Origin of the sequence: Faecalibacterium sp. BIOML-A4, assembly GCF_009679665.1 — a bacterium.
In the GTDB taxonomy this organism is placed as follows: domain Bacteria; phylum Bacillota; class Clostridia; order Oscillospirales; family Ruminococcaceae; genus Faecalibacterium; species Faecalibacterium taiwanense.
In genome coordinates, this window is record NZ_WKZG01000025.1 from 1 (window position 1) to 56,509 (window position 56,509).

Sequence of the window (56,509 nt, forward strand, 5' to 3'; positions counted from 1 at the left end):
TCGGCGAACTTTGGTGCCATGAACGGCTCGATATCTTTGGGTCCGCCCCACCGGGCAGAGCCGTACTCCATGCCGTGACGGTACTTCTTGGCGTTTTTGCCTTTCAGGTACACCGCCAGCCGCATTCCAGCGCCGCAGCACAGACCAATGAACAAGTCAAATGGGTGCAGGCTGGGCAGCGGATTGGCAAACGCTGCCGGGATAGTTCCCATCAGCGATACGATTTTATCGCCCAGTTCCTTGCCCACGGCCAGCCGCCACGCCTCGCCCAGATTGGTTGCCAGCAAGCCGATCACCACATAGGGCAGATAGAGCGCCAGCAGCTTAGAAAGCTTCTTTTTGCTCATAGGCTGCGCTCCTCCTGCTTGTGCCGCACTTTGTCCGGCAGGTTTGCAACGGACTGCGCCAGATCGTGCAGCTTTGCCAGCACGGAAGGACGCTTGGTTTTATCCAGCACCGATGCCGAATATTCCTTGAACGCTGCGCTCAAGGCGTCTGTGTCCTGTGCCTTGAAGTAGATCAGATACCGGGGCGGCGTGCAGGACAGGTCTTTCTGGATGGCGTAGTCGATGTGATACCGCTTAGCATAGCGGTCAAAATCCCTGATGCCGGTTTTCTGGATCTCCACATTGGTCACGCCACGGTTCTGTCGCACTAGCCGCTTCATGGACTGCTTGCCCTGCGAAGCGTGCTTGTCGTACTGCCGCAGCAGAAACTGCATCCCACGCAGCAGGGTGCGGGCAGACAGTTTTGTGGTCGAGATGGCAAGGTTGACCGTCTTATGCTCGATTTCTTCCTGCATCGTTACCACCTCCTGTGCAGAAAATCGCCTTAACGGTCATGTTCCACCGGGGGCTTACTCACAGCCTTTTCTGCATCACTCTGAACTGATTCATCCGAAACCGGAATGACCATCAGGCGACGCCCCAGAGGGAGAAAGGCTTCGGGTTGATGGAATTCTTCTTCATACTTCTGCGCCAGCTCCGGGGAGAGCGATACAAAATCTTCCTCGCCCAGACCTACCACCAGAAAGGTTCCGGCAATAACATCGTACATCAGCCCGTCCTCGTCCCATAAAGCCCGGTTCAGCGGCAGACCCATAAGCTTGCCGTCATCGTTATAAACGATGGCAACCGGATCTTCAAAAGGGTAGCTTGCGCCGATGGAGCCGCCGACAGCCTGCTGTAATGCTTTCAGGTCGTTATCGATCTCGACCTGCTGCGGATACTGCCCCGGCGCAATTTTCAGCACCGACAAGGTGTTCTCGGTCTGTTCCATTATCTTCCTCCTCGAATTTGATAGTGATTTCCTGCCCAGCACGCGCGGCGTTCAACAGAGCTGCCACAAAGAAGCCGAAAAAGGCACCAGCTTCAAAAATGATAAACGAATAAATAAAATTCATAGCAAACCTCCTACATTGACTGAACTGTGAGAAGAATCCTCTCAGGGAGGACGAGGAGTGCTAGACGCGGTGACGGTATGCTTAGTGGAAACATTGGCATGAGTATGCGGTGCGGCATCGGTAGAAAAATAGTCGTACAGAGCATCCCGCAGAGAATGGAAGCAACGAGCATGGTAGTCGTGCAGACGGAGAACCAGAATCTTCAAAACATCAACGGCGGAACAGTAAAAGTCCTCCGTGACTTCTGCGAAACTCTCATAGCGGGTCATTTCGGTATCCATGCTGCACCTCTCAGTCAATGCAGATGCAGACCATCTTCTCGCGGCCAGCCATCAGAGGGACGCTGTTCTCGCCCAGATAGCACTGGATCAGATACAGATTACTGGTGGTAAGGGCAACAAAGCTGCCATTGGTGTCGTAGCGGACAAAGACAACGGCACCGGACAGATACCGCTTGCCAGCCAGTGTGATGACCTGACGAGGGTCGTAACAGAGAGCCAGCGGCACATCGTCGCTGATGCTGTAGCAGGAATCTGCTTCATCGAAGCAAGGCAGGTAACTGCGAACGTTCGCCAGCGGAGTGATAGTCAGTTCAATCTCCGGGGCAATCACAGCGGCGTAAACTTCATCATCGCCGAGCTGCCGCTCCAACACATCGCTCATCTTGTTAAAGAAGTCGGTCACGGCAGTGTCCATGTGGTTGATTTTCTGATTCATGGCTTCGATGGTCTTTGCGGTCTTGAGATCAATGGTAGTGTTCATAGTGTTTTTCTCCTAATTTTTGCAAAAAAGAAAGACCCGGTCGGGTCTTACGTTCAAAAGGTGTATCAGCGTTCATTCTGCCGCTGCTGTTTACGCTGCCACTGATCCAGCAGCTTGATGATGGTGTCCTCCATCTGTTTCGGGGTGAAGCTGCGCGGGAAATACTTCCGCAGGGTGTCGTTTTTGATGACCACTTTGTCCAGTTCGTTCTTTTTTTCTTCTCCCATGACAGCAAAGGCAACATCATACGAGAAGTGCCCTTCCTGTGCCAGCTTTTTGAGCCGTTGCGCTTGGGAAAGGGATGGAGCATTCTGGGTGTCTTGCATCGCTTCTAAAAAATCCCGCTGTTGGCTTTCGTCCAGATAGGACAACTCCACAGCGGGATTAAAAGCAATTTTCTTTTCGTCTACCATATCCAGCAGTTCCGGGATGAGGTTGGTCAGGCGGATAAAACGCTGGACTTGCTTATAACTTTCGCCTGTTCCTTCAGCAACAATCTCTGTACTGCGTTTCCCGAAATAATCTGGGACAACTTGTCCCACATTTTTGGGTCGTCCAACAGTTCGCTCGATTGCTTCCAGCTTCATCTTGTAAGCGAAAGCCCGTTCGCTGGGCAAGATGTTCTCACGTTGGAGATTGCTGTCCACCATGAGCAAAACAGCGGCGTCATCATCCATTTGACGGACAATAACCGGCAGGGTGTCCAGCCCGGCAAGCTGTGCAGCGTGCTGACGGCGGTGCCCGGAGATGATCTCGTAGCCACCTTCCGGGCGTGGGCGTGCAATCAGCGGAGAAAGCACACCGTACTGCTCCACGCTTTCCACCGTGCGCTGCATGGATTCATCGTCCAAGACCTTAAAGGGGTGGTTTTTGAAAGGGAACAGCTCTCCGATGGGAATCTGCTGCACCTGCTCCCGCTGCTGTTCCTGCCGGGATTCCTCGGTGGAGAAAATGTCATCTGCCCCTTTCAGCGACACGTTTAAGCTGTTTTTCGGCATTCGCCATCACCTCCTTTGTCAGAGAGCGGTAGGCTTCTGCCACCTTGCCTTTGGGGTCGTGCTGGAAAATGCTCTTGCCTACGGCGCTGATCTCCGCAGCACGGACAGACCGGGGAATGGTCTGGTCAAACACCTTGATCTTGCTGCCGTAAGCACCCCGAATCAGATTGTCGATCTGCTGCCCGTAGTTGGTGCGGCTGTCGGTCATGGTGAGCAGGATGCCCTCGATTTTCAGCTTCGGGTTGATCTGCCGCCGGACTTTCTGCACCGTCTGCAAAAGCTGTTCCAAGCCTTTTGCAGACAGATACTGCGCCTGCACAGGAATCAGGGTGGTGTCTGCTGCTGCCAGTGCGTTCACGGTCAGCATCCCAAGGGAAGGAGTGCAGTCCAGCAGAATGAAATCGTATTCATGCTTTGCACCTTCCAACACCTGTTTCAGCATCTTTTCCCGGTTCATGCAGTTAACGAGAGACACTTCCATCCCTGCCAGTTCGATGTTGGCTGGAATCAGGTCAACGCCCTCCGCATGGTGCAGGATACCTTCGCCGGGCGGAATACTTTGGTCGTTCATGGCTTTCTGCATCAGGGTGGAAAGGGTTGTGGGCAATTCATCGGGCTGCTGCCAGCCCATGCTGATGGTCAAGCTGCCCTGCGGGTCAGCGTCCACCAACAGGACCTTCTTGCCCTCCATCGCCAGACCGATGCCCAGATTTTCACAGGTCGTGGTCTTGCCGGTGCCGCCTTTCTGGTTGACGATGGCTATTGTGGTTGCTTTCTTTGAAATTTTCATCACCTCCGCATCGCTAAGTCATGGTTGGTTTGGTTCTGATAGAAAAGCTGCATCGTGGTGGGTGCGTTATACAGAGAAGCGAGCAGATATTGTTTCATGTTTCGGATTGGGCTGCTGTTCTCTGCAAGGCACTTCAGCACAAAACGGATGTGGTCGGCGTTCAGCTTCATAAAGCGGCTGCGTACCACCTCAGCGGGTTTATCGTCCCCGGCAATGCGCAGCGTCTTGCGCTTGGTGGCACAGGTGTCCACCAGCAAATCCATGATCTGATAGATGGTATCCTCATCGTCCGGGCAAAGCCGGAGCAGAAGGTCTACCTCCAAAGATTGAGAAAAATATTCCTCCAGTTGTTCACGTTCGCTCATCCAGTCGTTTTCATCGGAAGAGATAGGATCAGTATCGCTTATCTCTGTATTATTTCTCTCAGTCTTATTACATCGTAGTTTGGCCGGGTCTTGAAGCGTATTCTGGACGACTCCAGAATCGTCATTATCACGATTCAGAAAGCGTAGTTTTGACGATTCTGACGAAAAATTCTTCACATAGATGAGATCGGGCTTGCCCAGCCCCCTCCGTTTGCGTTCAATCAGGCCGTACTCTTCCAGTTCTCGCAGCAGCTTGGTAGCCTTTTTATCGGCACAGCCCAGTGAATCCTGCACCTCCTGCACAGTATAGATGATGAACACCCGCCCAGCTTTGTCCAACCAACCATTCCGGGCTGAAAGGCTCATGCGGTCCAGCAGGATACCGTACAGGGTTTTGGCATCTGTGGAAAGCGGTTGGAAGCGGCTATCCTGAAACAACAGCTTGGGAATCCGGTAGAAGGAGAACAGCTCGCTGGACTGCCCATAGAAGTAATCAAGGTCTGTGGTTCTTGTCGGCTTTTTTTCGGGCATAGAGAATATCCCATTTTTCAGGTGTGGAACGGAATACATTGACCTGCTTCTTATAAGGGCAGTGGGCATACAGGCAGGTGCGGAACTTGAAATCGGGTCGATAGTACGGGCACAGCTTGCAGCTGTCCGGGGCACGGTCGGAACCTTCGCCAGCGGCGATCACATGGTGCATGGAGTGCTGAACATGGCGCAGAGCTTCGTTTCGCTTGTGGCTCACTTGGCATCACCTCGTTTCTCCAGCGGTGCCATCAGGTCTTTGTAGCAGGGAACCAACACACAGGGCTTTGCCCGCTTGTAGGGGCACCCTTCGCACTTGCTGGGGCCTTTGGGCGGCTCGATCAGATAGTAGCAGTTCTCTTTGCCGAGAACGCAGCCCTTCTTTCGATTCTTCCAGAAGAAGCAGTGCCGGCAATCTGCCGGGCGGGAAGCATGGTAGCGGATACCGTCGATCGTGACGGTCAGAACTTTTTTCATCGGTAAACCCTCCTTTGGTGGATTCGGGAAGTTCGGCCCGAAAACAAAAAAGCGCGTTCCTCTTTCTGTTCCGAGAGAACAGCGAGTGAACGCGCTATGTATGGAGAAAAGTGTTTTGCACGGCTTCCAGCAGAAAGGTGGAAAATAGATTCACACAGATTATCTTGTATTTACATGGATTTACAGGAAAGCGGCTACCAATTTTAGCAGAGAGCCGGAAAACAGAGTTCAAAAGGTGCTTTATGGGGCTTCATTAGCTGGAAACCTGATTTTATTAGCTGGAACTGAAAATTCTGCTAATGGCATTAGCTGGCTAATTTTGGTGATAGGTTCAAAATGAAAAATGCGAAGATCGTCTTTCACATGGAAAAATGACCTTCGCATTTCTTAAAAGAATGTCCCTACCCGGGTTCGAACCGGGGGCGTTTCGCTTAGGAGGCGAACCCTCTATCCAGCTGAGGTATAGAGACATATATGTATTATCGTTGATTTTTGACTTTTCTGCACTTTGTATGGAATGCTTTTCACAACGAAGTAACCGACTGCATTGCAACCGGAACGGTGTTAAACTTGTTGCATCAAAATTTGTTGGGAAAATCTCGATCCCCGGTCTTGCTTTTGATTAGAGCAATCACTTCTGCCCCCAAGGTATCAGGTTGACCGAATTCTTAGGAGGCTTGCGCTCTATCCATCTGAGCTACGGAGACGGATGCCCTATTATAATACAGCATTTTGCGGATAAAATCAAGTTGAACCGGAGGGCAAAATGGTGTATGCTATAGAGGAAATGAAAATAGCCGCGGCAGGCTTTGCCGCGTGCGGAGGAACTTATGGAAAAGGCAAAAGGGAAAAAGCTGTTTTACCGCCCGGCGGGCAAGCGCAAGGGGATGTATACGCCTACGCAGATCATCTGTGTGAGCTTTGTCATCGTGATCGCGCTGGGCACCTTTCTGCTCAGCCTGCCTGTTGCCAGCAAGCATGGGCGGCTGGATGTACTGGATGCCATGTTCACCGCCACAAGCGCTACCTGCGTTACTGGTCTGATCGTGCGGGATACCTGGACCCAGTTCACCTACTTTGGGCAGGCGGTGATCCTGCTGCTCATTCAGGTGGGTGGTCTGGGGTTGGTCACCCTCACCAGCTTCTTCGCGCTGGCTATGCGGCGGCGCATGGGCTTCCGCGATCTGCGGCTGCTGGGAGAAAGCGTCTCAGCGGACGGATATGCGCAGGCCAAGGACGTGCTGAAGATCGTGGTGGGACTGGCTGGCCTGTTTGAAGGCATTGGCATTGTGCTGCTGCTGTTCGCCTTTGTGCCGCAGTTCGGGCTGGAAGGCATCTGGGTGAGCGTGTTCACGGCCATCTCGGCTTTCTGTAACGCGGGCTTTGATCTGTTTGGCCGGTTCGGCCAGTATTCCTCACTGGCACCCTATGTGAACAATTACTATGTTCAGGCCGTTGTGATGTTCATGATCATCTCCGGCGGTCTGGGTTTCATGGTATGGGTGGAGATCGGTCAATACCGCAAAAAGCACCGGCTTTCCCTGCAGGCCAAGGTGGTGCTGAGCTTCTCGGTGATCCTGTGGCTCGGCGGCGCGGCGCTCATCGCGCTGATGGAGTGGAACAATCCTGCCAGCATGGGCGGGCTCTCTGTGCCCGGCAAGCTGATGGCGGCACTGTTCCAGTCGGTGTCCACTCGTACTGCGGGCATGAATACCATCGACCTTGCGGCCTGCGGCCCCATCACCAAACTGCTGATGAGCGCGCTGCAGTTCATTGGTGCGGCACCCGGTTCCACCGGCGGCGGCGTGAAGGTGACTACGTTCGCCGTCATCATCCTGACGATCCGCAGTGTGGCTCAGGGCCGCGACGACTGTGTGATCGCAGAGCACCACATCGAGTCCAAGACGGTTTATCGTGCTTTGACCATTATCGTGCTCGGCGGGCTGGCGGCGGTTGGCTCGGCTGTGGTGGTGTTCTATAACACCTCGGACGCTGTGTCGGTCATTGACGCTATTTTCGAGTCCTGCTCTGCCTTTGGCACAGTTGGCCTTTCGGTGGGCGTTACCGCTCAGCTGAACCGGGGCGCAAAAATCCTGTATATGCTGGTCATGTTCATGGGCCGTGTCGGCCCGGTGTCGCTGGCCATGAGCCTGACGGCAAAGCCGGACGATAACAAACGGAAGATCATGCCGGTGGGGCATATCAACGTTGGTTAAACGATTTTGAATGCCCTCCTAGAGTTGCGGCTCCCAGCATCCACTTCATGCCTTGAGCGGCATTCGTGTCTTGCTGGCCGCGGCCCCAACAACTCCTCCCTGCTTCTGCCGCAGGCAGCGGTCGTCGTCGTTGTACTCTGGGCATGTTCAGTGGAATTTGATTTTTATTTTTCGCATTTGTCGCAGCCCCGACGCTTGTCAGGGCGAATCCCTTCCATCTGCTAACGCAGATCGCTCGCCTGCTTGAAAGCCCCACTGGGGCTTTCATTGCTACGCAACTGCAGGGCTGCTCCAAATGCATTTTCACGAGTGGAGTCGTAGAGATAAGCGTCAGAGTATAACAAAAGTGGGTGCTATCCGAAAATAGCACCCACTTTTTGGTATATTGAAAAATAAAATTTACTCTGCGTACAGCTTGATGATGTTCAGCAGGATCTCGGTGCAGCGGTCCATGCGCTCAGCGGTGATGCACTCGCATACGCCGTGGAAATTGAAGCCGCCGGTGCCCAGATTGGGGCAGGGCAGGCCTTTCCAGCTCAGCATAGCACCGTCGGTGCCGCCGCGCACCGGAATTTCTTCCGGTTCCAGCCCGGCCATGCGGGTGGCCTTGCGGGCGGTCTCTACTAAGTGGAAATGCGGCTTGATTTTTTCCAGCATGTTGCGGTAGCTGTCCTTGATCTCCACGGTCACAGTGCCTTCGCCGTACTTTCCGTTCAAAAATTCGGCAATATCCAGCATGTTGTCCTTCTTGAACTGTAGCTTTGCGGCATCGTGGTCGCGCAGGATGTAGCCCAGCTTTGCGGTGGTCACATCGCCGTACATCTGGCACAGGTGGTAGAAGCCCTGCCGGCCCTCGGTCGTTTCGGGGCGGGCGGTGATGGGCAGCGCCTGATGAAACTCCATGGCCACATTGGAAGCGTTGATCATGGTGTCCTTGGCGGTGCCCGGGTGCACCGAGAAGCCGCGGATGGTCACGGTGGCGGAAGCGGCGTTGAAGTTCTCGTACTCAATGGAGCCGGCATCGCCGCCGTCCACCGTATAGGCAAAGTCGGCACCGAAGCCCGGAATATCGAACAGCTCTGCACCCTCGCCGATCTCTTCATCCGGAGTAAAGGCGATACACAGCTTGCCGTGGGGCAGGCCTTTTTCCTGAATGGTCTCAACAGCGGTCAAAATTTCGGCAATACCGGCCTTATCGTCGGCACCCAGCAGGGTGGTACCGTCTGAGGTGATGAGGGTCTCGCCCTTCATGGAAGTAAGGAAGGGGAACACAGAGGGCTTCATCACCATGCCGGTGGCGGGCAGAGTTACGTCGCCGCCGTTGTAGTTTTCCCACACAACGGGCTGCACATTCTCACCGCTGGCATCGTCGGCAGTGTCCATGTGGGCAATCAGGCCCAGAGCGTGTTGATCCTCACAGCCGGGCGTGGCAGGCAGGGTGCCATAGACGTAGCAGTGCTCGTCCACATGGGCATCCTCCATGCCAAGGGCCTTCATCTCATCCACCAGCTGGCGGGCAAGGTCAAACTCCCGTTCAGCGGAAGGGTGCGTACCGGAGTTTTCGTCCGAGGTGGTATGCACCCGGACATAATTCAAAAGCCGTTCATAAGCGCGCATAAGGCACACTCCTTTTATATTTCAGTGATGTATACTTCTCAGTTCCTTTATCATACCCTCTTTTCCGACAATTTACAACTGTTTTGCGCGCATTCATATGGAAAGATGAATCCTCATTTTTAAGGTGAACAAAATTCACGCAGTAAAATGCATCCATCTGTGCAGAACGTGCTACAATAGGTACAAAATAAGCTGGGAGGGAAGTTTTATGGCAACAAAAGTCTTTTTTTACACCCTGCGCCCCTACGATGAGCTGGGCATCGCGCAGCGGCTGGCACCGCAGCTGGACGTTGAGTTTGGCTCTACGCAGGAGTATCCAACGCTGGAAAACGCTGAACTGGCAAAGGGCTATGATGCCGTGTCGGTAACGCCTTGTGATATGAGCGCGCCCATGGTCAAGCGGTTTCACGAGCTGGGCGTAAAGTCCATCTGCTGCCGTTCCATCGGCTATGACCACGTAGACCGCGAGACGGCCCGGGAACTGGGCATGAAGGTGGCCAATGTGGACTACCCGCCAAACGGCGTTGCAAACTTTGCCATTATGCTCATGCTGATGAGCCTGCGCAAGGCAGGGCACATCCTCAAGCGCGGCGAAGCGCAGGACTACTCCCTGCAGGGAAAAATCGGCCGCGATATTTCCACCTGCACTGTGGGTGTGATCGGTACAGGCCGCATTGGCCGCACGGTGCTGCAGCATCTGTCCGGCTTTGGCTGCCGCCTGCTGGCCTACGACCTGTACCCCAACGACGAGGTAAAGAAGATCGCCGAGTATGTGCCGCTGGAGACCCTGCTGGCGGAAAGCGATGTCATCACTCTGCACACCAACGCTACGGAGGAGAATCACCATCTCATCGACACCAAAGCAATTGAGAGCATGAAGCCGGGCGTGACCATCATCAACACCGCCCGCGGCAAGCTGATCGACAGCGATGCACTGATCGCCGGGCTGGAAAGCGGCAAGATTGGCGCGGCGGGCCTGGACGTGCTGGAAAATGAGAACGGCCTGTACTATTATAATCGCATGGGCGATGTGATCCCGAACCCGGAGCTGGCGGCTCTGCGCAGCATGCCCAATGTGATCCTGACCGACCACACGGCTTTCTACACCCACGAGGATGTGGAGAGCATGGTGCGCGGTGTGCTGGAAAGCGCAGTTGCCTTTGAAAAAGGCCAGCCCACCCGGCATGATGTGACGGACCTTTGATTTGTCCGGCAGACGATTTTGAATGGCCACCGTTGCACTCTGGCCATCTTCAGCGGAAACAGTATTTCTGAATAGAGCAGATCCCGGCAGACTGCGGTCTGCCGGGATCTGCATTTTCACGGGAGGGGGTGCAGCGGAAAACGGCATTCCGTTTGTTTGAAGCATCTGCCGGTTGGGACCCTTCCGGTGAAAAAGGGATTCCTGAAAATCCGCAGATTTTCAGGAATCCCCAATAAAAAATAATTATTCCGCTAAAAATGCTCAGAGCAAAGCGGAGAGCATTCAAATGGTAATCAACCCAGACTGATGCCCATGCGGCGGGCGACGGTGAGCAGGTCGCAGTTCTCCGGCACGTTGCGGGTCTTGCCTGCAATGTCGGCCAGACGGTTCTCGGTGACATGGCGGTTCACCATGGCAACGGTCACGCCGTAGCGCTCGATCTCCACCAGCTTTGCCGCATAGCTGCCGAACTGGGTGGCCAGCACACGGTCGTAGGCGCTGGGGCTGCCGCCGCGCTGCATGTGGCCCGGGATGCACACACGGGTCTCCATGCCGGTTTTTTTCTGCACGGCCTGTGCAATGCGGTTGGTGGCGGTGGTGCCAAAGCCTGCCTCGGCGCGCTTTGCCATCCATTCTTTGCGTTTCATGCCGGCTTCCTCGCAGTTGATGGCACCCTCGGCCACAGCGATGATGGAGAAGTTGGAACCCTTCTTTGCGCGGCGTTCCACGGCAGAACACACACGGTCGATATCATAGGGCTGTTCCGGCAGCAGAATAATATCTGCACCACCTGCAATGCCGGAGTACAGCGTCAGCCAGCCTGCCTTGTTGCCCATGATCTCAATGCACATCACGCGGCTGTGGCTGCCTGCGGTGGTGTGGATGCGGTCGATCACATCGGTGGCAATGTCCACGGCGGTGTGGAAGCCGAAGGTTACGTCGGTACCATAGATATCGTTATCAATGGTCTTGGGCAGGCCGATGATGTTCAGACCCTCCTGCGAGAGCAGGTTTGCGGTTTTGTGGGTGCCATTGCCGCCCAAGCACAGCAGGCAGTCCAGCTTGGCTTCCTTGTAGGTCTTTTTCATGGCGGCAACTTTATCAATGTTGTCGTCCTCCACCACACGCATCATCTTAAAAGGTGTGCGCTTGGTGCCCAGAATGGTGCCGCCCAGCGTCAGGATGCCGCGGAAATCGTCCTCGCACATCTCCTTGTAGTCGCCGTTGATCAGGCCGCTGTATCCGTTCAGGATGCCAACGATCTCCACGTTATCGCCCATGCGGGCATACAGTGCTTTTGCTACGCCGCGGATGGTGGCGTTCAGACCCGGACAGTCGCCGCCGGAAGTCAGGATTCCAACACGTTTTTTCATTCAAAAGCCCTCTTTCATTTGGTATTCAGCGCCGCGCGTTCTGCCTTTCAAAGTCAGTCTGCCCGGAGACCTACCTGTTTATAGTATAAGATTATTCCGGATGGGGGCCGCTGTCAAGAGAAGCGCAGAAAATTTACACGCTTCCACGGTGCATTTCTGCGGGCAGGAGAACAGCGGGAAAACTTTTGCAGAAAAAATAAAAAAATGGTTGACAAGCGCGGGCCTTTTGAGTATAATATCCCTTGTCAGCAGCGCACGGCGCGGCAGACGAACTGAATAATGGGGATTTGCATAGTGGTAGTGCGGTAGACTCTGACTCTACTTGTGGGAGTTCGATTCTCTCATCCCCAACCAAGAAAACCGCAGTCTCAACTGGCTGCGGTATTTTCGGGGCATAGCGCAGTTGGTAGCGCGCCTCGTTCGGGACGAGGAGGCCGTGGGTTCAAATCCCGCTGCTCCGACCAAAAAGAACCAGTACACATTCGTGTACTGGTTCTTTTTTGTCTCCGCGCGGGATTTGAACAGGGCGGCGGTGCGAAGCACCGCAAACAAAGCCATAGTATGGCTTTGTTTAGTGCGAGGGTCCCAACCCGTAGGAATGTCTAACAAGATGCATGCTGCTAACACATTCGTGTACTGGTTCTTTTTTGTCTCCGCGCGGGATTTGAACAGGGCGGCGGTGCGAAGCACCGCAAACAAAGCCATAGGATGGCTTTGTTTAGCCCGCGGGTCCCACCGGCTAGGAATGTCTAACAGGGTGCATGCTGCTAACACATTCGTGTACTGGTTCTTTTTTGTCTCCGCGCGGGATTTGAACAGGGCGGCGGTGCGAAGCACCGCAAACAAAGCCATAGGATGGCTTTGTTTAGCCCGCGGGTCCCAACCGGTAGGAATGTCTAACAGGGTGCATGCTGCTAGGAGCAGCGGGATCTGCAACCCGAAAAGTTTTGACTTGTGTTCTAAATATGATATACTGGAAAAGCAAAGCCATATTTGGCTGCAGAACGGACAAAAAAAGCGAGGAAAAACAGAAACTATGCAGGAAATAAAAAAGAAAAAACGGGCGGTCGCGCTTTTTGTGATCGTTCTGATCTGCCTTTGCGGCTGGTGGGCTGTGCGGAAAGAGGGTTTCTTTCTGGATGAGATCTACTCCTACGGCCTTGCAAACAGCAGTTATGTTCCGTTTTTAAGCTGGCTCCATGGTGGAGAACAGGTGGCAAACGGCAAGCTGCCGGAGGCAGTGTTCACGCAGAGCGAGTTTCTGAATTATGTTGCCCCGCAGGGAAGCACACGGTTCGACTATGCGTCGGTCTACTATAACCAGACGCAGGACGTTCATCCGCCGCTGTTCTACTTTTTGCTGCACACGGTGTGCTCATTATTTCCGGGCAGCTTTACAAAATGGACGGGTCTGGGGATGAATTTTGTGCTGCTGGGCGGCACGCTGGCAGCGCTGTATGCGCTGGGCATGGAGCTGTTTGCAGACTGGAAAAAAGCATTGTTCGTCTGTGCATTGTATGCGTTCAACCGTGAAATGATCTCGAATGTGACGATGGTGCGCATGTATATGCTCATGACCTTGCTGACGATCCTGCTTGCGCTGCTGGTGGCAAAGTCTCTTCGCAGGCCGTCTGTGCCCAAATATCTTCTGATCGGTGTAACCATCTATCTTGGCATGATGACCCAGTATTTCTTTGTGGTCTATGCCTTCCTGCTGTGCGCAGCATATGACCTTTACCTGATGTTCCGGCGCGAATGGAAAAATGCTGCTGCATTTTCGCTTCCGGCACTTGCGGGCGTTGGCGGAATGCTGCTCACCTTTCCGTGCTGGTATGCACAGCTGCACTCGCAGGATACGGTTTCGCTGGAGTCAACAGCAAACAATCTGCTGGATCTGGCGCAGTACCCCAAAGGCCCGCTGGAGCTGATCGGCTGGAGCATCGTCGGCTTTGCTGTAGGCGCAGGCATTATGGCCGTGCTGATCCTGACGAAGCTGGGGCAGCGCTGGCTGCCGGGTAAGTTGCGCGGCACTACGCTGATCCCCGGGGATGTCAAGCTGATCACGGTCCCGGCGCTTGCTGCATTTCTGGTTATCGCGGTGATCTCGCCGTATAAGTCGCTGCGGTATGTGTACCATCTGCAGCCGCTGGAAGCGCTGTTTTGTGGCTGCGGCCTTTTCTCCATTCTGGATACGCTGCGTGCAGGCACCAGAAAGCGCATTCTGCAGATCGTGTGCCTTGCAATGGTCGTGCTTGCATTTGTGATCGAGCCGGAGCGCATGTACAGCGGTACTTATAAGATAGACAAAGAACTGGAACAATACAGTCAGGCCGCCTGCGTGGATATTACCGGGGACCTTGGCAGTTTCACTTCCGGCGTGCAGGAGCTTCTCAAATTTCAGGAGGTCTGTGTGGTGCCGGACGATTCCAGTGAGCTGCTGGTGCAGTATAACACCGGCGAAAATGATACGCTGGTGCTGTTCATTGGCGGCCGGGGGCTGTGGCAGTTCGTGACGGCAGAACAGGTGGAGCAGATTACGGCCCAGAACATGGAAACTGCGTGGAACGTTGCCCGACAGGGCGGCTATGAGGATGTTTCGCTGCTGGCAACGCAGGAGTTTGAACAGATCTTTGTTTTGAAAAAGTGAACGCTTTGCGGCACAGCAGAAGGGAAAACTGCCTTTTTTTGCGCGTGCTATATCGTTTTAAGGTAAAGTGTGCTAGAATAGTACCATCAATGATTCAGGAGGGTATCCCATGCTCAAACGACTGCGCAAAGCGCACCCGATCTTATTCTGCGTTCTGGCAGAAGTGGTCTTTCTGGCAAGCCTGTTCGTAACAGATCTTGTCTTTACCATTGCATTGGTTCTTTTTCGGGCGGATTTTGCGTCCATTGATACATACCTCTACAGCACTCTGCAGGAGCTGGTGGGGGCCATGGTGGCAGTGCTGTTTCTGGTACGGACAGACCGTGCTGGGCTGCTGCGCCGCCGCGGCAGCGGCTTTTTCAATGGCCTACTGGTGGGCATGTACCCGCTGGTGTTCATTGGCTACAATGCCTTTGGGTCGCTGGTGCTGGGCCGGCCGGAGAACGGCGTGCTGCAGCCTGCGGCACGCATCTGCACCTTCCTTGTCAGCATGGCCATGGTGGGTGTGGCCGAGGAATTCATCTTCCGCGGTGTCATTGCCCAGACCCTGCTGGAGCACTTTGGCACCAGCCGCGCCGGTGTGTGGAAGGCCTGCCTTTTGTCCGGTGTGCTGTTTGGTGCGGCGCACCTGACCAATATCCTCAGTTCGGCACCCTTCGGTGTGCTGATGCAGTGCGTGTTTGCAGCATCGCTGGGCACTCTTTTTGCGGCGATCTACTTCCGCACTGGCAATTTGTGGGTGACGGTATTCCTGCATGGTGCCATGGATATTTCGTCCATGCTCATCGGTGGGCTGTACGGCACCACTACCGTGGCCGATGCGGTGAGCGGCTACGATGCATCCATGCTGCTTTCGGTGCTGCTGTATCTGATCCCCACCGCAGTTCTGCTGCGCAAAAAGAAGCTGCCGGAGGTACAGCTGTACTGGCACCAGTACGTAAAAAAATAAAGGCAGGATGCAAAAAATATCCTTGCATTTTGCACAGGGTTCTGGTATACTGTATCTGTTACCGTGGTACGGGGTTGGGAGTATGCCCGCTTTTTGGGAATGCCGTTTCCCGCCGCTGTTCCATTGGCACATAAAATTTTATAAAGAGGTATGTAACTATGAACAAGCAGGAAGTTATGGCCAAAGTCGCTCTGACCGAGAAGGACACTGGCTCTCCCGAAGTGCAGGTCGCTCTGCTGACCGCTCACATCAACGAGCTGAACGAGCACCTGAAGAAGAACCCGAACGATCACCACAGCCGCCGCGGCCTGATGAAGATGGTTGGCCGCCGCCGCAATCTGCTGGCTTATCTCCAGAAGAAGGACATCGAGCGTTACCGTGCTCTGATCGCAACTCTGGGTCTGCGTAAGTAATTTAAACAGAGGGCAGGTACCGCAAAGGTGCCTGCCTTTTGCTTTTGTATACAAATGGCAGCGGCTGCGTATTGCAGCAGTAAATCGAACGCCTGTGCCCCGAATGCTTTTTCATGGCGCGGACGGCTCACATCAACGGCAGAGACATTCCCCCGGTGGGGGAAATATCTCAAACAAAACCGGATGTGAACGGCATGGACGCTGGATTTATTGCTATGATGCGCGTGCCACCGCCTTTTGGATAGAAAAAATCCGAAAAAACAAGGAGGCAAAAACAATGGCAATTGAATTTGGTTCCCGCAGAGAGACCTTTGAGAACTACAAGGTCTACGAGACCATGCTGGCAGGCCGCCCGTTCAAGGTAGAAATGGGCAAAATGTGCGGTCTGTCCAACGCCAGTGCGCTGATCCGCTACGGCGAGACCTGCGTTCTGTGCAATGTGGTCATGAGCCCCAAGCCCCGCGAAGGCGTGGATTTCTTCCCGCTGAACGTCGAGTATGAGGAAAAGCTCTACGCCGCAGGCCGCATCCCCGGCAGCTTTATGCGCCGTGAGGGCCGCCCCGGTGAGCGCGCCATCCTGACCAGCCGCGTGGTGGACCGCCCCATGCGCCCGCTGTTCCCCAAGGAAATGCGCAACGACGTGTGCATCACCATGACCGTCATGAGTCTGGACCCCGACTGCAGCCCCGAGATCGCCGGTATGATCGGTGCTTCTCTGGTCACTGCCGTGTCCGACATCCCGTGGAACGGCCCCATCGGCGGCGTGCAGGTGGGTCTGGTGGACGGCGAGATCGTGCTGAACCCCACGCAGGAACAGCGCAAGGTGAGCGACCTTGCCCTGACCGTTGCCGCCACCATGGATAAGATCGTCATGATCGAGGCCGGTGCCAACGAGGTGGACGAGGACACCATGCTGAACGCTATCAAGGCCGCTCACGTGGAGATCAAAAAGACCATTGAGTTCATCAACCGCATCGTGGCCGAGCGCGGTAAGCCGAAGATCGATTTTCAGGTGGTGGGTCTGGATATGGACGTGTTCCACGCCATCCAGAACAAGTATCTGGACGACTTCAAGGCCGCTATGGACACCGACGACAAGAATGTGCGCGATGCCGCTCTGCTGCCCATCATGGACAAGATCGCCGAGGAGTACCCCGACCTGACCGCTGCAGACCTTGATCTGGTCAGCTACAAGATGCAGAAGTTCGTGGTGCGCCGCTGGCTGCTGGATGAGGGCAAGCGCGTGGATGGCCGCGGCATCAACGAGATCCGCCCGCTGGCTGCCGAGGTGGGCATCCTGCCCCGCGTGCACGGCTCCGGTATGTTCACCCGCGGCCAGACGCAGGTGCTCACCACCTGCACTCTGGGCGGCACCAAGGACAACCAGCTCATGGACGACCTGACCGATGAGCAGACCAAGCGCTATATCCATCACTACAACTTCCCGCCGTACTCTGTGGGCGAGGCCCGCGCACCGCGCAGCCCTGGCCGCCGCGAGATCGGCCATGGCGCACTGGCAGAGCGTGCTCTGGTGCCCGTGCTGCCCTCTCTGGAAGAGTTCCCCTACACCATCCGCTGCGTGTCTGAGGTGCTCTCCTCCAACGGTTCCACCTCTCAGGCATCCATCTGCGGCTCTACGCTGGCCCTGATGGACGCAGGCGTGCCCATCAAGGCACCCGTTGCCGGCATTTCCTGCGGCCTGATCACCGAGGGCGACCGCTGGATGACCATGCTGGACATTCAGGGCGTGGAGGACTTCCACGGCGATATGGACTTCAAGGTGGGCGGCACCCGCAAGGGCATCACTGCCATCCAGATGGACATCAAGATCGATGGCCTGACCTACGACATCATTGCCGAGGCTTTCGAGAAGTGCCGCAAGGGCCGCCTGTATATTCTGGACGAGATCATCAAGCCGGTGATCGCAGAGCCCCGCCACGAGCTGAGCCGCTACGCACCCAAGATGTTCAGCATGATGATCCCCACCGATAAGATCAAGGACGTGATCGGTAAGGGCGGCAAGGTCATTCAGGACATCTGCGCTACCTGCAACTGCAAGATCGACGTGCAGGAGGACGGCCATGTGTTTGTCTCTGCTGTGGATCAGGAGGACGCAAAGCGCGCCATCTTTACCATCAAGACCATTGTGGAGGACCCCGAGATCGGTGCCATCTACAAGGGCAAAGTGACCCGCCTGATGAACTTTGGTGCCTTCGTTGAGATCGCACCGGGCAAGGAAGGTCTGGTGCACATCTCCAAGCTGGACACCAAGCGTGTGGAGCGCGTGGAGGATGTGGTAGCCGTGGGCGATGCCATCGTGGTCAAGGTGACCGACATCGACCAGCAGGGCCGTATCAACCTGAGCCGCCGCGATGCCATTCTGGCGCTGGAAGCCAAGCGCGCCGAGCAGCAGGCACAGCAGCAGTAAACCCTGACTGCATAAAAGAAACCGAAAAAGAGGACCCGATGCATCTGCGTCGGGTCCTCTTTGTTGTATCAGAATAAAATTATACTGTGCGGTACTTGCGATCCAGCGCCCAGCCGAATGCAAACAGCACCACACCGCTGACAGCCAGCACCGGCACGGGCCAGTTCAGCTGACCGGTCTGCGGCAGACCGCTCATTACCGGGTTATCCGGGTGGCCCGGCAGAACGGGGCTGTCTGGATTACCGGGTGCTGCCGGATGATCCGGATGGCCCGGAGCCACGGGATTGTCCGGATTACCGGGAGAGACCGGGTTATCCGGGTTGTCCGGCGGGGTAGGCGTATCAGGATAATCGGGCGTAGGCGGGGTAGGGGGCGTAGGCGGCGTGTCCGGCTTGGTGGGGGTGTAAGCACCCACCTTGGGGCTGGCATCCACCGCATAATTCCACTTGCCATCCTCCGCCATGGGCAGAGAGACAAGGAACGGATTGATCGGCTCATAGCCCTTGGAAGCCTCGGTCTGCACGATCAGATACAGGCCCAGCTCCAGACCACGGAAGGTCACGTTGCCGTCCGCATCAATGGTCTTTGTGGTGCCCTCGGCGCTTTGGGGCAGATACTCCTGCAGCTGGGCCGCAAGGGTGCTGTCGGTCAAATCACCCAGCGCAATGCCGCAGCCGTAGAAATCGCCGCAGTATTCGTAGCTCAGGTTGCCGTTTTGGCGCTTTACCTCGGCCACACGGTACAAAGTGAGCTTGCCGCCGCTCAGCGCCTTATCGTTGGCGCTGTCGTACAGCGTAACGCAGATGGTGCCGGTAGTGGGATTGCCGCTGCTGTCCACCAGCTTGATGTTTGCGCTGGTGGCAAGGGCAGGCAGCGCACTTGTTACCAGAAGGCACAGCACCAAAAGCAGGGCCGCAGCGTGCTTTTTGAGATCAGTGCGTTTCATGTTTTTCACCTCTTGTAGATTTGCGTTTGCGGTTGGAGAACAGCAGCCAGAGCAGCAGCACCAGCAGCAGGGGCAGTGCCATGATGGGAGCTGTGATGATCGGTTCGATCTTGATGGCATCGGCTGTTACACGGATGTGCTTGAGCTTGTCCGGCGTTTCGATGCGCCGTCCCCGCACCAGAAGGCGGTGGGAGTTGATGCCGTAGGGGGTGCAGGTCATCAGGGTGACGTAATCCTTGCCGTCCACCACCTTGAGGTTGTCGGTCTCGGTGGGCAGTACAATGGAGATCTGGTCCACCTCATAGGTCAGCACCCGGTCCAGGATCGTGATGGTGAAGGTGTCGCCCACTTCCAGCTGGTCCAGATTGGTGAACAGCTTGGCGCTGGGCAGGCCCCGGTGAGCCGAAATGACCGCGTGGGTGCTGCCGCCGCCCACCGGCAGGCTGGTGCCCTCCAAGTGGCCTGCGGCGATCTGCAGCACGCCATCGCTGGTGCCGTGGTAGATGGGCAGCTCCACACCGATCTTTTCAATGGTGATGTAGCCCATAATGCCGGTGCCGGTCACATCCAGCGTGCTTTCGTAGGTGGGAAAGCGCTGCGGGAAATACAACGCATCCGGGTCTGCGGCGATCTGCGCATTGAACGCATCTGCCGCCTCGAAATAGGCGCTGTAGTCTGCATCGGTCAGATTGTCCACATCCTCGGCATAGGTGGCCACAGCACGGGACTGATGCAGCTGGTTGACGTAATCGCTGAGGGTGGGGTATAACATCACGGATAGACCCACGAAAAAGACGAGGATCAGGATGACGGTGCTTTTGTTCTTTTTCATGGGCTACTCCCTAATGTTATAAGGATAGGAGCGGGGGCCTTGCGGCCCCTTTGCTCCGGGTTCTTGGGGGAAATGGAGCTTACTTGTTCTCCATGCGCTTCTTGGTGACCAGCAGAACGATGGCCGCAACCATCAGGCCGCCGCCGACCACATAGAAGATGGTAGTGCCGATGCCGCCGGTGGAGGGCAGGGTAATGCCGCCGGCTTTTTTGTTGATGATGGTGGTGGACAGTTTGGAGCTATCAAGATTAACTCTGTTTCCGTCGTGCGTTGCAGAAATGACGATTGGAGTATCGGTACAGGTACTGTAACCTTCAGGAGTGGTGGTCTCCCTCAGGTAGTAGGTGCCAGCGTCCAGACCCTTGACATTGAACTGACCATTAGCGGCGGATTTCATTTCAACAGCTTCTTTACCGGTTGCGTTCTTGATGGGGTAGTAGAATTCGCCGTCTTGGTAGAGCTTCACTTCATTCTTACAATCCGCATCGCTGTACAGCTTGAAACCAGCGCCCGCCAACTCGTTGCCCGGGGTATCATCATCGTGATACTTGGTGTTGTTCAGCTGGTAGGTGTACACATAGACTTCGCTTTCGGGAGTGTAGTTGGGAGTGTAGCCCCAGTATTCGCCGTCGGGTCTGGGGTTATTAGAGTACTGGAGCCGTACGCTGTTTTTGTTCTCGGCAGAGCCATTGACAGCGGCATTTTCGTTCAGGTGTGCAGTATAGGTGACCGTAATAGTCGCGCCGTCATTCAAATTGAGCCCTGGTACACAGGTCTTGACATTATCAATGCTCAGTTTGAAGAAGGACTGAGGATCGTTCGGTGTAAGTGTATAGTTAGCAGCATCGATCACTTGTGAAGCACCGCCATCGCCATTTGTGATTTCCACCGTATCCAATTTGTCAAAGCTAATGCCATTGGACAAGGTATCATTGAAGCAAACAGTGTACTTATTATAGTAATCGTAAGCACGGCCTTCGCTTGCGGGCAACTTAGCGATCAGCCTGAACTTGAACTCTTCGTTGATTGCATGGTCAGCGGAACTGCCCCAACCGTTATTGTCACCAGAAGAGCTTCCATCGTCGTTGTCGTAGACTTTCTTCTCAACAGTGGGCTTTACAACCTTAGGCGTAATTTGAACGTGATAGTGGTCTTTGTTAACCTTCAGCAGGAAGGAATTGTAGGCATGATAGGAATCGTTATTAGCGTCACTGCTAAAGGAGGAAGTATCAACGATCAGATAATAACCTGCCTCTTCAAGTTTGAAGCCATTGGTGTGACCACCTTGAAGGACGGGTGTCGAGTCTCCATCCGAGTAGACATAGTTGCATACACAACGCGCAAAAGCGATGCTGTTATTATCGGAATCACTCCATTGGCTGATAACCGCAGCAGCTTCCTGAGGAGTGAAACTAGTTTCAAACTTATCGCCGATGGTAAGATCTTCCGTCAACTGCGCCAGAAACTCGTTAGGATGAGCGATGCTGCTGCCCCACCCAACGTTGGAAATCGTATTGTCATCACTAACATCACCCGTGAAGATCTGGAAAGCGTCGTAACAGTGGTTTTGGCCGAGGTCCTCCTCAGTCTCCCAATAGTTGCCTGCAAACGCCGGGATCGCCATGGCGCACACCATGGCAACTGCCAGCAGTGCGGCCAGCAGCTTTTTGATTACTTTCTTCATCATGATTTGCGAAAGTCTCCTTTCAAGTTTTTCTGATTCCTATTTTCAGGGTCTGCTTCCGGCGCAGAATCAATTTTGCCGCCGTGTCAGGAAGGATGCAGGCTTTTTAACGTGCCCTCCTTTCGCGTCTGCGCTTTCTGCAAACCCCGCACACCAGAGCGGCAAGCATCAGCGCACCGCCGCCTGCTGTATACAGTTTGGTACCGGCCCCGCCGGTAGAGGGAAGTTCGTAGTCGGACGGATCGGCCTGACTGGTGATCACAAGGCTGTCGGTTTTTACCGACTCTTCGGCATCATCGCTGATGGGCGTATCCAGAATCTTGATGTTATTGATTACTTTACCGTCAACAGCCGTTTCGCCAAAGTCCTTCAGCTTGACGGTGTAGCGGATAGAATAGGTGCCTGCGGCAATGGGGGAACCGGCAGAACCCAAGGTGATCTTGCGCTCACCATTATCATCTTCCCAAGTGATGCCGAGCGTTGTATTGCCGTTTTCCATGCTGAGCCGGAGCGAGTCTTCGACATATTCGGCGGTTACGCCGGTGGGCAGGGTCATGCTGTCCGCAAGCGTCAGCGGGCCGGCCTGTTCGTTCTGGACCACAAGCGTAACAGTGTAATCCAGGTAGGCGTCGCTGCCATCGGGGCGCGGGTCCTTCACGCTCTGGTTAAGGTCATAGTTCTTATCGTCTTTTTTATCCTCATCGGGGGTTTCATCCGGGTTGATGGTGATATTAAGGATGTAACCTTCTTTGACCTTGATCTGATTAAAGCCGCTGCTGGTGACCTCGCTCTGGTTCCACTGGAAATTGAAGGCAACGTTGCTGGTGACCTTGGCATCGGAAGGATCGGCGCCTGCCTCCTCTTTCTGCTTGATATAGTTTTGGTCGTACCGCAGCACGGCGTACCAGCAGCCGTCATTCCCCTTGAGCAGCTGGTAGCTGCCGCAGGTGTCATAATTGCCGGTATCTTCCAGTTTGCCGGAGATAAGCTCATCGTTCAGCACATCAAAGCTCTTGGGCAGTTTAACATGGACACAGTAGTCGTTGTCATCGATCGCTTTGGCCGGGATATCTGTGACGGTAAGGCTGCTGTGCAGAAGCTCCGAAATGGTGGTGACGTTGGTATCCTCGTATTCAGTGCCATTCTTGCGCTGCACCTCCAGAGCAGTGAGGTAATCCAGTGCATCCAGACCTTTGATGGTGGTAATGGCATCTGCGTCATCTTCAACTTTGTAATCCGGCGTAGCCACGCCGTAATCGGCCTGTTGCGCATTTGCCACAGACACCAGCGTTGTCACCTGCGAAGCATTCAGCGTGACTTTAGCCACCTTGCCGTCCACATCGCCGGAGATCACGGTCAGGGTGCCGAAATCTTCGTCCACATCGCTCACGATGCCAACGGTGCTGGCATCCACGGTGTATTCCTCAATGTGGGGCGCGGTGTCGGTGGTGGCCGCAGCATCCATGGAGAGCAGGGCAATGTCGGCATCGGCGGAATCATCCTGCACCTGCAACGGCTGGCTTTCCGCGGCTACAGCCTTGGTCACGGTGCCATTGTAAATGACGATATCACCGGGCATTGCGGCATCAGACGGCAGATCACCGTCAAAATCCATGGCATAGCCGCTGCCGGTCTCTTCGTTGTACAGCGCGCTGCGCAGCTGGCTGTGCAAAGACAGCACGCTGGAAACCTGCGGGATAGCGCTCTGGGGGATATCGGCATATTTCAGGCAGTAGGAAAGGAACATCACGTCCCATGGGCCGTAGTCGTTGCCGTAGTCGTTGCCGTAGCGGGTGTAGTGGCGCACGGTCTCGCCGTCGGCATCGTCCAGCTGGAAGTTGCGCTCGCTCTGCTCATATCCCAGCTGGCTCTCGGCTACGGCCAGCAGGTCGTCGGCCCAGTTGCCGCTCAGCGTGGTGCCGGTCTGTGCCAGCCATTCGTCCTCGTCCTGCGTGCCGTCCAGCGGGTCGGACAGGCAGTTCACCGTGTGGTGATGCTCCGGCAGGCCGCAGACCAGCACTTCCTCGTAGCAGGCATCGGTGTGGTGGTGCACCGGGGTCTCGATCACAGGATCGACCACCACGGGCTTTGCGGCCACCGGCTCCTCAAACAGGGCCACCGGGTCATAATCGGGGTTCACTTCTTCTACAAGCTCGCCCTCTTCCAGACCGCACACCAGCTCATAGGTGGTGGTGTAGCAGCTGTCGTCGTGGGTGTGCTCGAATTTATCGCAGATGAAGGTGACACCATCCTCATCAAAACAGCTGTCGTCGTGGGTGTGCTCTTCTTCCAGGCAGGTCAGCTCCTGCACTTCCTGGTAGCAGTCGTCGGTGTGCTCATGGGGCACAAAGATGTACTCCGGCTCTGCGGAATGGGCTGCAATGCCGGGATCATCCGCATCCACGCCGAACGCATCATCATCCATGTCGAATGTATCATCAAAAGACATGCCGTCGTCCGTCATGGTGGCGTTCCAGTCCTCCGGTTCGCCTTCCTCATAGCCGCACACCAGCTGCTTTTCATAGCAGGCAGCGGTGTGCTCGTGCTCCAACTCGCCGCACAGATAATCGGCCGTCTTGGCAATGCCCACGCCGTGCAGCTGCCAGTTCACGAACAGGCTGGTGGTAAGCGCCAGTGCCAGCAGCAGCGCAGTATAGCGTCTGGCGCGCTGGTGGTTCCGACGGAACTTTTTCTGATATTCTTTCACAATATCCCGCATGATTCCTAAACCTCCTTAGTGGATCAACGAGAAGTTGGACAAGGGCCATACCCGCAAAAAAACCTTGCCTACGATCTGACTTTTTTCCACACAGCCGATCACACTGCTGCGGCTGTCAATGGAGGTGGCCCGATGGTCACCCAGTACGAAATACCGGTTTTCCGGCACCTGATAGGGAAATTTGATGTCGCATTCGCCCAGAGCCAGTTCATCTACATAGGGCTCATCCAGCGTCTGGCCGTTCACAGTGACCACACCGTCCTCGTCCAGTTCGATCACATCACCGGGCAGGCCGATGATGCGCTTGAGCAGAAGCTTGTTCTGCCAGTAAAATCCGCAAAGGTCGCCGGTCTTCATGTCGCTGTCCTTGACCAGCAGAATGATGTCCCGGTCCTGCAGAGTGGGGTTCATGCTGTCGCCGGAGACCTGCAGCACCGGCAGAAACAGGGTGGCCAGCAGCACGGCAACGGCCGCGACCACCAGCAGCGTGTAGACCGTGCTGCGCAGCACCCGCATATAACGGCTGCGGTAGGCCAGACGTTCGCGCTCTGCTTCCACCTCTGCTGTGGATGGAATGGGCGTGAACCTGATCTTTTGCTCTTTCATTTGGCACGCTCCTCCGGCAGGAATTCCGTGCTGTGATAGCCGTCCAGCAGTTCGCTGGCCCGGCGGTCAAAAGCGGCCCGGCGCTGCTGGATCTCCTGCTGCGTCCGGGCAAGCATTGCCTTGCAGTCCGCTTCGGTCTGGGCGCGCTTGCGTGCGGCGGCTTCCGTTTCCGCGTCGCACTGCTGCTGGGTACGGGCCTTCAGGTTCGCAGCCTCGGTCTGTGCCTGTGCAAGGATCTGCTGGGCTTCGGCTTCCGCCTGAGCGCGCAGAGCGCTGGCAGCGGCATCGGTGTTTTTGTTTGCTGCGAGCACCGATGCAACGTATTCATCAGCCGCAGCCTGCGCCGCTTCAAACACCTTGTTCAGCTCCAGTGCAGCCTGCGCAATGGAACCTGCGTTTTCAATATGGATCTGCCGTTCCTGCAGCTGGGCAGACAGGGCAGCGTTTTCTGCCCGGAGCCGGTCCTCGCTCTGCTTGAGCGCCAGAATGATCTCGACTAATTCGGTGCGGCGCATGTGCCGCAGTTCACGGTCTGGCATAATGATCGATTTCTCCCGCAAAAAGTGGTCGGATTGGGCGAACGAAAACTTTCGACAAATACGAAAATTTTCGCACCACAAAACCACATTTGATATATCAGTTTTCGGCGTGAAAGCGCCAGTTTGATGAATGACCTTCCACCTTATATGTTAGCACAGTATGCGTAACAAAAGCGTAACAAAAATGCCTTTTCCGTGCATTTTTTTGCCAAAGCCAAAGAAAAATTGTTTCTTTTGATGTAAACGATTAAAATGCGTTAAAAACAAAAAGAACTGTCCCCACAACGGAGACAGTTCTTGAAAAACAGATGAAAATAGAAGCCGGATCAGAAGCTCTTCAGCAGATCGCCCAGAGTCAGGAAGGACTGGTAGATCACGTTGACATTGTTGATGATGGAGCTTGCACCGGAGAAGATGCGGGCAATGGCGTTGAACACCTTACCGACATTCAGGAAGCTGTTGTAAGCGTCGCGGGCACCACCGTCCAGATAGACCATTTCCTCTTCGCTGATGGAGGCATAGTTTGCGGGCAGTTTCATAGTAGACATGGAGATTTTCCTTTCTATTGATAAAATTGATACAGTGTGTGGAAAGACTTAAATAAAGGCAGCCACGGCCAGCGTGGTGATCAGAGCACCGGCTACCGTCAGAACGCTCAAAATCGGGCCGTCATCGTATTCCTGCGCGGTCTGTTCCGGCTGAGCGGGCGTGGATGTGCTGGTGGAAGTGGTGGCATTTTTCACGGTCCAGTGTGCGTACACAGTGGTATCACCGGTAAACACCGTAGAGGTGCTGATTTTTGTGCCGCCCACCGGCTCGGTATACCAGCCGTCAAAGGTGTAGCCTTCCAGCGCAGGCTGCGCGGGCAGGGCACTGAGTTTGCCGCTCAGATTGGTGGTGACTGCCACAGCGGAGCTGCTGCCGCCCATGGCATCCAAACCAATGGTGTAGACCTGCGAATCCTTGTCTTCTGCGGCAAAGGCAGAGGGCAGTGCACAGCAGAGCAGTGCAGCGCTGAGCAGACCGAGGACCAGTATTTTCAAGATCTTTTTCATATGACTCCTCGCTTTCCTGACGAATTGGGATGTGGTGCCTGCCGGGAACGGAAACACCAGAACAGACCTCGATGTCCCCGCCATGAGGCAGTAGACGAAAAAGCCGGGAAGAGGAGGTTTATTCAATCCTATATTTACCACATATAGTGTAACAAAAGCGCAACAAAATGGGCGTATTCTGTTGTTATGATGAAAAAATTGGTTTTTCACAAATTGCAGGCTGCAAAAGGCGGCACAGAGCCGCCGCAAAAGCGGAAAAGTGGAACCTTCCCCTTGTGGAAAAACAAAGAATATGGTATAATATCTTGCACGATGCGCCATCGCCAAGCGGTAAGGCAGGGGACTTTGACTCCCCCATCGTAGGTTCGACTCCTGCTGGCGCAACCAAAAGCCCCGTCATCCTGAAAAGGCTGACGGGGCTTTTTGCATCACTTTTCCACAAAATGCGGCTGAACGGTGCAAAGCTCAGCGGCGGCGGATCTTTCTGGTGGGCTTGCGACGGTTCCAGTTGTTCAAAAGGACCCACGCAAAGTAGATGATGATGGAAATAATACTCAGTGTTATTACAACTTTGAGATACAGACTGCCTAAAAATTCCTGAAAACGCGCCACAGTGAACAGCAGCGGGTTGCGGCTGACATCCTGCCCGGCGATCAGGTCCACCACGCCAATGGTCTCACCGGCAAGCTTTAGCTCCACGGTACCCACCACATCGCCCTGCTGGACAGGGGCACACACGGAATCCGGCAGGTGGAAATATTTCTGGGTCACGCTGCCGTCGCCGGTGGAAGGCAGCAGGGTCATCATGCTGTCGGCGGGATACAGCTGCAGGGAGCTGGTATCGGAGGAATACTTCACCGGGATCTCGGCCAGCGTAAGGTCGGTGTCCAGCGCGGCCTGAATGGAAAAGCTGTCGAACACCCAGTCCATCAGCTTCACGGTCTCGCACAGGGCCGGGCGACGGTTGGCGTAGCCGAAATCGTCGCAGGTGTCCGGGCTTTGCATCACGCAGAAAATATAGGTGGCACCATCCTTATTGGCCCATGAAACATAGCTCTGATTGCCACTGTCGCTTTTGAATGCGGTCACATCGCACATGCCGCCCTGCATGGCGCTGCGGTAGTATTTGCCGCCGCTGGATTTGCTCAGCGCGGCGTTCTGGCTGACCAGAACAGACGAAGAACGGTGTTTTTCTTTGGCGGGCATGGTAAAGCTGGGCGCACCGGAAACCTCCACAAAGGCATCAAAGCTCATCAGATAGCGCAGGATCAGGTACATATCCACGGCACAGGTCACGTTGCCGCTGCTGATGCCGCAGGCATCCGTCCAGGTGCTGCCGGTGGTGCCGATGCGCTGGGACAGGATGTTCATCTGGCTCACCCAGCTCGCGAGGTCGCCGCCAGAAAGGGCATAGGCAAGGCCCATGGCGGCTTCGTTGGCGTTGCGGGTCAGCATGGCGTACATGGCTTCGCGGTAGGTAAAGGTCTCGTTGGAGCGCATATCGGCGTTGTTGGTGTTATAAACGTAATCCGAGATGGCAAAGGGCATCTGGAAGGTGTCGTCCAGATGGTCGGCATAGTTGGTCAGCAGCAGGGCAATGGTCATGTACTTTGTCAGACCACCGGCGGATACCTGCTTTGTGCTGTCCTTATCATAGACGATGATATTGGTATCGGTGTTGACGATATAGGCACTCTGTGCCTGCACCTGATAGACCGGGGTGGGGTCGAACATAGCCCCGGCGGGCAGCACAAGGCAGCTGAACAGGACAGCGAACGACAAAACCAGCGCAAAAATACGTTTCATGTGGACAATTCCTTTAAAAAGCGATAATATAAAACAACAGGCAGCACGGCACAAGCGCCGTGCGCCGGGTAAGAACGAGATCACAGCGGAAGGCTGTATTCTTTATAATAACAGGTTTGGCGGGGTGTGACAAGGCTTATTGTGCCGATTTCACATCCGGTCAGGGAGGACAGGAATGGTATATCTGACAGGGGACACCCACGGCGACATCGACCGCTTCAAGCACGGCAAGCTGCGCTGGCTGGGCAAACGGGATACCGTGGTGGTACTGGGCGACTTTGGCTTTGTGTGGGACGGCAGCAAGGAGGAACAGAAAAAGCTGGATTGGCTGCGCAAGCGCCCGTATACCCTGCTGTTTCTGGACGGCAGCCACGAAAACTACGACCTTTTAAAGCAGTATCCCACCGAGGAACGCTTTGGCGGGAAGGTGCAGGCACTGGGTGGCAATGTGTACCATGTGTGCCGCGGCAGTGTGCTGGAATTGGAGAATAAAAAATACCTGTGCTTTGGCGGTGCGGAAAGCCAGGATGTGGAGGATCGGGAACCCGGCGTGAACTGGTGGAAGGAAGAAATGCCCTCGGATGAGGAATACGCCTTCTGTGAGGAGAACCTTGCAGCCTGCGATTACAAAGTGGATTATGTGCTGACCCACGATGCGCCAAGCAGATTTTTGGATTTTACCGCCCTTGCCAGCGGCGAGACCAACCAGCTGCACAGCTTTCTGGATAAAATTTTGTTGAAGCTGACCTACGACAAGTGGTTTTTTGGCTGCTACCATAAGGATACCCAGCTTTCCACCAAAAGCCGCTGCGTGTTCTGCGATGTGATAAGCATGGGCGAACGGCACGCAAAGCGTTCCGTTCGATAACAGGGGCCGCTGCACCAGCCGTGCAGCGGCTTTTGCATTTGCTGTTGCTTGTGCGCAAAAAACCTCCGGATCAGTTCATGGCTCCGGCTTTCTCGAACATCTGCTGCACCTGCTGTTCCAGCAGTGCGTGCTCCGGCGCTTCCAGCAGCGGGTCGTCGGCCAGCATGGCAACGGCTTCCGCCTGCGCAGCGTGCAGGGTGCGGGTGTCGTTCATCAGGTCGGCGATCTGCAGGGTGGGCAGGCCGTGCTGGCGGCTGCCGAAAAAGTCGCCGGGGCCGCGGGTCTCCAGATCGTACTGCGCCACCGCAAAGCCGTCCGTGGTGCTGCACAAAAATTTCAGCCGCTTTTGTACGTTTTCGCTTTGGTTGTCGCTGACAAGAAAGCACCAGCTCTCCGCTGCACCGCGTCCCACGCGGCCGCGCAGCTGGTGCAGGGCGCTCAGACCGTAGCGCTCTGCGTTTTCGATCACCATTACGCTGGCATTGGGCACATCCACACCCACCTCAATGACGGTGGTGGACACCAGTGCGTCCAGCCGTCCGGCTTTGAAGTCCTCCATCACGGCAGCTTTCTCCTTGGGTTTGAGCTTGCCGTGCATCAGGCCTACCCGGCGCTCCGGCAGCAGGGCTTTGGCAATGTCCTCGTAGTAGCTCTTAACGGCGTTCAGCCCGCCATCCGGTGTGTCCTCGATGGCGGGGCAGACCAGATACACCTGCCGCCCTCTACCAATCTCCTGATCGAGAAAATGGTAGAGGTCGCGCCGCTTTTTGCCGGTGATGCAGCGGGTTTTGACCGGGGTGCGGCCCGGCGGCAGCTCGTCCAGAATGGAGATGTCCAAATCGCCGTAGATGAGCAGGCCCAGCGTGCGGGGAATGGGCGTTGCACTCATCACCAGCAGGTGCGGATTCGCGGCCTTTTCGGCCAGCATTCCGCGCTGCCGTACCCCAAAGCGGTGCTGCTCGTCGATCACGGCAAGACCAAGCCGGGCAAACTCTACGCCTTCGCTGAGGATGGCGTGAGTGCCCACCACAAGGTCGGCTTCGTCGTTCCGGATGGCGGCAAGGGTGGTGCGGCGTGCAGCGGCCTTCATGCCGCCGGTCAGCAGGGCCACCCGCATCCCGAAAGGGGCAAGCATCCGGTTCAGGCCTTCGGCGTGCTGGGTGGCCAGAATTTCTGTCGGGGCCAGCAGCGCGGCCTGGTACCCCGCTCGGATGCAGGCCCAGATGGCGGCAGCCGCCACCAGCGTTTTGCCGCTGCCCACATCGCCCTGCAAAAGGCGGTTCATGGAAGTCTCGCCCGCCATGTCGGCCAGAATCTCGCTCACGGCCCGGCGCTGGGCTCCGGTGGGGGAAAAGGGCAGGCTGGCCCAGAACAGGGACGGGTCGGCAAGCTGCATGGGCGCACCGGTGGCAGCGGCACCCCGGTTTTTCATCCGGCCAATGCCCAGCTGCAAAACCAGAAGTTCTTCATAGATCAGCCGCCGCCGGGCTGCATAGGCCTGCTCTTCGGTGGCAGGGCAATGGATGGCCCGTACGGCATCTGCCTTGGAGAGCAGACGGTATTTTGCCAGCATTTCCGGCGGAAGAGGGTCGGGCAGAAGCTCTGCATGGGGCAGCAGCTGCCGCACGCACTTGGCGATGGCATTGCTGGTCAGGCCCTCGGTCTGGGGGTAGACCGCTTCAAAAGGAGAAGCCTTGATCTGCTCGGCGGTGCGCACCTGCGGGTTGACCATCTGGCGGCGCAGCATCCCGCCGGTAACGATGCCCTGAAAATAATATTCCTGCCCCAGCTGCAGCTTCTGGGCGGCATACGGATTATTGAACCATGTGATCTCCAGACTGGACACATCGTCCCCGGCAGTGATGCGCTCCATCCGCCGCCCGCCCGGCAGGATACGCCCGCCGGGTTTGGCGAACACCTCAGCCCTGACGACGCACTCCACATCGGTGGGCGCTTCGGCGATGGAATAGGGTTTGGTGAAGTCGATATATCTGCGCGGGTAGTGGCACAGCAGGTCGGCCAGCGTCACGATGCCCAGCTTCTCGAACCGCTCAGCGGTCTTGGGGCCAACGCCCTTCAGGTAGCGCACCGGCGTATCCGGGGTGAGGGTGGTATGGTTTTCGGCGGGCATGGCGTGTCAGCTCCTTTTTTGGATGCAATATAGCCATTGTAACACGGAGCGGCAGCGGATGCAAATGGCCCAAAAAGGAAAAACCGGCAGGACCTTTGCCTTTGGGCAGGAACTGTGGTACACTCGGAAGAAAAAGAGGGGAGAATATTTATGGAGATCCGTAAGGGGACCTTAAAGGACTTGGAGGCCATTGCAGCGGTGGAGGCGGCCTGCTTCCCGGCGGCAGAGGCGGCTACGGCAGAGGAGTTTGCCGGGCGGCTGCAGCAGTACGGCAATCATTTTTGGCTGCTGTGGGAGGGGGAAAGGCTGCTGGCCTTTGTGGACGGCTTTTGCACCGACTGGCCGGACCTGACCGATGAGATGTACGCCGACGCCTCCCTCCACCGGGAGAATGGTGCCTGGCAGATGATCTTTGGGGTAAACACCATCCCGGCCTGCCGCAGACAGGGGTACGCCGGGCAGCTGCTGCAGCAGGCCATTGCCGACGCCCGGGCCCAAGGCCGGAAGGGGCTGGTACTGACCTGCAAGGAGGCCCTGGTGCACTACTATGCAAAGTTCGGCTTTGTGAACGAGGGCGTTTCCGGCTCCACCCACGGGGGCGTGGTGTGGTACCAGATGCGGCTGAAGTTCTGAGGGGGACGATCTGGAATGGCCTACGCCTTGCTCCGGCCGTATTCAGCGGAAGAATAATTTTTAAGAGAGCAATGCCGGAGCGTCCGCGGAAGCTCCGGCATTGCATTTTCACTGGAGAGGGCGTAAAGGTAGACGGCATTTGCAGTGCCGCTTTCTGCGAAAGTGCGGCACTGCGGCAGACTTTTCGGCTTAACTGCAAAGTGACCGGTTTCGCCAGAGGCTCTCCCTTTGAGGAAAGACTTCCCCCGCTCCGGGGGAAGATGTCACCGCAGGTGACAAAAGGGGGAGTCTGTCACCGTAGGTGACGGAGAGGGCGAGGAGGCTGATAGGGAACAACGCAAAACAAAAAAATCCCGGAAGCTTCAGCTTCCGGGAATCTTTTGGAGGTGACGACCAGATTTGAACTGGTGGATGAGGGTTTTGCAGACCCTTGCCTTACCACTTGGCCACGTCACCATATTTAGGAGTGAATTTCCACTCCTGTTGGAGCGGCCGACGAGGCTCGAACTCGCTACCTCCACCTTGGCAAGGTGGCGCTCTACCAGATGAGCTACGGCCGCATATTCGGTGCATTTTACCTTGCACCCATCATTTCTGATGCCCTGAAAACAAGTTTCAAAGTAGGTGAAAGCTTGCGCTTTCTTGGTGGCGACCCGGATCGGGCTCGAACCGACGACCCCCAGCGTGACAGGCTGGTGCTCTAACCAACTGAGCTACCGGGCCATATTGGAGCAACTGTTGCTGCTCCGTTATGGAGCGGCCGACGAGGCTCGAACTCGCTACCTCCACCTTGGCAAGGTGGCGCTCTACCAGATGAGCTACGGCCGCATATTGGAAACCCTGCTGGGTTTCCTTGACTGGTGCCTCCGATCGGAATCGAACCAATGACACGGGGATTTTCAGTCCCCTGCTCTACCGACTGAGCTACAGAGGCGCACCGGACGATGATTATTATACCTGAAATTTCGATTTTGTAAAGGGGTAAATCCAAATTTTTTTCAGAAAATTGAAACTTTCTTGATTTTGGTCGCTCCAGCGCGTAAAATAAGAATGACTTTTTTCAACCTGCTTTTGGCACATCCGGCACAGGACGTGCTGTGTGCGGGCGCGCCAAACAGAAATTGACAAATTCAACAACCTATGGTTTAATGAAAATGAAATGATTCAGGCGCTTTTGCCCTTTTTCTCTGTGTATACCTATATTATAGTAAGAAAAGGGCAGAGGCGTTTTATGATTTGACTACAGACGGCCCGCTTTTTGCAAGAAAGGCCGGGCCGGGAGGAGCAGCATGGCAAAAAAACAGGAATATGGCAACGAGAGCATTACTTCTTTGAAGGGTGCTGACCGTGTGCGTAAGCGCCCGGCCGTTATCTTTGGCTCAGACGGCGTGGAGGGCTGCGCCCACTCCATCTTTGAGATCGTCTCCAACTCCATCGACGAAGCCCGCGACGGCCACGGCGATACCATCAACGTGACCCGCTGTAAGGATGGCAGCGTCATCGTTGAGGACTTTGGCCGCGGTATGCCCGTGGACTGGAACAACGGCGAGGGACGCTACAATTGGGAGCTGTTGTTCTGCGAGATGTATGCAGGCGGCAAGTATGGCGAGGGTGAGGATAACTACGAGTTCAGCCTTGGCTTGAACGGTCTGGGCCTGTGCGCTACCCAGTATGCTTCTGCATGGATGACCGCCGATATCTACCGTGACGGATACCACTATCACCTTGATTTTAAAAAGGGCGAGAATGTGGGCGGCCTGCAGAAGGAAGCCTACAAGGGCCGCCGCACCGGCAGCATCATTCACTGGAAGCCGGACGACGAGGTGTTCACCGACATCGATGTGCCCGGCAGCTACTATAAGGATACCCTGCGCCGTCAAGCAGTGGTCAACGCAGGCCTGACCCTGAACTTTACCGATGAAAAAGAGAAAGACCCTGCCACTGGCAAGGCGTGGTACGAGAGCTGGTGCTATGAGCACGGCATCGCGGACTATGTGGCCGAGGTGGCAGGGGAGGATACCCTGACCCCGGTGTTCAGCTGCGAGAGTGAGGCATCCGGCCGGGACCGCGAGGACCAGCCGGATTACAAGGTGCGCATGAGCGCGGCGTTCTGCTTCTCCAATAAGGTGCAGATGCTGGAATATTACCACAACTCTTCCTGGCTGGAGCACGGCGGCAGCCCGGAGCACGCGGTGCGCACCGCCTTTGTCTATCAGATCAACAAGTACCTGAAGGAAAAGAACCTCTATAAAAAAGGTGAGAGCGCCATCAGCTTTCAGGATGTGCAGGACTGCTTGGTGTATGTCTCGTCCAGTTTTTCCACCCGCACCAGCTACGAGAACCAGACCAAAAAGGCCATCACCAACAAATTCGTCTCGCAGGCTATGACCGACTTCCTCAAGCATTATCTGGAAGTGTATTTTCTGGAAAAGCCGGACGAGGCCCAGAAGATCTGCCAGCAGGTGCTGGTGAACAAGCAGAGCCGTGAGCATGCGGAAAAAACGCGCCAGAGCATCAAAAAAACGCTGTCCACCCAGATCGACCTTGCCAACCGGGTGCAGAAATTCGTGGACTGCCGCACCAAGGATGCATCCCGCCGCGAGCTGTATATCGTGGAGGGCGATTCCGCTATGGGTGCGGTCAAGTCCAGCCGCGACAGTGAATATCAGGCCATCATGCCCATCCGCGGCAAAATTTTGAACTGCCTGAAGGCCGACTATGCCCGCATCTTTAAATCGGATGTCATCGTGGACCTCATCAAGGTGATGGGCTGCGGCGTGGAACTGGGCGGCAAACACAACAAGGAGCTGGCCACCTTCAATCTCGATAATCTGCGGTTCAATAAAATCGTCATTTGTACCGATGCCGATGTGGACGGCTACCAGATCCGCACGCTGGTGCTCACCATGCTCTACCGCCTGACCCCGACCCTGATCGAGAAGGGCTATGTGTATATCGCAGAGTCGCCGTTGTATGAAATTACAACGAAAGACCGCACTTATTTTGCATACACCGAGCCGGAAAAGACAGCGTTTCTGGAAGAGATCGGCGAGAAAAAATACACCATCCAGCGCTCCAAAGGTCTGGGTGAGAACGACCCCGAGATGATGTGGCTGACCACCATGAACCCGGAGAGCCGCCGTCTGATCAAGGTGATGCCCACCGATGTGGTGCAGACTGCGCAGGTGTTCGATATCCTGCTGGGTGATAACCTTGCAGGCCGCAAGGAACACATTGCGCAGCACGGCGCAGAATATCTGGACGATCTGGATGTGAGCTGATGATTTTAAATTGCCTCCGCTTGCGCTCTGGCAATGACAGAGGTAACGTTATTTTAATTTGGTGATTTGTCGCAGCCTGCGGGCTGCTCCAAATCACGTTTTCACGAAGAAGGCCCCAACGGGTCACGGCATTTTAAGGGAAAAATGCAGAAAACCGGAACGGCTCCATCTGTGAAAGAGCAGCTCAGGATGGCCCGCAGGCCATCCTGAGCTGCAAAAATAAAAAATATTTTCCGCTGAATATGGGCAGAGCGAGAGCGGCGCCCATTTAAAATCGTCAAGAGGTTAGAAGATGCCTAGAAAATCGACCAAGAAAACACTCAAGCCGGTGCGCCCGCAGCTGGGCGACAGCGTTGAAATTTTAAATGCCGGCAGTGTGCTGGAGGACCCCATCACCCGCACGCTGGAAACCAACTATATGCCCTACGCCATGAGCGTCATCGTCAGCCGCGCGCTGCCAGAGATCGACGGCTTCAAACCGGCGCACCGCAAGCTGCTGTACACCATGTACGAGATGGGCCTGCTCAAGGGCGCACGCACCAAGTCTGCCAACATCGTGGGCAGCACCATGCACCTGAACCCCCACGGCGATGCCGCCATCTACGACACCATGGTGCGCATGGGCCGCGGCAACGAGAGCCTGCTGGTGCCCTTTGTGGACAGCAAGGGCAACTTTGGCAAGGCCTACAGCCGCGATATGTCCTGCGCTGCTGCCCGTTACACGGAGGCGAAGCTCGAGGGTGTGTGCGAGGAGCTGTTCCGGGATATCGACAAGGAGACCGTGGATTTTGTGCCCAACTACGACAGCACCACCACCGAGCCTACCCTGCTGCCGGTCACATTCCCCACCATTCTGGCCAACAACACGCTGGGCATCGCGGTGGGCATGGCATGCAACATCTGCTCCTTCAATCTGGTAGAGCTGTGCGCCACCACCGTGGCCCTGATGAAGGACGAGCACCACGACATCTCCACCACCATGCCCGCCCCGGACTTCGTGGGCGGCGGTCAGATTTTGTACGATGAAGCGCAGATGCGTGAAATTTACGAGAACGGCCGCGGCAGCGTGAAGGTACGCGCCCGCTACAATGTGGTGCCGGGCGAAAACATGATTGAGGTCACCCAGATCCCGCCAACCACCACGGTGGAGGCCATCATGGACAAGATCGCAGAGTTGGTCAAGGCCGGCAAGGTCAAGGAGATCAGCGACATGCGTGACGAGACCGACCTGAACGGTCTGAAGCTGACACTGGACCTCAAGCGCGGCGTGGATGCCGACAAGCTGATGGCAAAGCTGTTTAAGGCTACCCCTCTGGAAGACAGCTTCAGCGCTAACTTCAATATTCTGGTGTCCGGCCAGCCCCGCGTGATGGGCGTGCGCGAAATTCTCAAGGAGTGGACGGCCTTCCGCGTGGAGTGCGTGCGCCGCCGCACCTACTACGACCTGCACGGCAAGGAAAAGCGCCTGCACCTGCTCAAGGGTCTTGCTGCCATCCTGCTGGACATTGACAAGGCAATCAAAATTATCCGCACCACCGAGGAAGAGACCGAAGTGGTGCCCAACCTGATGATCGGTTTTGGCATCGATGAAGTGCAGGCCGACTATGTGGCCGAGATCAAGCTGCGTCATTTGAACCGGGAATATATCCTCAAGCGCACCAGCGAGATCGAACAGCTGGAGAAGGACATTGCCGACCTGAACGATATCCTTGCAAAGCCCGCCCGCATCCGCCGCATCATCATCAATGAGCTGAACGATGTTGCCAAGAAGTACGGCCAGCCCCGCCGCAGCGAGATCCTGTACGATCTGCCTGAGGATGAGAACGGCTCCGAGGAGGAAGAAGCGCCGGATTACCCCGTGACGGTGTTCTTTACCCGCGAGGGCTACTTCAAAAAGATCCCGCCGCAGGGTCTGCGCACCGCCGGTGCCCATAAGCTGAAGGAAGGCGACGAGATCGTGCAGCAGATCGAGACCCGCAACAACGTGGAAGCGCTGTTCTTTACCGACCGCCAGCAGGTGTACAAGGTGCGTCTGGCTGAGCTGGAGGACGGCAAGGTGGCTCAGATGGGCATTTTCATCCCGGGCCGTCTGGGCATGGACGAGGGCGAGAACGTGCTCTCCATGGTGATCACCAGCGACTACAGCGGCTATATGCTGTTCTTCTTTGCCAGCGGCAAGTGCGCGAAAATTCCGCTCAGCTCCTATGCCACCAAGCAGAACCGCCGTAAGCTGCTCAAGGCCTACTGCGACAAGGAACCGCTGGCAAAGCTCTTCTTCCTGCCGGAGGAAACGGAGCTTGCCATCCGCACCAGCGCCAGCCGGATGCTGCTGGTTGGCACGGCGCAGATCGCGGCCAAGGCCACTCGCGACAGTCAGGGCGTGGCGGTGGTCACCCTGAAAAAGAACCAGACCATCGCTTCGGTGGTGCCTGCGGACACGCTGGAGCTGGCGAACCCCCACCGCTACCGTGTGCGCAGCCTGCCCGCTACCGGTGCGCTGCTCCGCGCCGAGGACGAGGGCGAGCAGATGAGCCTGCTGTAAAAAAACTCCCCCAGTCTCGCATTCGCTCGACAGCCCCCTCTAGGATGGGGCCTTTGGCATGGCGGCAAAGCCTCTGGTTGAATTGCAAAGTATCCGGTTTCGCCAGAGGCTCCCTCTCCGAGGGAGCTGGCACGGCGTAAGCCGTGACTGAGGGAGTTCAAGCAGTAGCGGAGACAATTTTAAATCGTTTCTATATAAAAGAGGAAACTGCAATGCAAAACATCGACCTGATCTGTGTGGGCAAGCTGAATGCAAAATATTTCGCCGAGGGCGTGGCCGAGTACCAGAAGCGCCTTGCCGCCTTCGCGTCCTTCCGCATCATTGAGCTGCCGGAGGAAAAGATCGAGGAGAAGAACGCCTCGGATGCCGTGGTAAAAAAGGCACTGGACAAGGAGGGCAAGGCCATCCTGTCCAACGTGCGCAAGGGTGCTGCCATCGTGGCCATGTGCATCGAGGGCAGGCAGATCTCCTCCGACGAGCTGGCCCAGTTCCTTGCCGACCGCGCAAACAGCGGGGCAGGGGATGTGGCCTTTGTGATCGGCTCGTCCCACGGCCTGTCCGATGAGGTGAAAAAGGCCGCTGCCCTCAAGTTCAGCATGGGACGCATCACCATGCCCCACCAGCTGGCCCGCCTTGTGCTCACGGAACAGATCTACCGTGCCTGCACCATCAATGCAGGAATGAAATACCATAAATAAGTGCAAAAACCGGTCTGTTCCCCAAAGCAGGCCGGTTTTCGGCTTTACAAGCGGCGCAAAACATGGTACAGTAAAGATACTGTGCTTTCCCTTTGAAAAGCACGCCCGGCAGTGGGGAAAGCTGCCGGAACGATACAACAACGACACGGCAAACCAGCCGCGGACGGAAAGGATGTACTACAATGGAACAGAGCGAAAAGACCCTTGATATGATCGTCAATCTCTGCAAGAACCGTGGTTATGTGTTCCCCGGTTCCGAGATCTACGGCGGTCTGGCCAACAGCTGGGACTACGGTCCTCTGGGCGTCGAGTTCAAGAACAATGTCAAAAAGGCATGGCTGAAGAAATTCGTGCAGGAAAGCCCCTATAATGTGGGTCTGGATGCAGCCATCATCATGAACCCTCAGACCTGGGTGACCACCGGCCACGTCTCCAGCTTTTCGGACCCCCTGCTGGACTGCCGCGCCTGCAAGGCACGCCACCGCGCCGACAAGCTGATCGGCGAGGAGCACCCCGAGGTGAACGTGGATGCCATGAGCTTTGACGAGATGGATGCTTTCATCGCAGAGCATGAGGACATCGTGTGCCCGGTGTGCGGCAAGCACGATTTTACCCCCATCCGCAAGTTCAACCTGATGTTCAAGACTGCCATCGGCGTTACTGAGGATAGCTCTTCCACCTGCTATCTGCGTCCTGAGACCGCACAGGGCATCTTTGTCAACTTTGCCAACATCCAGCGCACCACCCGCCGCAAGCTGCCCTTCGGCGTGTGCCAGGTGGGCAAGGCTTTCCGCAACGAGATCACCCCGGGCAACTTCACCTTCCGCACCCGTGAGTTCGAGCAGATGGAGTGCGAGTTCTTCTGCAAGCCCGGCACCGATCTGAAATGGTTCGCTTACTGGAAGGACTATTGCGAGAACTGGCTGCTGAGCCTTGGCATCAAGAAGGAGCACCTGCGCCTGCGTGACCACGAGCCTGCAGAGCTGGCCTTCTACAGCCGCGCTACCACCGATATCGAGTACGCCTTCCCGTTCACCGACTGGGGTGAGCTGTGGGGCATCGCGGATCGTACCAACTACGACCTGACCCGCCATCAGGAAGCTTCCGGCAAGAGCCTGGAGTACTTCGACAGCGAGACCAACGAGCACTACATCCCCTACGTCATTGAGCCGTCTCTGGGCTGTGACCGTGTGGCTCTGGCTTTCCTGTGCGAAGCATACGACGAGGAGCACCTGACCGACAGCAAGGGCAAGGAGGATATCCGCACCGTGCTGCATCTGCATCCGGCTCTGGCTCCCTACAAGTGCGCCGTGCTGCCCTTGAGCAAGAAGCTGGGCGAGAAGGCTATGGAGATCCGCAACGAGCTGAGCAAGTACTTCATGGTGGATTACGACGATACCGGTTCCATCGGCAAGCGTTACCGCCGCGAGGACGAGATCGGCACCCCGTACTGCATCACTGTGGACTTTGATACCGTGGGTGACGAGGCCAAGGGCATTGCCGCCGACAACTGCGTCACCGTCCGTGACCGCGACACCATGGAGCAGGTGCGTATGCCCATCTCCGAGCTGAAGGCTTATATCGAGAGCAAGATCGAGTTCTGAGAAAATTTCGCTTTCAGGCGATAAAAACAGCCCCGCCGTTGCAATTTCGGCGGGGCTGTGCTATAATACAAATAAAGAAAGTGCTGTCTGGCAAACGGTCAGTACCTTTCCGGCGCGATAATCAAAAGATGACCGCTCAGGTTTGGACGCTGAGGGCGGTCATTTTTTGTTGTTGAAGATCTTCCACGCGATATCGAAAATGCCAAAGCTCACGGTTGCAAGCAATGTGAGCAGAGCCAGAGTTTCTAAAAGCGTCATGAAGCATCACCCCCTTCGCTGCAAAGCGTCGGGGTACGACAAAAATGTTCGCCTTCCCGACGCAGGGCCGAAAAGGCATAGACCGCCTGCCGTATGTAGACAGCACTTTCAAAAGACAGTATAACAGACGTTTCCTGCTTTTTCAACAGCGGGAGGTGTCTGTTTTCTTTTTACTGGACAGAACGGCTTGTACCGGGTATACTGAAAAACAGAAAAACATGATTTTTACACCGCAGGAGGTTCTACCGTGGAAAACTTTGACGAACTGCTGAAAAAATATGCCGATTTCATCGTCCGGGTGGGGGTGAACCCGCAGCCCGGACAGACCCTCATCATCAACTGCCCGCTGGAGGGCGCGCCGCTGGCGCGGCTGTGCGTGCGTAGTGCCTACGAAGCCGGTGCCCGGGATGTGCAGGTGAACTGGAGCGATGACGCTGTGGCCCGCGCCCGCATGGAGCTGGGCAGCGAGGAGGCCCTGACCGACCTCAAGCCATGGCAGCTGCGCCGCTATCTTGACTATGCCGAAAGCGAGGGCGGCGTGTGTGTACTGCATCTCATTGCGGACGACCCGGAGCTGTATGCGGGCATTGACGGCAATAAGATCAGCCGGGTGAATGCCGCCCGCCGCGCCTTTATGGAGGAGTGGCAGGAGTACACCATGAACGACCGGGTGCAGTGGTCCATTGCGGCCCTGCCCAGTGTGCCGTGGGCAAAGAAGGTCTTCCCGGAGCTGGACGCGGATGCCGCCATGGAAGCGCTGTGGAAGCTGATCTTTGACGTGTGCCGGGTCACCGGTGGCGACCCGGTGAACGAGTGGCAGGCCCATATGGAGCGGCTCAGCACTCTGCGGGATAAAATGAACGCGCTGGACTTGGAAAGCGTGCATTTTGAGAGCAGCAATGGCACGGACCTGACCGTGGGTCTTGCGGATCAGGCTGTGTGGGAAAGCGCCGCCAGCAAGAGCGAAAAGGGCGTGGTGTTCCTGCCCAACATCCCCACGGAGGAAGTGTTCACTGCGCCCCACAAGGACAGGGTAGAGGGCGTTGTCTACGGCACAAAGCCCTATGTGTTCAACGGCCAGCTCATCAAGGACTTCCGTGTCACCTTTGAGAAGGGCCGGGTTGTGGACTACCACGCCGAGCAGGGACAGGTGCTGCTGGGCCGTCTGCTGGACGGCGACGAAGGCTCCCGCAGCATTGGCGAAGTGGCACTGGTGCCGGCAAGCAGCCCCATCAATCGCAGCGGCAAGCTGTTCTACAGCACGTTGTTTGACGAAAATGCCGCCTGCCACATCGCTTTTGGTGCCAGCTACCCCGGCACCACGAAGGGCGGCACGGCGCTGACGAAGGAAGAGCTGCTGGCCCGCGGCATGAACCAGTCCCGCCTGCATGAGGATGTGATGATCGGTGCAGAGGACAGCCATATCACCGGCAAATGCCGCGATGGCCGCACCGTGGAGCTGTTCCGGGACGGCGTGTGGGTGCTGTAAAAGACCCTGCGGCGAAAAAAATCTGCGAAAATGCTTGCATAATCGCGGGATGTATGGTATATTCTAGTAGTACGATATAGTTTAACCTGAAACGTGGGCCGCAAGGTCCGCGTTTCTTGTTTGTTTGGAGGTTTTTTATGGCGAAGCAGTCTGGCGGCAACACCGCCCAGAGAGTCGAAGCGCTTGTCCGCCCCACCGTGGAGGGCATGGGCCTGCGCCTGTGGGATGTGGTTTTTGAAAAGGAAGGTCCAGACTGGTATCTTCGCGTGCTCATCGACAAGGACGGCACCATGGATACCGACACCTGCGCGGATGTTTCCCATGCGCTGGACCCCATCCTTGACGAGGCAGACCCCATCGACCAGAGCTATTATCTGGAAGTGGGCAGCCCCGGCCTTGGCCGTAAGCTGACCCGCCCGGAGCACTATGAAGCCCTCAAGGGCCAGAAGATCCGGGTAAAGCTCATCCGCCCGAATGCAGACGGCGTGCGTGAGTTTTCCGGTATCCTGACAGGCCGCGAGGGCAGCACCGTTACGGTGAACACCGATGCGGGCGCTGTCACCTTTGAGGTGAACGCCGCATCCAGCGTGAACCTGTGCGACGATGAAGACCTGTTTGACTAACATAGATAGAGAGTAAATTACAGGAGGAACCCGAAAAATGGCAGCAGCGAACAATGAATTTTTTGAAGCTCTCTCCATGCTGGAGCACGAGCGCGGCATCACCGCAGAATACCTGATCGAAAAGATCAAGGCTGCGATCATCATTGCCGTCAAGAAGAACTATGAGGTGGAAGAGGACCACGTGAAGGTGGATATCGACCCCGCCGCAGGCCGCTTTGATGTGGCCCTGATCCAGGACGTTGTGGCCGACGAGGACTGGTACGACGAGCACTCTGAGATCGGCATTACCGAGGCACAGAAGATCCGCAAGAGCTACGAAGTGGGCGACCGCATCGTGACCCCCCTCAAGACCAAGGACTTCGGCCGCATTGCAGCCCAGACCGCAAAGCACGTGATCCGTCAGGGCATCCGCGAGGCTGAGCGCAGCCAGCAGCTGAGCGAGATCCAGTCCCGTGCACACGACATCGTGCAGGCCACCGTTACCCGCGTGGACCCGGAGAAGGGCATCGTTGCTCTGGATCTGGGCAAGGGCGGCGAGGCTATCCTGCCCCACAACGAGCAGGTGCCCGGCGAGGTGTACACCGAGGGCCAGACCCTGCAGGTCTACGTTGTGGACGTGGTCAGCACTGAGCGCGGCCCCCGCGTTATGATCAGCCGCACCCACCCCGGCCTTGTCAAGCGCCTGTTTGAGCTGGAAGTGCCCGAAATTTTTGACGGCACTGTGGAGGTCAAGGCCATCAGCCGCGAGGCCGGTGCCCGCACCAAGATGGCTGTTTGGAGCAAGGACCCCAACGTGAACCCTGTTTCCGCCTGCATCGGCGAGCACGGTGCCCGTGTAGCTGCTGTTGTGGAAAAGCTGGGCGGCGAAAAGATCGACATTGTGAAGTGGAGCGAGGATATCTCCGAGTTCATCTCCGCAGCACTCAGCCCGGCCAAGGTGGTCAAGGTGGAACTGCTGCCCGGCGAGACCCGTTCCTGCCGTGTGACCGTGCCCGACCAGCAGCTGAGCCTTGCCATTGGCAACAAGGGCCAGAACGCACGCCTGTGCGCACGCCTGACCGGCTACAACATTGATATCCGCCCCGAGAGCGGCTATTATGGTGAGGAAGAGCCCAAGAAGGAAGCCGAGACCGACGCCGAGTAATTCCGGCGCAGATGGCCAAAGGAGGGAAACCGGATGGCACAGAAAAAGATCCCTTCCCGCCAGTGCATCGGCTGCATGACCAGCCGCCCCAAAAAGGAGCTGGTGCGTGTGGTGCGTGCACCCAGCGGAGAGATCAGCATTGATCTGGTCGGCAAAAAGCCGGGCCGCGGCGCGTATCTCTGCCCGAACCCCGACTGCCTGACCAAGGCAAAAAAGAAAAAGGCGCTGGAGCGCTGCTTTGAGCAGCCGGTTCCCGCCGAAGTTTACGAGGCTCTGGCCGCACAGCTGGCCGAAGCCGCAAAGGAGGCAGCAGCAAATGGCAAAGAAGAATAACACCCCCGCAAAGCCCAAGCTGCCGCCGGAGGAAGCGCTGTATCAGGCGCTGAGCCTGTGCCGCAAGGCGGGCGCACTGACCATGGGCTTTGATGCCGTGGAAGATGCCTGCGTCAAGAGCAAGGCATGGCTGGTGATGGTGGCAAGCGATGCCAGCGCCAAGACCGTGCAGCGCCTCGACTATTCTGTGGGCGATCTGGTGGATGTGATCACCATGCCGCTTACGCAGGATAAACTGGCCGATATCAGCCGCAAGCCTGTGGCTGTTTACGCGGTGACTGACCGCAACCTCGCAAAGCTCTGCTTTGACCGCCTGTCGGACTGCGGAGCAATCAAAAATGAGGAGGATATGACCGAATGATCGTAAAATATAAAGTGAGTGATTTTGCAAAGGATCTGAACCTTTCCGCCAAGAAGGTCCTGGATGAGCTGAACGCCATGGGCAGCACCGGCAAGAAGAACAGCTCCAATCTGGAAGAGAACGAGCTGAACTACCTGCTGGAAAAGTTCAGCAAGGATAACAGCGTGGCAAATCTGGACGAATTCCTGAACAGCGCCAAGGCCGCAAAGGAAGAGCCGAAGCCCACTGAGAAGAAGGCCGAGAAGAAGGCCGAGAAAAAGCCCGAAGCTCCCAAGGCGGAAAAGAAGCCGGAGCAGCCTGCCGCCAAAAAGGCAGAGCCTGCCCAGCAGGATAAGAACGGCAATAAGCATAACGAAAAGAAGAACGAGCAGCACAAGAAGCGCGAGGAAAAGACCGTTTCTCTCAGTGAGCTGGCTCGTGAGACCGGTGCCAAGGCATCCGCTGCTCCGGCACAGGCTGTGTCCGTGCGCCGCGAGGACAATCAGGTCACCGTGGATACCCGCACTGTGGATATGAACGTGGACCGCTTCGATGCCCGTTACGATGATCTGGCTTCCACCAAGAACACCGAGAACCGCCGCAAGCCCACCCCGCAGGGCAACAAGCAAAAGTTCACCCAGCGCGGTCAGCGCCAGCGCCAGCAGTTCCAGAAGGGCAAGCGCGAGACCGAGTTCGAGCGTCTGCAGCGCATCCAGCTGGAAAAGGCCCGCAGCGCACAGCTGAAGGTGATGATCCCCGACGAGATCACCGTGGGCGAGCTGGCTGCCCGCCTGAAGCAGCAGGCCGGCAAGGTCATTGCCAAGTTTATGCAGATGGGCGAGATGCACGCCATCAACGATGTGATCGATTTTGATACCGCTTCTCTGCTGGCAGAGGAGTTCCACGCAAAGGTCGAGCACGAGGTGCATGTGACCATCGAGGAGCGCCTGTTCACGCAGGAAGAGGATTCGCAGGAGGATCTGGTGGAGCGTCCCCCGGTGGTCTGCGTCATGGGCCACGTTGACCACGGCAAGACCAGTATTCTGGATGCCATCCGCAAGACCAACGTTACCGCAGGCGAGGCCGGCGGCATCACGCAGGCCATCGGTGCATATCAGGTCAAGGTCAACGACAGCCTCATCACCTTCCTGGATACCCCGGGCCATGAGGCATTCACCTCCATGCGTGCCCGCGGTGCCAATATGACCGATATCGCCGTTCTGGTGGTTGCTGCCGACGACGGCATCATGCCCCAGACCATCGAGTCCATCAACCACGCCAAGGCTGCAAATGTCAAGATTATCGTGGCAATGAACAAGATGGATAAGCCCACCGCAAACCCCGAGCGCGTGATGGAAGGCCTGACCAAGTACGGCATCATCACCGAGGACTGGGGCGGCGATGTGGCCTGCATCCCGGTGTCTGCCCTGACCGGCATGGGCATCAACGACCTGCTGGAGCGCATCGCTCTGGAAGCTGAGGTCATGGAGCTGAAGGCAAACCCCAACCGCCGCGCCAAGGGTGCGGTCGTCGAGGCCCGTCTGGACAAGGGCCAGGGCCCCATTGCCACCATTCTGGTGCAGAACGGCACCCTGCACTCCGGCGACGTCATCATTGCCGGTACCGCTGTGGGCCGCGTGCGCACCATGCGCAGCGACAAGGGCCAGCTGCTGAGCGATGCCGGCCCCTCTACCCCTGTGGAGATTACCGGCCTGACCGCAGTGCCGGAAGCAGGCGACCTGTTCGAGGCTGTTGAGGACGAACGTCTGGCCCGTGAGCTGGCCGAACAGCGCGTTGCTGCCGCCAAGGAAAAGCAGTTCTCCTCCTTCCAGAAGGTCACGCTGGATAACCTGTTCAGCCAGATGGCACAGAACGACATGAAGGAACTGGCTATCGTGGTCAAGGCCGACGTGCAGGGTTCTGCCGAGGCTGTGAAGCAGAGTCTGGAGAAGATCTCCAACGAAGAGGTGCGCGTGCGCGTCATCCATGCCGGTGTCGGTGCCATCAGCAAGTCCGACGTGGATCTGGCTGATGCCTCCAACGCCATCATCATCGGCTTCAACGTCCGCCCGGACAATGTGGCCAAGGAAGAAGCTGCTGCCACCAAGGTGGAAATGCGTATGTACCGCGTCATCTATGATGCCATCAACGATGTCACCGACGCTATGAAGGGCATGCTGGCTCCCAAGTTCCGCGAGGTGTCTCTGGGAGAGCTGCAGGTCCGTCAGGTGTACAAGATCTCCAATGTGGGCACCGTTGCAGGCTGCCGCGTGACCAGCGGCAAGATCACCCGCGACAGCCAGGTCCGTGTGGTCCGTGACGGCATCGTCATTGCCGAGGACGAGATCGCATCCCTGAAGCGTTTCAAGGATGACGCCAAGGAAGTGGCCGAGGGCTACGAGTGCGGCGTTACTCTGGCAAAGTTTGCCGACGTTAAGGAAGGCGACGTGTACGAAGCCTTCAAGATGGAAGAGTACCGCGATTAAGATCTGAAATAACCCTCTCCGTCATTGCTGGCGCAATGCCACCTCCCCCGAGGTGGGAGGTTTGCAGAGAAACGGAACGTTTGCCGTATCCACGCAAAAAGCTCGCCCCTCGGGAGAGCTGCCGAGCGAAGCGAGGCTGAGAGGGTTTTCTTTTATAGGGAGAAATACTATGTCTCAGAAGAATATGGGCCGTCTGGCGCAGGATATGAAGCGCGAGATCATTGCCATCATCGGCAGGCTGAAGGACCCGCGTCTGGAGGGCGGCCTGCTCACCGTCACCCGTTTGGATGTGACCCCTGATCTGGATGTGGCCAAGGTGTATGTGAGCGTGATGGGCCGCGAGGACGGCCCAAAGCCCGCCATCGAGGCACTGAACCGCGCGGCAGGCCATGTGCGCACTGAAGTGAGCAAGAAAATGCACATCCGCAAGGCTCCCCGCTTCATCTTCGTAGAGGATGACGGTGCCGCCTATGCAGCCCACATCAACGAGCTGCTCCGCACGCTGAACGTGAACGGCGACGCTGACACCGAAGCCAGCGCACCGGAGGAGACCGAAGAATAATTCCGCCTGCGGAAAGGATGGATCATGGAATGACAGAACAGTTGAATGTGCAGCAGATGGCCCAGCGCCTGATGACGGCGGACAACATTTTGATTCTGTGTCACAAAAACCCGGATGGCGATACCATTGGCTGCGGCAGCGCGCTGTATTGTGCACTGAAAGCACTGGATAAAAATGTGGCAGTGCTTTGCTCCGATGCCATTCCCAACCGGTATGCGTTTACCAACGCACATATGTTCAAAGGTGAGTTTGAGCCGCAGACGGTGGTAGCGGTGGATGTCGCCAGCGTGCAGCTGTTTGGAGAAAACAACGGTATGACGCAGTTCTCACGCCATGTGGACCTGTGTATCGACCACCATGCAGGCAACAGCGGCTATGCCGACTTCACCCTGCTGGATGGCAGCGCTGCAGCGGCGGCAGAGCTGCTGTACGAGGTAATCAACGCCATGGGCGTTGCCATTACGCCGCACATTGCAGACTGCCTTTACACCGGCCTTGCAACCGACACCGGCTGCTTCCGGTTCTCTTCCACCACGGCAAACACCCACATCGTGGCGGCAAAGCTCATTGAGGCGGGCTGTCATGTGGAAGAGCTGAACACCCTGCTGTTCGATACCAAGCCCCGTGAGCGCATGGAGGCCGAGCGCATTGCCCGCAACCATCTGGAATACTATCTGGATGGCCGGTGCGCGCTCATCTACCTCACCCGGGACGAGATCGAGCAGAGCGGGGTGGACCCGGCCGATCTGGAAGAACTGACCAGCCTGCCTGTGAGCATTGAGGGCGTAAAGGTGGGCCTGACCCTGCGGCAGCAGCCCGGCGGCAGCTACCGTATCAGTGTGCGCACCGCAAAGGGCGTGGACGCCTGCGCCATCGCCCGGCGTCTGGGCGGAGGCGGTCACAGCCGCGCTGCAGGCTGTGAGCTGCTGGGCAATCTGGAAAACGCAAAAAATGCAATTCTGGCAGAGGTGGAAGCCGAGCTGGACGCACCGCAGGAGGAAGCATAAATGCAGGGCATCCTGATCGTTGACAAGCCCATGGACTGGACCAGCTTTGATGTGGTAGCAAAGCTGCGCGGCGTGCTGGGCACCCGCAAGCTGGGCCACAGCGGCACGCTGGACCCCATGGCCACCGGCGTGCTGCCGGTGTTCTGCGGCGGTGCCAGCAAGGCAGTGGACCTGCAGCTGAACCACAATAAAAGCTACCGTGCGGTTTTAAAACTGGGCGCGCGCACCGACACCGGCGATGTGACCGGCACTGTGCTGGAAACGACTTCGGTCACGGCGGGCGAAGGGGAACTGCTGGCCGTGCTGCCGCAGTTCATCGGCCCGCAGATGCAGGTGCCGCCCATGTACTCGGCCATCAAGCTGAACGGTCAGCCGCTGTATAAGCTGGCCCGTGAGGGCGTGACCGTGGAGCGCAAGGCGCGCCCCATTGAAATTTACAGCATCACCTACGGCGGCAGCCCTGCCGAAAATGAGTATGTGCTGGATGTAACGTGCTCCAAGGGCACCTATATCCGCACATTGCTGGAAGACATTGCCGCCGCCATGGGCCAGAAGGGCACCATGAGCGCACTGCGCCGCACCTCGGCGGGCGTGTACACCGAAGCCGATGCCCACACGCTGGAGGAAATTCTTGCCGCAAAAGAGCAGGGCATGGACGCACTGGAAGCGCTGATGCTGCCGGTGGAAAGCGTGTTTGAAAGCCTGCCGCTGCTGGTGGTGGAGCCTTGGGTGGAACAGCATTTGTACAACGGCTGCCCCACCAGCCGGTATCCGGCAGCAGATGGCCGCTACCGGGTGCGCAATGCCGCCGGACAGTTTTTGGGCCTTGCCAATATCGTACAGGGTGTGCTGCGGGTGGAAAAACTGTTCGTAGAACGTAATTGAAAAAGGAAACAAAACCCATGCAGATCATTTCACAATTTGCACCGCTGCCGCTGGCGCAGCCGGAAAAAGGCACCGCAGTGGCAATGGGCTTTTTTGACGGCATCCACATCGGCCACCGTGCGGTGATCGAAAGCGCCGTGCAGTGGGCCAAAGAACACGATGCCGCCCCGGCGGTGTTTACCTTCAAGCTGCCGATGGTGAATAAGATGAAGGGCAAGCGCCTGCTTTCCACAGCGGATAAGCATGCTCTGATCGCAAGCCTTGGCGTGGAGTATTACCTCACGCCGGACTTTGAGGAGATCAAGGGCCTGACCCCGGAGCAGTTCGTGCTGGGCATCGTGCGGGACTGCAATGCCCGTGCGCTGGTCTGCGGCGAAAACTTTACCTTTGGTGCCAAAGCGGCCGGCAACCCGGAGCTGCTGCGCACCCTCTGCGCTCCGTTGGGCGTGGAGGTGATCGTGGTGCCCATGGCGCAGTTTGAGGAAAAGCCGGTGTCTTCCACCCGCATCCGCACCGCGCTGGAAGGCGGCGACATCCCGGCAGCAAACGCCATGCTGGGGATGCCCTACGCCATCCGGTTCGAGGTGCAGCACGGTGCAGGTCTGGGCCACACGCTGGGGGTGCCCACCATCAACCAGCTGTATCCCGAGGGCTTTCAGCTGCCCCGCAGCGGCATTTATATCACCCGCACCCACATTGGCGGGGTGTGGTATCCTTCGGCCACCGGCCTTGGCAGCCGCCCTACCGTCAATGATGATGCCACCAAGGTGACCTGCGAGACCTTTATCCCGGGCTTTTCCGGCGACCTCTACGGCACCGACCCGGTGGTGGAGTTCCACGCCTACCTCAGCCCCAGCAAAAAGTTTGATACGCTGGACGAGCTGCGGGCCTGCATCAACAACGCTGCAAAGCGTGCGCAGGAATATTTTGCATAAGAAAAAGACCTGTCCTTCCGGAGATCCCGGAAAGGCAGGTCTTTTTTTACTGCTTATTCGTAGTCGATGGGTAAAGTGGGCAGACCGTTCAGTTCAAGGCCCGCTGTGTGGCCTGCAATGTACTGGTAATACCCCTGCGCCGCGATCATAGCGCCGTTGTCACCGCAGAATTTCAGCTCCGGCAGATAAACTTTTGCACCCAGCTTCTGGGCACCGTCGTTCACCAGCTGGCGCAGCCGTCCGTTGGCGGCAACGCCGCCTGCCAGACACACCTGCTTTGCGCCGGTGTCCGCTGCGGCCAGCAGCAGCTTTTCGGCCAGAATGCCCGCAATGCGGTCCTGAAAGCTGGCGGCAAGGTCGGGCACATTGATTTCTTCGCCCTTCATCTGGGCCTTGTTCACCTCATTGAGCACGGCGGTTTTCAGGCCGGAAAAGCTCACGTTGTACTTGCCGTCCACATGGGGCACCGGCAGGCGATAGGCCTTGGGGTTGCCGGTCTTGGCGGCATTGGCCACGCTGGGGCCGCCGGGATAGGGCAGACCCAGCGTGCGGGCCACTTTGTCAAAGGCTTCACCGGCGGCATCGTCCACCGTGTGGCCGAGGATGTGGTAGTGAGTGTAGTCCTGCACCTCCACAATGTGGCTGTGGCCGCCGGATGCCACAAGGCAGAGGAAGGGAGGCTTCAGCTCCGGGTGGGTGAGGTACAGTGCGGCAATGTGTCCGCGCAGGTGGTGCACCGGCACCAAAGGCTTACCCGCCGAGTAGGCCAGACCCTTGGCAAAATTCACGCCCACCAGCACTGCACCGATCAGGCCCGGCGCAAAGGTGACGGCCACGGCATCCACATCGTCGATGGTCTTGCCTGCATCCAGCAGGGCTTTTTTGACGGTAGCACTGATAAATTCGCAGTGGCGGCGGCTGGCGATCTCCGGCACAACGCCGCCGTAAAGAGCCTGTTCTTTTACGCTGGTGGAAATGACGTTGCTCAGCAGGTGCCGGCCGTCCTCCACCAGAGCTGCGGCGGTCTCGTCGCAGGTGGATTCAATTCCCAAAATAATCATGTTTTAGTGGGCCTCCAGCCAGTTTTTGCCTGCGTGCACATCGGTGCTCAGGGGCACGGCATACTGCACGCAGCCTTCCATTTCCTCCCGCAGGATCTGCGCAGCCTTTTCGGCTTCAGCCTGCGGTGCTTCCACGATCAGTTCATCGTGGACGGTCAGGATCAGGCGGCTTTCCATCTTTTCGTTCCGCAGCCGCTTCCATACCCGCACCATGGCCAGCTTGATCACGTCGGCCGCAGTGCCCTGAATGGGGGTGTTGCGGGCCATGCGTTCGCCGCTGGAACGCACATTGAAGTTGCTGCTTGCCAGCTCCGGCAGAGCACGGCGGCGGCCGAACAGGGTGGATACATAGCCGCAGGCCTTGGCATCGGCAATGGTCTTATCCATGTAGCCGCTCACCTTGGGGAACGCGGCCAGATAGTTCTTGAGGAAGGCATCTGCCTCCTTCACACTCACGCCGATATCCTTGGCAAGGCTGTAAGCGCCCTTGCCGTACATGATGCCAAAGTTGATGGCCTTGGCAGAAGAGCGCAGCCGGGAGGTGACCTCTTCCTGCGGGATGCCGTAAATTTTTGCGGCGGTGCTGCGGTGGATGTCCTCGCCGTTCAAAAACGCCTGCTGCATGTGCTCATCGCCGGTAATGTGGGCCAGAATGCGCAGCTCGATCTGGCTGTAGTCGGCATCCACCAGCACACAGCCCGGCTTTGCAATAAAGTAGGCGCGCAGCTGGCTGCCCAGCTCGGTGCGGATGGGGATGTTCTGCAGGTTGGGGTTATCGGACGAGAGCCGTCCGGTGCGGGCCTCGGTCTGGTTGAAGGTGGAGTGGATGCGGCCATCCTCGCCGATCACCTTCAAAAGACCCTCCACGTAGGTGGAGTTCAGCTTCTGGTAGGCGCGGTACTGCAGAATGTCCTCCACCAGCGGGTAATCCCGCAGGCTTTCCAGTGTTTCGGCATCCGTGGACCAGCCGCGCTGGGTCTTTTTGCCGTGGGGCAGGCCCATGGTGTCAAACAGCATTTCGCCCAACTGCTTGGGGCTGTTGGGGTTGAAGCTGGCGCTGCCGGTCTCCATGTGGATGCGGGTGAGCACCTGCTCCAGCTCGGTGCGCAGCTTTACGCCGAACTGCTCGATGCCATCTTTGTCCACCAGCACACCGGTGCGGGTCATATCGGCCAGCACCTGTGCCAGCGGGAACTCGATCTCATTGTAAAGGCTGTCTTCACCGCAGGCGGTGATCTCGGCCTTCATCTTGCAGAACAGGTCTGCAAGGCGGCCTGCATCCGGGTAATCGGCACAGGTAAAGGCAGCAGCGGCGCGGTAGCTGGCGGTCAGCTCGCTGATCTGATACTTGGAAGCAGAAGCGTCCAGCAGGTAGGCGGCAAGCTTGCCATCCCACACGATGCTGCTGCCCCAGCCGCCTGCGGCCATGGCCTTGGCATAGAGGGGCGCTGCATTGAACACTTCCAGCGTTACGTCTGCGTTGTCCAGCAGGCGCACAAGGTCTGCATCCTCCAGCGGGTAAACGGTGCAGTCCTGCACGGCGTACCAGCTCTCCGGCTGCAGCACCACGTTGCGGGTGCCCTGCTTGCCCATCACGGCCGGGCGCGATGCCACCAGATAGGTGCCGGAAGGGGTCAGCGGCAGAGCTTCCAGCTCTGCTTCAGCCAGCTCGATGCCGTTCTCTTCTTCCGGGGCGGCAGGTGCAATGCCGTCCAGCCCAAAGCGCGGGATCAGAGAGTGGATCTCCAATTCCTGCAAAAGGCGCACGGCCTCGGCTTTGTTGCCCTCGCCCACGGTATAGGTGCCCTCGGCCGTGTCGATGGGTGCATCGGTGCGGATGGTGCCAAGGGTGTGGCTCAGCTGGGCCATCTCGCGGCATTCCAGCAAATGTTCCCGCTGTTTGGGCTTGATGAGCTTATCGTCGATGTGCTCGTACACGCCTTCCAGCGTGCCAAAGTTCTGCACAAGGGTCAGGGCGGTCTTTTCACCAATGCCTTTCACGCCCGGAATATTATCCGAAGCATCGCCCATCAGGCTCTTCACCTCAATGAGCTGTCTGGGCTGGATGCCGTATTTTTCCTGAATGGCGTCCACGTCCATCGTCACCGTCTTGCTGCGTCCCATGACAGTGGCGGCAAGCAGCACAGTGGTGGTGTCACTGACCAGCTGCAGGCTGTCCCGGTCTCCCGTAGCAAGGAAGCAGTCGTCCTTTCGGGCGGCGCAGGCAGCGGCCAGCGTGCCAAGAATATCATCCGCTTCCCAGCCTTCGGCGGTGACGGTGCGGTAGCCGAGGTCTGCCAGAAGTTCCTTGAGCACCGGCATCTGCTGGGCCAGCTCTTCGGGCATGCCATGGCGGGTGGCCTTGTAGCCATCGTACATTTTGTGGCGGAAGGTGGGAGCCTTCAGGTCAAAGGCAACAGCCACCTCGTCGGGTTCGCACTCCTTAAGCAGGGAGAGCAGGATATTCAGAAAGCCATAGATGGCGTTGGTGTATCGTCCGTCCTTGGTGGTCAGCAGCTTGATGCCAAAAAAAGCACGGTTGGCAATGCTGTTGCCGTCAATGACCAGTAAACGCATAGTCGTGTTCCTCCATTGCATTATTACACATTCTGCATTATACCACAAAACCGTGCCCAGCGGGGGATTTTTGCGTAAAAAAGAGAGAAAGCCGCCAACATGGTTGACGGCCTTCCCTCTTACTCCTCGATCCGGATCGCGCTTACCGGGCAGGCGTTGGCTGCGTCCACAGCCTGCGGCACCTCCTCCGGTGGGATCGGCCCGGGCTGGGCCACGGCCAGCGTGCCTTCCATCTGGAACACGGCGGGGCAAAGCCCGGCGCACTGGGTGCAGCCAATGCACAGATCAGGGTCAACATATGCGTTCATAGAAAAACCTCCTTCTGATAATGCCCTGCGGGCAGTATGGCCCATCCGGCTGCGAATTATGCCTATGCAGAGGGCACAGGATGTGGTACAATAAAAATTCAGGAGGGTACAGACCATGAATATTCAGATCTTTGGCACAAGCAAGTGCTTTGATACCAAAAAGGCCCAGCGCTATTTCAAGGAGCGCGGCATCAAGTTCCAGATGATCGACCTCAAGGAAAAAGAGATGAGCCGCGGCGAGTTCGAGAACGTGGCCCGCGCTCTTGGCGGCTGGGAAAAGCTGGTGGACCCCAATGCGAAGGACAAGCAGACCCTTGCACTTCTGGACGCACTGGTGGACTGGCAGAAGGAGGACAAGCTGTTTGAGAACCAGCAGCTGTTTTTAACGCCCATTGTACGCAATGGCCGCAAGGCCACCGTGGGCTACCAGCCCGATGTGTGGAAGACATGGGAATAAGGAATGCGCTTTTCACAAAAAAACCACGGGCATAGTTTTGCACAATGGGCCGGTATGTGGTATACTGGACACTGTAGCATTTGAGAACCCTGGGAGATAAAACAACTATGAAACATTATATTACCCCTGAAGAACATGCCCGGATGCAGCGCCGCCGCGGGCGGCAGGCACTGGGCCTTCTGGTTGCCATTCTGGTGATCGTGGGCTTTGTTACCGTGCTGCGGGCCGGTGTGGGCGCGGTGGCGAACCTGTTCGATGATACCGCCCAAAAGCAGGAATATGAAGATAAGCTGGAAGGGCTTGTGCTGTTTGACCCCATGCCATTTGACGGCATTGAGAACATCGACGACCTGACTCTGCGCGAAGCTGCGGTGTGGGGCTGCATCTATAATATTCAGGAAACGCAGGGCGGATTTGACAACTACAATACCGACCCCGACACCGAACAGCTGCTGCTGCCCTCGCTGGATGTGGATGCCTACCTTGCAAAGCTGCTTGGCCCCGGCTTCAAGCTGACCCACCGCAGCTTTGAGATGGAGGATATGACCATCGAGTTTGACGATGCCACCCAGTGCTATAAGATCCCGGTCACCGGCACGGTGGGCTACTACCGCGCTGTCGTGACCAAGCTGTTCAAGCGCAGCGGCAAGCTGCATGTGACCGTGGGCTATATCCCCACCACCAGCACGGACGACAGCATCATCAATGTTTCTTCGGATACGCCCACCAAGTACATGGATTATCTGTTCGAGCGCCAGAGCGGCAGCTGGTATCTCACCGGCCTGACCGAGAGCGAGACCAAGGCCGAGAGCACGGAAAGCACACCGGCCGCGAATGTGCCGGAACCCATGGCAGAAAGCGATGTGCAGGATGCCATTCTTGCAGCAGCCGGTTCGGATTCTGCTTCGGCTGAGGCAGACAGCACCGCTGCAGACGAGGGCGTGGATACACAGGCGGAGGAACAGCCCGCCGACAGCACCGAGGCACAGGCGGACGAAAGCACAGCCAGCCCGGCGGCATAATACAAAACAAAAATACCGGATACAAGGCAGATGCTTCGTATCCGGTATTTTTTATTTGAGGTCAAATTTTACGATCACCAGCCGGTACCACAGGTACGGCACCATGTTCCAGATCATCCACAGCTCCATCAGGATGTAGTTGGGCAGATCCTTCAGGCGGAAAGGCCGCTTGCCCAGCCTGCCGCTTTTCAGCAGGGCAAAGGCTTCGTGCATCCCCTTGTCCCATGCCTCGCCAAAGCCCTGTTTGTGGAACTTGTAGCACTTGAGCAGGTAGCCCACGGCCAGCGGGATGAAGTTTAAAATCAGCATCAGCAGCGGTTCGTTCTTGAGGGGCAGCAGGATGCTGTTGCGGCCGCTCTGCTGGCTTTTGAAGGCGTTGTACTTCACCGCGCCGGTGCTGGCACCGCAGATGTGGTAGCACTTGGCGGTGGGGCAGAGCAGGTTTTTATAGCCTGCATTGTTGGCGCGCCAGCTCAGGTCCACATCCTCAAAGTAGGCAAAGAAGTTCTCGTCAAAATTGCCGATCTCGTCCAGAATGCTCTTGCGGTAGAGCGCCGCACCGCCGCAGGCCGAGAAGATGCGCTTTTGCCGGGTGTAGCGGCTTGCGCGGCGGCCATCGCCGGTCTTGCAGGCAAAGCCCATCCAGGTGACATAATCGCCGGCATCGTCGGCCAGCTCCCGGTCAAAGTGTCGGATCATCAGGCTCTGCACTGCAAAGATTTTCGGGTCGGTCTCAGCGGTGCGGATCAGCTCTTCCAGCCACTGGGGTTCGGCAAAGGCATCGTTGTTGAACAGCACCACATATTCACTGTCCGCCAGCGCAATGCCCTGATTCACTGCATGGGAAAAGCCGGTATTGGTGCCGTTTTCGATGAGGGTGAAATTTTCACGGCTGCAATAGCTGCGGGC

The 56,509-nt window shown here is 56.9% G+C and carries 50 protein-coding genes, 9 tRNA genes and 1 pseudogene (1 of these 60 cut by a window edge); 27 read left to right on the plus strand and 33 right to left on the minus strand.

Going from position 1 to position 56,509, the window contains the following annotated elements; all coding sequences use genetic code 11:
* The 12 genes and pseudogenes from GKG34_RS14300 to GKG34_RS14350 form a co-directional block, all read right to left on the minus strand.
* A pseudogene (locus GKG34_RS14300) lies at positions 1-347 on the minus strand (type IV secretory system conjugative DNA transfer family protein); the annotation flags it as partial.
* The gene (locus GKG34_RS14305) at positions 344-802 is read right to left on the minus strand and encodes a PcfB family protein (RefSeq protein WP_005945262.1); all 459 of its coding nucleotides are present in this window, start codon (positions 800-802) and stop codon (positions 344-346) included. The gene GKG34_RS14305 and the pseudogene GKG34_RS14300, both read right to left, overlap by 4 nt.
* A gap of 29 nt (positions 803-831) precedes the next feature.
* A complete protein-coding gene (locus tag GKG34_RS14310) occupies positions 832-1,278 on the minus strand; it encodes a DUF3846 domain-containing protein (RefSeq protein WP_005945265.1) in 447 nt (148 codons plus the stop codon).
* Positions 1,202-1,402: a hypothetical protein gene (locus GKG34_RS15725; protein WP_082210873.1), complete on the minus strand. Its 201-nt coding sequence runs from the start codon at positions 1,400-1,402 to the stop codon at positions 1,202-1,204. The genes GKG34_RS14310 and GKG34_RS15725 overlap by 77 nt, the downstream gene beginning before the upstream one ends.
* Positions 1,403-1,443: 41 nt before the next feature.
* Complete coding sequence (locus GKG34_RS14315; RefSeq protein WP_005945268.1) at positions 1,444-1,683, minus strand: hypothetical protein; 240 nt, start codon at positions 1,681-1,683, stop codon at positions 1,444-1,446.
* 10 nt (positions 1,684-1,693) lie between these two features.
* Positions 1,694-2,164 (minus strand): hypothetical protein, encoded by a 471-nt coding sequence (locus GKG34_RS14320; RefSeq protein ID WP_005945271.1) that lies wholly within the window; start codon positions 2,162-2,164, stop codon positions 1,694-1,696.
* Positions 2,165-2,229: 65 nt separating this feature from the next.
* A complete protein-coding gene (locus GKG34_RS14325; RefSeq protein WP_044954160.1) occupies positions 2,230-3,162 on the minus strand; it encodes a ParB/RepB/Spo0J family partition protein in 933 nt (310 codons plus the stop codon).
* Complete coding sequence (locus GKG34_RS14330) at positions 3,119-3,952, minus strand: ParA family protein (protein ID WP_154256642.1); 834 nt, start codon at positions 3,950-3,952, stop codon at positions 3,119-3,121. The genes GKG34_RS14325 and GKG34_RS14330 overlap by 44 nt, the downstream gene beginning before the upstream one ends.
* Complete coding sequence (locus GKG34_RS14335) at positions 3,952-4,848, minus strand: DUF6017 domain-containing protein (RefSeq protein WP_154256644.1); 897 nt, start codon at positions 4,846-4,848, stop codon at positions 3,952-3,954. Before GKG34_RS14335 ends, GKG34_RS14330 begins: the two co-directional genes overlap by 1 nt.
* On the minus strand, positions 4,811-5,065 hold the full coding sequence (locus GKG34_RS14340; RefSeq protein WP_154256646.1) for a hypothetical protein: 255 nt from the start codon (positions 5,063-5,065) through the stop codon (positions 4,811-4,813). The genes GKG34_RS14335 and GKG34_RS14340 overlap by 38 nt, the downstream gene beginning before the upstream one ends.
* Positions 5,062-5,322 (minus strand): hypothetical protein, encoded by a 261-nt coding sequence (locus GKG34_RS14345; protein WP_154256648.1) that lies wholly within the window; start codon positions 5,320-5,322, stop codon positions 5,062-5,064. The genes GKG34_RS14340 and GKG34_RS14345 overlap by 4 nt, the downstream gene beginning before the upstream one ends.
* A 396-nt stretch (positions 5,323-5,718) precedes the next feature.
* A tRNA-Arg gene (locus GKG34_RS14350) sits at positions 5,719-5,792 on the minus strand.
* A 360-nt stretch (positions 5,793-6,152) separates the two neighbouring features.
* Between GKG34_RS14350 and GKG34_RS14355 the strand changes: the two genes are divergently transcribed.
* The gene (locus GKG34_RS14355; protein WP_154256650.1) at positions 6,153-7,538 is read left to right on the plus strand and encodes a potassium transporter TrkG; all 1,386 of its coding nucleotides are present in this window, start codon (positions 6,153-6,155) and stop codon (positions 7,536-7,538) included.
* Between the two features lie 399 nt (positions 7,539-7,937).
* On the opposite strand, the gene pepT is transcribed toward GKG34_RS14355, so the two are convergent.
* Positions 7,938-9,155 (minus strand): peptidase T, encoded by a 1,218-nt coding sequence (gene pepT, locus GKG34_RS14360; RefSeq protein ID WP_005945298.1) that lies wholly within the window; start codon positions 9,153-9,155, stop codon positions 7,938-7,940.
* A gap of 208 nt (positions 9,156-9,363) precedes the next feature.
* Here pepT and GKG34_RS14365 point away from each other — a divergent pair, with 208 nt between their 5' ends.
* Positions 9,364-10,359, plus strand: coding sequence for a D-isomer specific 2-hydroxyacid dehydrogenase family protein (locus GKG34_RS14365; RefSeq protein ID WP_097773899.1), 996 nt, complete (start codon positions 9,364-9,366; stop codon positions 10,357-10,359).
* A 293-nt stretch (positions 10,360-10,652) separates the two neighbouring features.
* Here the strand turns inward: GKG34_RS14365 and GKG34_RS14370 are convergent, their stop codons facing one another.
* On the minus strand, positions 10,653-11,732 hold the full coding sequence (locus GKG34_RS14370; RefSeq protein WP_005945310.1) for an ATP-dependent 6-phosphofructokinase: 1,080 nt from the start codon (positions 11,730-11,732) through the stop codon (positions 10,653-10,655).
* Positions 11,733-12,012: 280 nt separating this feature from the next.
* Between GKG34_RS14370 and GKG34_RS14375 the strand changes: the two genes are divergently transcribed.
* The 6 genes from GKG34_RS14375 (at position 12,013) to GKG34_RS14400 (ending at position 18,169) form a co-directional block, all read left to right on the plus strand.
* Positions 12,013-12,086, plus strand: a tRNA-Gln gene (locus tag GKG34_RS14375).
* Between the two features lie 34 nt (positions 12,087-12,120).
* Positions 12,121-12,196: transfer RNA gene (locus GKG34_RS14380), tRNA-Pro, on the plus strand.
* Between the two features lie 572 nt (positions 12,197-12,768).
* Positions 12,769-14,379 (plus strand): glycosyltransferase family 39 protein, encoded by a 1,611-nt coding sequence (locus tag GKG34_RS14385; RefSeq protein WP_173015264.1) that lies wholly within the window; start codon positions 12,769-12,771, stop codon positions 14,377-14,379.
* A gap of 109 nt (positions 14,380-14,488) precedes the next feature.
* Positions 14,489-15,328: a CPBP family intramembrane glutamic endopeptidase gene (locus GKG34_RS14390; RefSeq protein WP_005945318.1), complete on the plus strand. Its 840-nt coding sequence runs from the start codon at positions 14,489-14,491 to the stop codon at positions 15,326-15,328.
* A 158-nt stretch (positions 15,329-15,486) separates the two neighbouring features.
* Positions 15,487-15,741 (plus strand): 30S ribosomal protein S15, encoded by a 255-nt coding sequence (rpsO, locus tag GKG34_RS14395; protein WP_005933138.1) that lies wholly within the window; start codon positions 15,487-15,489, stop codon positions 15,739-15,741.
* A gap of 277 nt (positions 15,742-16,018) precedes the next feature.
* Positions 16,019-18,169: a polyribonucleotide nucleotidyltransferase gene (locus tag GKG34_RS14400; protein ID WP_120079681.1), complete on the plus strand. Its 2,151-nt coding sequence runs from the start codon at positions 16,019-16,021 to the stop codon at positions 18,167-18,169.
* Positions 18,170-18,248: 79 nt separating this feature from the next.
* On the opposite strand, the gene GKG34_RS14405 is transcribed toward GKG34_RS14400, so the two are convergent.
* The 8 genes from GKG34_RS14405 to GKG34_RS14440 form a co-directional block, all read right to left on the minus strand.
* The gene (locus GKG34_RS14405) at positions 18,249-19,115 is read right to left on the minus strand and encodes a SpaA isopeptide-forming pilin-related protein (protein WP_154256654.1); all 867 of its coding nucleotides are present in this window, start codon (positions 19,113-19,115) and stop codon (positions 18,249-18,251) included.
* Entirely contained in the window at positions 19,102-19,947 is an 846-nt protein-coding gene (locus GKG34_RS14410; protein WP_154256656.1) for a class C sortase, read from the minus strand. The genes GKG34_RS14405 and GKG34_RS14410 overlap by 14 nt, the downstream gene beginning before the upstream one ends.
* 79 nt (positions 19,948-20,026) lie before the next feature.
* Positions 20,027-21,634, minus strand: coding sequence for a SpaH/EbpB family LPXTG-anchored major pilin (locus GKG34_RS14415; RefSeq protein ID WP_154256658.1), 1,608 nt, complete (start codon positions 21,632-21,634; stop codon positions 20,027-20,029).
* A gap of 103 nt (positions 21,635-21,737) precedes the next feature.
* Complete coding sequence (locus GKG34_RS14420) at positions 21,738-24,350, minus strand: LPXTG cell wall anchor domain-containing protein (RefSeq protein ID WP_154256660.1); 2,613 nt, start codon at positions 24,348-24,350, stop codon at positions 21,738-21,740.
* A 15-nt stretch (positions 24,351-24,365) separates the two neighbouring features.
* Entirely contained in the window at positions 24,366-24,956 is a 591-nt protein-coding gene (gene lepB, locus GKG34_RS14425) for a signal peptidase I (RefSeq protein ID WP_120079691.1), read from the minus strand.
* Complete coding sequence (locus GKG34_RS14430) at positions 24,953-25,495, minus strand: hypothetical protein (protein WP_005945339.1); 543 nt, start codon at positions 25,493-25,495, stop codon at positions 24,953-24,955. Before GKG34_RS14430 ends, lepB begins: the two co-directional genes overlap by 4 nt.
* A gap of 326 nt (positions 25,496-25,821) precedes the next feature.
* A complete protein-coding gene (locus GKG34_RS14435) occupies positions 25,822-26,043 on the minus strand; it encodes a hypothetical protein (RefSeq protein ID WP_223388047.1) in 222 nt (73 codons plus the stop codon).
* A gap of 48 nt (positions 26,044-26,091) precedes the next feature.
* The gene (locus GKG34_RS14440; protein WP_243139283.1) at positions 26,092-26,550 is read right to left on the minus strand and encodes an InlB B-repeat-containing protein; all 459 of its coding nucleotides are present in this window, start codon (positions 26,548-26,550) and stop codon (positions 26,092-26,094) included.
* Positions 26,551-26,863: 313 nt separating this feature from the next.
* Here GKG34_RS14440 and GKG34_RS14445 point away from each other — a divergent pair.
* Positions 26,864-26,937 (plus strand) — tRNA-Gln (locus GKG34_RS14445).
* Positions 26,938-27,015: 78 nt separating this feature from the next.
* On the opposite strand, the gene GKG34_RS14450 is transcribed toward GKG34_RS14445, so the two are convergent.
* A complete protein-coding gene (locus tag GKG34_RS14450; protein ID WP_154256662.1) occupies positions 27,016-28,356 on the minus strand; it encodes a D-alanyl-D-alanine carboxypeptidase in 1,341 nt (446 codons plus the stop codon).
* A gap of 175 nt (positions 28,357-28,531) precedes the next feature.
* On the opposite strand from GKG34_RS14450, the gene GKG34_RS14455 reads away from it, so the two are divergent.
* Positions 28,532-29,224: a metallophosphoesterase gene (locus GKG34_RS14455; protein WP_005945357.1), complete on the plus strand. Its 693-nt coding sequence runs from the start codon at positions 28,532-28,534 to the stop codon at positions 29,222-29,224.
* A 70-nt stretch (positions 29,225-29,294) separates the two neighbouring features.
* Here the strand turns inward: GKG34_RS14455 and recG are convergent, their stop codons facing one another.
* Positions 29,295-31,355 (minus strand): ATP-dependent DNA helicase RecG, encoded by a 2,061-nt coding sequence (gene recG / locus GKG34_RS14460; RefSeq protein WP_005945362.1) that lies wholly within the window; start codon positions 31,353-31,355, stop codon positions 29,295-29,297.
* Between the two features lie 150 nt (positions 31,356-31,505).
* Between recG and GKG34_RS14465 the strand changes: the two genes are divergently transcribed.
* On the plus strand, positions 31,506-31,988 hold the full coding sequence (locus GKG34_RS14465) for a GNAT family N-acetyltransferase (protein ID WP_005945365.1): 483 nt from the start codon (positions 31,506-31,508) through the stop codon (positions 31,986-31,988).
* Positions 31,989-32,369: 381 nt separating this feature from the next.
* On the opposite strand, the gene GKG34_RS14470 is transcribed toward GKG34_RS14465, so the two are convergent.
* The 5 genes from GKG34_RS14470 to GKG34_RS14490 all read right to left on the minus strand — a co-directional run bounded on the left by GKG34_RS14470 (position 32,370) and on the right by GKG34_RS14490 (position 32,922).
* A tRNA-Cys gene (locus GKG34_RS14470) sits at positions 32,370-32,444 on the minus strand.
* 28 nt (positions 32,445-32,472) lie between these two features.
* A tRNA-Gly gene (locus GKG34_RS14475) sits at positions 32,473-32,548 on the minus strand.
* Between the two features lie 86 nt (positions 32,549-32,634).
* A tRNA-Asp gene (locus tag GKG34_RS14480) sits at positions 32,635-32,711 on the minus strand.
* Positions 32,712-32,740: 29 nt separating this feature from the next.
* Positions 32,741-32,816: transfer RNA gene (locus tag GKG34_RS14485), tRNA-Gly, on the minus strand.
* Between the two features lie 30 nt (positions 32,817-32,846).
* Positions 32,847-32,922: transfer RNA gene (locus tag GKG34_RS14490), tRNA-Phe, on the minus strand.
* 355 nt (positions 32,923-33,277) lie between these two features.
* Here GKG34_RS14490 and GKG34_RS14495 point away from each other — a divergent pair.
* The 14 genes from GKG34_RS14495 (at position 33,278) to ribF (ending at position 50,175) form a co-directional block, all read left to right on the plus strand.
* Complete coding sequence (locus tag GKG34_RS14495; RefSeq protein ID WP_120020158.1) at positions 33,278-35,269, plus strand: toprim domain-containing protein; 1,992 nt, start codon at positions 33,278-33,280, stop codon at positions 35,267-35,269.
* A 292-nt stretch (positions 35,270-35,561) separates the two neighbouring features.
* On the plus strand, positions 35,562-37,811 hold the full coding sequence (locus GKG34_RS14500) for a DNA gyrase subunit A (RefSeq protein WP_154256664.1): 2,250 nt from the start codon (positions 35,562-35,564) through the stop codon (positions 37,809-37,811).
* A gap of 212 nt (positions 37,812-38,023) precedes the next feature.
* Complete coding sequence (rlmH, locus tag GKG34_RS14505; protein ID WP_044954166.1) at positions 38,024-38,509, plus strand: 23S rRNA (pseudouridine(1915)-N(3))-methyltransferase RlmH; 486 nt, start codon at positions 38,024-38,026, stop codon at positions 38,507-38,509.
* A gap of 182 nt (positions 38,510-38,691) precedes the next feature.
* Positions 38,692-40,113: a glycine--tRNA ligase gene (locus GKG34_RS14510; protein WP_154256666.1), complete on the plus strand. Its 1,422-nt coding sequence runs from the start codon at positions 38,692-38,694 to the stop codon at positions 40,111-40,113.
* A 505-nt stretch (positions 40,114-40,618) separates the two neighbouring features.
* The gene (locus GKG34_RS14515) at positions 40,619-41,860 is read left to right on the plus strand and encodes an aminopeptidase (protein WP_005945394.1); all 1,242 of its coding nucleotides are present in this window, start codon (positions 40,619-40,621) and stop codon (positions 41,858-41,860) included.
* 137 nt (positions 41,861-41,997) lie between these two features.
* Positions 41,998-42,483: a ribosome maturation factor RimP gene (gene rimP / locus GKG34_RS14520; RefSeq protein WP_005945397.1), complete on the plus strand. Its 486-nt coding sequence runs from the start codon at positions 41,998-42,000 to the stop codon at positions 42,481-42,483.
* Between the two features lie 37 nt (positions 42,484-42,520).
* On the plus strand, positions 42,521-43,627 hold the full coding sequence (gene nusA, locus GKG34_RS14525; RefSeq protein ID WP_005945400.1) for a transcription termination factor NusA: 1,107 nt from the start codon (positions 42,521-42,523) through the stop codon (positions 43,625-43,627).
* Positions 43,628-43,660: 33 nt separating this feature from the next.
* Positions 43,661-43,960, plus strand: coding sequence for a YlxR family protein (locus GKG34_RS14530; protein ID WP_005945403.1), 300 nt, complete (start codon positions 43,661-43,663; stop codon positions 43,958-43,960).
* Positions 43,944-44,321 carry a 50S ribosomal protein L7ae gene (locus tag GKG34_RS14535; RefSeq protein WP_097780834.1) on the plus strand — a complete coding sequence of 126 codons (378 nt, stop codon included), beginning with the start codon at positions 43,944-43,946 and terminating at the stop codon, positions 44,319-44,321. Before GKG34_RS14530 ends, GKG34_RS14535 begins: the two co-directional genes overlap by 17 nt.
* On the plus strand, positions 44,318-46,786 hold the full coding sequence (gene infB, locus GKG34_RS14540; protein WP_154256668.1) for a translation initiation factor IF-2: 2,469 nt from the start codon (positions 44,318-44,320) through the stop codon (positions 46,784-46,786). Before GKG34_RS14535 ends, infB begins: the two co-directional genes overlap by 4 nt.
* A 169-nt stretch (positions 46,787-46,955) precedes the next feature.
* Positions 46,956-47,348 (plus strand): 30S ribosome-binding factor RbfA, encoded by a 393-nt coding sequence (gene rbfA / locus GKG34_RS14545; RefSeq protein ID WP_005945412.1) that lies wholly within the window; start codon positions 46,956-46,958, stop codon positions 47,346-47,348.
* Between the two features lie 17 nt (positions 47,349-47,365).
* Positions 47,366-48,355 (plus strand): bifunctional oligoribonuclease/PAP phosphatase NrnA, encoded by a 990-nt coding sequence (locus tag GKG34_RS14550; RefSeq protein WP_097773879.1) that lies wholly within the window; start codon positions 47,366-47,368, stop codon positions 48,353-48,355.
* On the plus strand, positions 48,356-49,240 hold the full coding sequence (gene truB, locus GKG34_RS14555; protein WP_154256670.1) for a tRNA pseudouridine(55) synthase TruB: 885 nt from the start codon (positions 48,356-48,358) through the stop codon (positions 49,238-49,240).
* A 17-nt stretch (positions 49,241-49,257) separates the two neighbouring features.
* Positions 49,258-50,175, plus strand: coding sequence for a riboflavin biosynthesis protein RibF (gene ribF / locus GKG34_RS14560; RefSeq protein ID WP_120079721.1), 918 nt, complete (start codon positions 49,258-49,260; stop codon positions 50,173-50,175).
* Positions 50,176-50,228: 53 nt separating this feature from the next.
* On the opposite strand, the gene tsaD is transcribed toward ribF, so the two are convergent.
* From tsaD to GKG34_RS15730, 3 genes are all read right to left on the minus strand, one after another.
* Positions 50,229-51,236 carry a tRNA (adenosine(37)-N6)-threonylcarbamoyltransferase complex transferase subunit TsaD gene (gene tsaD / locus GKG34_RS14565; protein ID WP_154256672.1) on the minus strand — a complete coding sequence of 336 codons (1,008 nt, stop codon included), beginning with the start codon at positions 51,234-51,236 and terminating at the stop codon, positions 50,229-50,231.
* A gap of 3 nt (positions 51,237-51,239) precedes the next feature.
* A complete protein-coding gene (polA, locus tag GKG34_RS14570; protein ID WP_044954169.1) occupies positions 51,240-53,813 on the minus strand; it encodes a DNA polymerase I in 2,574 nt (857 codons plus the stop codon).
* Between the two features lie 119 nt (positions 53,814-53,932).
* On the minus strand, positions 53,933-54,121 hold the full coding sequence (locus GKG34_RS15730; protein WP_005945433.1) for a ferredoxin: 189 nt from the start codon (positions 54,119-54,121) through the stop codon (positions 53,933-53,935).
* Between the two features lie 115 nt (positions 54,122-54,236).
* Here GKG34_RS15730 and GKG34_RS14580 point away from each other — a divergent pair, with 115 nt between their 5' ends.
* Both GKG34_RS14580 and GKG34_RS14585 read left to right on the plus strand, forming a co-directional pair.
* Entirely contained in the window at positions 54,237-54,578 is a 342-nt protein-coding gene (locus GKG34_RS14580; RefSeq protein WP_005945436.1) for an ArsC/Spx/MgsR family protein, read from the plus strand.
* Positions 54,579-54,685: 107 nt separating this feature from the next.
* Positions 54,686-55,600 carry a hypothetical protein gene (locus tag GKG34_RS14585; RefSeq protein WP_005945439.1) on the plus strand — a complete coding sequence of 305 codons (915 nt, stop codon included), beginning with the start codon at positions 54,686-54,688 and terminating at the stop codon, positions 55,598-55,600.
* Between the two features lie 51 nt (positions 55,601-55,651).
* Here GKG34_RS14585 and GKG34_RS14590 read toward each other — a convergent pair whose 3' ends face one another.
* On the minus strand, positions 55,652-56,509 hold the 3' portion of the coding sequence (locus GKG34_RS14590) for a glycosyltransferase family 2 protein (RefSeq protein ID WP_005945443.1). The gene runs 144 nt beyond the window's last position; the window shows 858 of its 1,002 coding nt (coding positions 145-1,002); its start codon lies off the right edge, out of view; the stop codon is at positions 55,652-55,654.

What these genes read in the sequence shown, in the direction of transcription:
- GKG34_RS14305 (WP_005945262.1), bottom strand. Translation starts at nt 802, where the DNA reads ATGCAGGAAGAAATCGAGCATAAGACGGTCAACCTTGCCATCTCGACC.
- GKG34_RS14310 (WP_005945265.1), bottom strand. Translation starts at nt 1,278, where the DNA reads ATGGAACAGACCGAGAACACCTTGTCGGTGCTGAAAATTGCGCCGGGG.
- GKG34_RS15725 (WP_082210873.1), bottom strand. Translation starts at nt 1,402, where the DNA reads ATGAATTTTATTTATTCGTTTATCATTTTTGAAGCTGGTGCCTTTTTC.
- GKG34_RS14315 (WP_005945268.1), bottom strand. Translation starts at nt 1,683, where the DNA reads ATGGATACCGAAATGACCCGCTATGAGAGTTTCGCAGAAGTCACGGAG.
- GKG34_RS14320 (WP_005945271.1), bottom strand. Translation starts at nt 2,164, where the DNA reads ATGAACACTACCATTGATCTCAAGACCGCAAAGACCATCGAAGCCATG.
- GKG34_RS14325 (WP_044954160.1), bottom strand. Translation starts at nt 3,162, where the DNA reads ATGCCGAAAAACAGCTTAAACGTGTCGCTGAAAGGGGCAGATGACATT.
- GKG34_RS14330 (WP_154256642.1), bottom strand. Translation starts at nt 3,952, where the DNA reads ATGAAAATTTCAAAGAAAGCAACCACAATAGCCATCGTCAACCAGAAA.
- GKG34_RS14335 (WP_154256644.1), bottom strand. Translation starts at nt 4,848, where the DNA reads ATGCCCGAAAAAAAGCCGACAAGAACCACAGACCTTGATTACTTCTAT.
- GKG34_RS14345 (WP_154256648.1), bottom strand. Translation starts at nt 5,322, where the DNA reads ATGAAAAAAGTTCTGACCGTCACGATCGACGGTATCCGCTACCATGCT.
- GKG34_RS14355 (WP_154256650.1), top strand. Translation starts at nt 6,153, where the DNA reads ATGGAAAAGGCAAAAGGGAAAAAGCTGTTTTACCGCCCGGCGGGCAAG.
- pepT (WP_005945298.1), bottom strand. Translation starts at nt 9,155, where the DNA reads ATGCGCGCTTATGAACGGCTTTTGAATTATGTCCGGGTGCATACCACC.
- GKG34_RS14365 (WP_097773899.1), top strand. Translation starts at nt 9,364, where the DNA reads ATGGCAACAAAAGTCTTTTTTTACACCCTGCGCCCCTACGATGAGCTG.
- GKG34_RS14370 (WP_005945310.1), bottom strand. Translation starts at nt 11,732, where the DNA reads ATGAAAAAACGTGTTGGAATCCTGACTTCCGGCGGCGACTGTCCGGGT.
- GKG34_RS14385 (WP_173015264.1), top strand. Translation starts at nt 12,769, where the DNA reads ATGCAGGAAATAAAAAAGAAAAAACGGGCGGTCGCGCTTTTTGTGATC.
- GKG34_RS14390 (WP_005945318.1), top strand. Translation starts at nt 14,489, where the DNA reads ATGCTCAAACGACTGCGCAAAGCGCACCCGATCTTATTCTGCGTTCTG.
- rpsO (WP_005933138.1), top strand. Translation starts at nt 15,487, where the DNA reads ATGAACAAGCAGGAAGTTATGGCCAAAGTCGCTCTGACCGAGAAGGAC.
- GKG34_RS14400 (WP_120079681.1), top strand. Translation starts at nt 16,019, where the DNA reads ATGGCAATTGAATTTGGTTCCCGCAGAGAGACCTTTGAGAACTACAAG.
- GKG34_RS14405 (WP_154256654.1), bottom strand. Translation starts at nt 19,115, where the DNA reads ATGAAACGCACTGATCTCAAAAAGCACGCTGCGGCCCTGCTTTTGGTG.
- GKG34_RS14410 (WP_154256656.1), bottom strand. Translation starts at nt 19,947, where the DNA reads ATGAAAAAGAACAAAAGCACCGTCATCCTGATCCTCGTCTTTTTCGTG.
- GKG34_RS14415 (WP_154256658.1), bottom strand. Translation starts at nt 21,634, where the DNA reads ATGATGAAGAAAGTAATCAAAAAGCTGCTGGCCGCACTGCTGGCAGTT.
- GKG34_RS14420 (WP_154256660.1), bottom strand. Translation starts at nt 24,350, where the DNA reads ATGCGGGATATTGTGAAAGAATATCAGAAAAAGTTCCGTCGGAACCAC.
- lepB (WP_120079691.1), bottom strand. Translation starts at nt 24,956, where the DNA reads ATGAAAGAGCAAAAGATCAGGTTCACGCCCATTCCATCCACAGCAGAG.
- GKG34_RS14430 (WP_005945339.1), bottom strand. Translation starts at nt 25,495, where the DNA reads ATGCCAGACCGTGAACTGCGGCACATGCGCCGCACCGAATTAGTCGAG.
- GKG34_RS14435 (WP_223388047.1), bottom strand. Translation starts at nt 26,043, where the DNA reads ATGTCTACTATGAAACTGCCCGCAAACTATGCCTCCATCAGCGAAGAG.
- GKG34_RS14440 (WP_243139283.1), bottom strand. Translation starts at nt 26,550, where the DNA reads ATGAAAAAGATCTTGAAAATACTGGTCCTCGGTCTGCTCAGCGCTGCA.
- GKG34_RS14450 (WP_154256662.1), bottom strand. Translation starts at nt 28,356, where the DNA reads ATGAAACGTATTTTTGCGCTGGTTTTGTCGTTCGCTGTCCTGTTCAGC.
- GKG34_RS14455 (WP_005945357.1), top strand. Translation starts at nt 28,532, where the DNA reads ATGGTATATCTGACAGGGGACACCCACGGCGACATCGACCGCTTCAAG.
- recG (WP_005945362.1), bottom strand. Translation starts at nt 31,355, where the DNA reads ATGCCCGCCGAAAACCATACCACCCTCACCCCGGATACGCCGGTGCGC.
- GKG34_RS14465 (WP_005945365.1), top strand. Translation starts at nt 31,506, where the DNA reads ATGGAGATCCGTAAGGGGACCTTAAAGGACTTGGAGGCCATTGCAGCG.
- GKG34_RS14495 (WP_120020158.1), top strand. Translation starts at nt 33,278, where the DNA reads ATGGCAAAAAAACAGGAATATGGCAACGAGAGCATTACTTCTTTGAAG.
- GKG34_RS14500 (WP_154256664.1), top strand. Translation starts at nt 35,562, where the DNA reads ATGCCTAGAAAATCGACCAAGAAAACACTCAAGCCGGTGCGCCCGCAG.
- rlmH (WP_044954166.1), top strand. Translation starts at nt 38,024, where the DNA reads ATGCAAAACATCGACCTGATCTGTGTGGGCAAGCTGAATGCAAAATAT.
- GKG34_RS14510 (WP_154256666.1), top strand. Translation starts at nt 38,692, where the DNA reads ATGGAACAGAGCGAAAAGACCCTTGATATGATCGTCAATCTCTGCAAG.
- rimP (WP_005945397.1), top strand. Translation starts at nt 41,998, where the DNA reads ATGGCGAAGCAGTCTGGCGGCAACACCGCCCAGAGAGTCGAAGCGCTT.
- nusA (WP_005945400.1), top strand. Translation starts at nt 42,521, where the DNA reads ATGGCAGCAGCGAACAATGAATTTTTTGAAGCTCTCTCCATGCTGGAG.
- GKG34_RS14530 (WP_005945403.1), top strand. Translation starts at nt 43,661, where the DNA reads ATGGCACAGAAAAAGATCCCTTCCCGCCAGTGCATCGGCTGCATGACC.
- GKG34_RS14535 (WP_097780834.1), top strand. Translation starts at nt 43,944, where the DNA reads ATGGCAAAGAAGAATAACACCCCCGCAAAGCCCAAGCTGCCGCCGGAG.
- infB (WP_154256668.1), top strand. Translation starts at nt 44,318, where the DNA reads ATGATCGTAAAATATAAAGTGAGTGATTTTGCAAAGGATCTGAACCTT.
- rbfA (WP_005945412.1), top strand. Translation starts at nt 46,956, where the DNA reads ATGTCTCAGAAGAATATGGGCCGTCTGGCGCAGGATATGAAGCGCGAG.
- GKG34_RS14550 (WP_097773879.1), top strand. Translation starts at nt 47,366, where the DNA reads ATGGATCATGGAATGACAGAACAGTTGAATGTGCAGCAGATGGCCCAG.
- truB (WP_154256670.1), top strand. Translation starts at nt 48,356, where the DNA reads ATGCAGGGCATCCTGATCGTTGACAAGCCCATGGACTGGACCAGCTTT.
- ribF (WP_120079721.1), top strand. Translation starts at nt 49,258, where the DNA reads ATGCAGATCATTTCACAATTTGCACCGCTGCCGCTGGCGCAGCCGGAA.
- tsaD (WP_154256672.1), bottom strand. Translation starts at nt 51,236, where the DNA reads ATGATTATTTTGGGAATTGAATCCACCTGCGACGAGACCGCCGCAGCT.
- polA (WP_044954169.1), bottom strand. Translation starts at nt 53,813, where the DNA reads ATGCGTTTACTGGTCATTGACGGCAACAGCATTGCCAACCGTGCTTTT.
- GKG34_RS15730 (WP_005945433.1), bottom strand. Translation starts at nt 54,121, where the DNA reads ATGAACGCATATGTTGACCCTGATCTGTGCATTGGCTGCACCCAGTGC.
- GKG34_RS14580 (WP_005945436.1), top strand. Translation starts at nt 54,237, where the DNA reads ATGAATATTCAGATCTTTGGCACAAGCAAGTGCTTTGATACCAAAAAG.
- GKG34_RS14585 (WP_005945439.1), top strand. Translation starts at nt 54,686, where the DNA reads ATGAAACATTATATTACCCCTGAAGAACATGCCCGGATGCAGCGCCGC.